General features: G+C 73.4%; 55 protein-coding genes and 1 riboswitch (2 of these 56 running past the window's edge). Of the genes, 26 read left to right on the forward strand and 29 right to left on the reverse strand.

The window, feature by feature from the left end:
* On the forward strand, window positions 1–16 hold the 3' end of the coding sequence (locus ACTHAM_RS01045; protein WP_440683868.1) for a phage holin family protein. The gene continues 368 nt to the left of window position 1, outside the view; 16 of the gene's 384 nt are visible here — the last part of the coding sequence; the start codon falls outside the window, past its left edge; it ends in the stop codon at window positions 14–16.
* Here ACTHAM_RS01045 and ACTHAM_RS01050 read toward each other — a convergent pair.
* From ACTHAM_RS01050 to ACTHAM_RS01080, 7 genes are all read right to left on the reverse strand, one after another.
* Window positions 10–1497 carry a hypothetical protein gene (locus tag ACTHAM_RS01050; protein WP_440683870.1) on the reverse strand — a complete coding sequence of 496 codons (1488 nt, stop codon included), beginning with the start codon at window positions 1495–1497 and terminating at the stop codon, window positions 10–12. The genes ACTHAM_RS01045 and ACTHAM_RS01050 overlap by 7 nt on opposite strands.
* Window positions 1490–1786, reverse strand: a complete 297-nt coding sequence (locus ACTHAM_RS01055) for a hypothetical protein (RefSeq protein ID WP_440683872.1) — start codon at window positions 1784–1786, stop codon at window positions 1490–1492. Before ACTHAM_RS01055 ends, ACTHAM_RS01050 begins: the two co-directional genes overlap by 8 nt.
* Window positions 1787–1889: 103 nt before the next feature.
* The gene (locus ACTHAM_RS01060; protein WP_440683874.1) at window positions 1890–2453 is read right to left on the reverse strand and encodes a hypothetical protein; all 564 of its coding nucleotides are present in this window, start codon (window positions 2451–2453) and stop codon (window positions 1890–1892) included.
* Window positions 2450–3832: a DUF58 domain-containing protein gene (locus ACTHAM_RS01065; protein ID WP_440683875.1), complete on the reverse strand. Its 1383-nt coding sequence runs from the start codon at window positions 3830–3832 to the stop codon at window positions 2450–2452. The genes ACTHAM_RS01060 and ACTHAM_RS01065 overlap by 4 nt, the downstream gene beginning before the upstream one ends.
* Complete coding sequence (locus tag ACTHAM_RS01070; RefSeq protein WP_440683877.1) at window positions 3829–4872, reverse strand: AAA family ATPase; 1044 nt, start codon at window positions 4870–4872, stop codon at window positions 3829–3831. The genes ACTHAM_RS01065 and ACTHAM_RS01070 overlap by 4 nt, the downstream gene beginning before the upstream one ends.
* On the reverse strand, window positions 4869–5429 hold the full coding sequence (locus tag ACTHAM_RS01075) for a hypothetical protein (protein WP_440683879.1): 561 nt from the start codon (window positions 5427–5429) through the stop codon (window positions 4869–4871). Before ACTHAM_RS01075 ends, ACTHAM_RS01070 begins: the two co-directional genes overlap by 4 nt.
* Window positions 5426–6151 (reverse strand): DUF4129 domain-containing protein, encoded by a 726-nt coding sequence (locus tag ACTHAM_RS01080; RefSeq protein WP_440683881.1) that lies wholly within the window; start codon window positions 6149–6151, stop codon window positions 5426–5428. The genes ACTHAM_RS01075 and ACTHAM_RS01080 overlap by 4 nt, the downstream gene beginning before the upstream one ends.
* Window positions 6152–6302: 151 nt before the next feature.
* Between ACTHAM_RS01080 and purB the strand changes: the two genes are divergently transcribed.
* Both purB and ACTHAM_RS01090 read left to right on the forward strand, forming a co-directional pair.
* A complete protein-coding gene (gene purB, locus ACTHAM_RS01085) occupies window positions 6303–7742 on the forward strand; it encodes an adenylosuccinate lyase (protein ID WP_440683883.1) in 1440 nt (479 codons plus the stop codon).
* Window positions 7743–7951: 209 nt separating this feature from the next.
* Window positions 7952–8827: a hypothetical protein gene (locus tag ACTHAM_RS01090; protein WP_440684179.1), complete on the forward strand. Its 876-nt coding sequence runs from the start codon at window positions 7952–7954 to the stop codon at window positions 8825–8827.
* A gap of 183 nt (window positions 8828–9010) precedes the next feature.
* On the opposite strand, the gene ACTHAM_RS01095 is transcribed toward ACTHAM_RS01090, so the two are convergent.
* Complete coding sequence (locus tag ACTHAM_RS01095; protein ID WP_440683885.1) at window positions 9011–10279, reverse strand: glutamyl-tRNA reductase; 1269 nt, start codon at window positions 10277–10279, stop codon at window positions 9011–9013.
* A gap of 44 nt (window positions 10280–10323) precedes the next feature.
* Between ACTHAM_RS01095 and hemE the strand changes: the two genes are divergently transcribed.
* From hemE to hemL, 6 genes are all read left to right on the forward strand, one after another.
* Entirely contained in the window at window positions 10324–11397 is a 1074-nt protein-coding gene (gene hemE / locus ACTHAM_RS01100; protein WP_440683887.1) for a uroporphyrinogen decarboxylase, read from the forward strand.
* Window positions 11398–11399: 2 nt separating this feature from the next.
* Window positions 11400–12887, forward strand: coding sequence for a protoporphyrinogen/coproporphyrinogen oxidase (locus ACTHAM_RS01105; protein WP_440683889.1), 1488 nt, complete (start codon window positions 11400–11402; stop codon window positions 12885–12887).
* 235 nt (window positions 12888–13122) lie between these two features.
* The gene (gene hemC / locus ACTHAM_RS01110) at window positions 13123–14109 is read left to right on the forward strand and encodes a hydroxymethylbilane synthase (RefSeq protein ID WP_440683891.1); all 987 of its coding nucleotides are present in this window, start codon (window positions 13123–13125) and stop codon (window positions 14107–14109) included.
* Complete coding sequence (locus ACTHAM_RS01115; RefSeq protein ID WP_440683893.1) at window positions 14106–14969, forward strand: uroporphyrinogen-III synthase; 864 nt, start codon at window positions 14106–14108, stop codon at window positions 14967–14969. Before hemC ends, ACTHAM_RS01115 begins: the two co-directional genes overlap by 4 nt.
* Complete coding sequence (gene hemB, locus ACTHAM_RS01120; RefSeq protein WP_440683895.1) at window positions 14966–15988, forward strand: porphobilinogen synthase; 1023 nt, start codon at window positions 14966–14968, stop codon at window positions 15986–15988. Before ACTHAM_RS01115 ends, hemB begins: the two co-directional genes overlap by 4 nt.
* A 20-nt stretch (window positions 15989–16008) precedes the next feature.
* On the forward strand, window positions 16009–17343 hold the full coding sequence (hemL, locus tag ACTHAM_RS01125) for a glutamate-1-semialdehyde 2,1-aminomutase (protein ID WP_440684180.1): 1335 nt from the start codon (window positions 16009–16011) through the stop codon (window positions 17341–17343).
* Window positions 17344–17371: 28 nt separating this feature from the next.
* Here the strand turns inward: hemL and ACTHAM_RS01130 are convergent, their stop codons facing one another.
* The 3 genes from ACTHAM_RS01130 to ACTHAM_RS01140 form a co-directional block, all read right to left on the reverse strand.
* Window positions 17372–17773, reverse strand: coding sequence for a cytoplasmic protein (locus ACTHAM_RS01130; RefSeq protein WP_440683897.1), 402 nt, complete (start codon window positions 17771–17773; stop codon window positions 17372–17374).
* A gap of 86 nt (window positions 17774–17859) precedes the next feature.
* A complete protein-coding gene (locus ACTHAM_RS01135) occupies window positions 17860–18870 on the reverse strand; it encodes a sulfite exporter TauE/SafE family protein (RefSeq protein WP_440683899.1) in 1011 nt (336 codons plus the stop codon).
* A 182-nt stretch (window positions 18871–19052) separates the two neighbouring features.
* Entirely contained in the window at window positions 19053–19511 is a 459-nt protein-coding gene (locus tag ACTHAM_RS01140) for an RrF2 family transcriptional regulator (RefSeq protein ID WP_440683901.1), read from the reverse strand.
* A gap of 127 nt (window positions 19512–19638) precedes the next feature.
* Here ACTHAM_RS01140 and ACTHAM_RS01145 point away from each other — a divergent pair, with 127 nt between their 5' ends.
* The 4 genes from ACTHAM_RS01145 to ACTHAM_RS01160 all read left to right on the forward strand — a co-directional run bounded on the left by ACTHAM_RS01145 (window position 19639) and on the right by ACTHAM_RS01160 (window position 23639).
* The gene (locus ACTHAM_RS01145; protein ID WP_440683902.1) at window positions 19639–19920 is read left to right on the forward strand and encodes a metal-sensitive transcriptional regulator; all 282 of its coding nucleotides are present in this window, start codon (window positions 19639–19641) and stop codon (window positions 19918–19920) included.
* A gap of 48 nt (window positions 19921–19968) precedes the next feature.
* The gene (locus ACTHAM_RS01150; RefSeq protein WP_440683904.1) at window positions 19969–20202 is read left to right on the forward strand and encodes a heavy-metal-associated domain-containing protein; all 234 of its coding nucleotides are present in this window, start codon (window positions 19969–19971) and stop codon (window positions 20200–20202) included.
* Window positions 20203–20267: 65 nt separating this feature from the next.
* Window positions 20268–22799, forward strand: coding sequence for a heavy metal translocating P-type ATPase (locus ACTHAM_RS01155; RefSeq protein WP_440683906.1), 2532 nt, complete (start codon window positions 20268–20270; stop codon window positions 22797–22799).
* A 42-nt stretch (window positions 22800–22841) separates the two neighbouring features.
* Entirely contained in the window at window positions 22842–23639 is a 798-nt protein-coding gene (locus tag ACTHAM_RS01160) for a CPBP family intramembrane glutamic endopeptidase (RefSeq protein ID WP_440683908.1), read from the forward strand.
* 21 nt (window positions 23640–23660) lie between these two features.
* Here ACTHAM_RS01160 and ACTHAM_RS01165 read toward each other — a convergent pair whose 3' ends face one another.
* The gene (locus ACTHAM_RS01165) at window positions 23661–24233 is read right to left on the reverse strand and encodes an HdeD family acid-resistance protein (protein WP_440683910.1); all 573 of its coding nucleotides are present in this window, start codon (window positions 24231–24233) and stop codon (window positions 23661–23663) included.
* Between the two features lie 166 nt (window positions 24234–24399).
* On the opposite strand from ACTHAM_RS01165, the gene ACTHAM_RS01170 reads away from it, so the two are divergent.
* On the forward strand, window positions 24400–26883 hold the full coding sequence (locus ACTHAM_RS01170) for a flippase-like domain-containing protein (RefSeq protein ID WP_440683912.1): 2484 nt from the start codon (window positions 24400–24402) through the stop codon (window positions 26881–26883).
* 104 nt (window positions 26884–26987) lie between these two features.
* Here ACTHAM_RS01170 and ACTHAM_RS01175 read toward each other — a convergent pair whose 3' ends face one another.
* From ACTHAM_RS01175 to ACTHAM_RS01200, 6 genes are all read right to left on the reverse strand, one after another.
* A complete protein-coding gene (locus ACTHAM_RS01175; protein ID WP_440683914.1) occupies window positions 26988–27368 on the reverse strand; it encodes an SHOCT domain-containing protein in 381 nt (126 codons plus the stop codon).
* Between the two features lie 176 nt (window positions 27369–27544).
* Window positions 27545–27706, reverse strand: a complete 162-nt coding sequence (locus ACTHAM_RS01180; RefSeq protein WP_440683916.1) for a hypothetical protein — start codon at window positions 27704–27706, stop codon at window positions 27545–27547.
* Between the two features lie 15 nt (window positions 27707–27721).
* Window positions 27722–27796, reverse strand: a riboswitch (cyclic di-GMP riboswitch).
* Between the two features lie 170 nt (window positions 27797–27966).
* Complete coding sequence (locus ACTHAM_RS01185; RefSeq protein ID WP_440683918.1) at window positions 27967–28581, reverse strand: 1-acyl-sn-glycerol-3-phosphate acyltransferase; 615 nt, start codon at window positions 28579–28581, stop codon at window positions 27967–27969.
* 14 nt (window positions 28582–28595) lie between these two features.
* Window positions 28596–29561, reverse strand: coding sequence for an aldo/keto reductase (locus ACTHAM_RS01190; protein ID WP_440683920.1), 966 nt, complete (start codon window positions 29559–29561; stop codon window positions 28596–28598).
* Between the two features lie 59 nt (window positions 29562–29620).
* Window positions 29621–30943 carry an FAD-binding oxidoreductase gene (locus tag ACTHAM_RS01195; RefSeq protein ID WP_440683922.1) on the reverse strand — a complete coding sequence of 441 codons (1323 nt, stop codon included), beginning with the start codon at window positions 30941–30943 and terminating at the stop codon, window positions 29621–29623.
* A 154-nt stretch (window positions 30944–31097) separates the two neighbouring features.
* A complete protein-coding gene (locus tag ACTHAM_RS01200) occupies window positions 31098–32420 on the reverse strand; it encodes an FAD-binding oxidoreductase (protein ID WP_440683924.1) in 1323 nt (440 codons plus the stop codon).
* Between the two features lie 286 nt (window positions 32421–32706).
* Between ACTHAM_RS01200 and ACTHAM_RS01205 the strand changes: the two genes are divergently transcribed.
* Window positions 32707–33384, forward strand: a complete 678-nt coding sequence (locus ACTHAM_RS01205; RefSeq protein ID WP_440683926.1) for a hypothetical protein — start codon at window positions 32707–32709, stop codon at window positions 33382–33384.
* A complete protein-coding gene (locus ACTHAM_RS01210) occupies window positions 33381–33632 on the forward strand; it encodes a helix-turn-helix domain-containing protein (RefSeq protein ID WP_440683928.1) in 252 nt (83 codons plus the stop codon). Before ACTHAM_RS01205 ends, ACTHAM_RS01210 begins: the two co-directional genes overlap by 4 nt.
* A gap of 39 nt (window positions 33633–33671) precedes the next feature.
* Here the strand turns inward: ACTHAM_RS01210 and ACTHAM_RS01215 are convergent, their stop codons facing one another.
* The 3 genes from ACTHAM_RS01215 to ACTHAM_RS01225 all read right to left on the reverse strand — a co-directional run bounded on the left by ACTHAM_RS01215 (window position 33672) and on the right by ACTHAM_RS01225 (window position 35899).
* The gene (locus tag ACTHAM_RS01215) at window positions 33672–34652 is read right to left on the reverse strand and encodes a DMT family transporter (protein ID WP_440683930.1); all 981 of its coding nucleotides are present in this window, start codon (window positions 34650–34652) and stop codon (window positions 33672–33674) included.
* A gap of 111 nt (window positions 34653–34763) precedes the next feature.
* Window positions 34764–35306, reverse strand: coding sequence for an N-acetyltransferase family protein (locus ACTHAM_RS01220; RefSeq protein ID WP_440683932.1), 543 nt, complete (start codon window positions 35304–35306; stop codon window positions 34764–34766).
* A gap of 11 nt (window positions 35307–35317) precedes the next feature.
* On the reverse strand, window positions 35318–35899 hold the full coding sequence (locus ACTHAM_RS01225; RefSeq protein ID WP_440683934.1) for a RidA family protein: 582 nt from the start codon (window positions 35897–35899) through the stop codon (window positions 35318–35320).
* On the opposite strand from ACTHAM_RS01225, the gene ACTHAM_RS01230 reads away from it, so the two are divergent.
* Window positions 35898–36344: a GNAT family N-acetyltransferase gene (locus ACTHAM_RS01230; RefSeq protein WP_440683936.1), complete on the forward strand. Its 447-nt coding sequence runs from the start codon at window positions 35898–35900 to the stop codon at window positions 36342–36344. The two genes, ACTHAM_RS01225 and ACTHAM_RS01230, sit on opposite strands and share 2 nt — an antisense overlap.
* Before the next feature lie 282 nt (window positions 36345–36626).
* Window positions 36627–36857: a LuxR C-terminal-related transcriptional regulator gene (locus ACTHAM_RS01235; protein ID WP_440683938.1), complete on the forward strand. Its 231-nt coding sequence runs from the start codon at window positions 36627–36629 to the stop codon at window positions 36855–36857.
* A 16-nt stretch (window positions 36858–36873) separates the two neighbouring features.
* Here ACTHAM_RS01235 and ACTHAM_RS01240 read toward each other — a convergent pair whose 3' ends face one another.
* Entirely contained in the window at window positions 36874–37584 is a 711-nt protein-coding gene (locus ACTHAM_RS01240) for a Type 1 glutamine amidotransferase-like domain-containing protein (RefSeq protein WP_440683940.1), read from the reverse strand.
* A 66-nt stretch (window positions 37585–37650) separates the two neighbouring features.
* Window positions 37651–40260, reverse strand: coding sequence for a replicative DNA helicase (dnaB, locus tag ACTHAM_RS01245; RefSeq protein ID WP_440683942.1), 2610 nt, complete (start codon window positions 40258–40260; stop codon window positions 37651–37653).
* A 305-nt stretch (window positions 40261–40565) separates the two neighbouring features.
* On the opposite strand from dnaB, the gene ACTHAM_RS01250 reads away from it, so the two are divergent.
* On the forward strand, window positions 40566–41927 hold the full coding sequence (locus ACTHAM_RS01250; protein ID WP_440684181.1) for an MATE family efflux transporter: 1362 nt from the start codon (window positions 40566–40568) through the stop codon (window positions 41925–41927).
* 66 nt (window positions 41928–41993) lie between these two features.
* Here ACTHAM_RS01250 and rplI read toward each other — a convergent pair whose 3' ends face one another.
* The 5 genes from rplI to ACTHAM_RS01275 form a co-directional block, all read right to left on the reverse strand.
* Window positions 41994–42443 carry a 50S ribosomal protein L9 gene (rplI, locus tag ACTHAM_RS01255; protein ID WP_440683944.1) on the reverse strand — a complete coding sequence of 150 codons (450 nt, stop codon included), beginning with the start codon at window positions 42441–42443 and terminating at the stop codon, window positions 41994–41996.
* A gap of 14 nt (window positions 42444–42457) precedes the next feature.
* Complete coding sequence (rpsR, locus tag ACTHAM_RS01260; protein ID WP_028051084.1) at window positions 42458–42694, reverse strand: 30S ribosomal protein S18; 237 nt, start codon at window positions 42692–42694, stop codon at window positions 42458–42460.
* Between the two features lie 110 nt (window positions 42695–42804).
* Window positions 42805–43332, reverse strand: a complete 528-nt coding sequence (locus tag ACTHAM_RS01265; protein ID WP_440683947.1) for a single-stranded DNA-binding protein — start codon at window positions 43330–43332, stop codon at window positions 42805–42807.
* A gap of 68 nt (window positions 43333–43400) precedes the next feature.
* Complete coding sequence (gene rpsF / locus ACTHAM_RS01270; protein WP_146954662.1) at window positions 43401–43694, reverse strand: 30S ribosomal protein S6; 294 nt, start codon at window positions 43692–43694, stop codon at window positions 43401–43403.
* A 217-nt stretch (window positions 43695–43911) separates the two neighbouring features.
* Entirely contained in the window at window positions 43912–46323 is a 2412-nt protein-coding gene (locus ACTHAM_RS01275) for a transglycosylase domain-containing protein (RefSeq protein ID WP_440683949.1), read from the reverse strand.
* A 235-nt stretch (window positions 46324–46558) separates the two neighbouring features.
* Here ACTHAM_RS01275 and ACTHAM_RS01280 point away from each other — a divergent pair, with 235 nt between their 5' ends.
* The 3 genes from ACTHAM_RS01280 to ACTHAM_RS01290 all read left to right on the forward strand — a co-directional run bounded on the left by ACTHAM_RS01280 (window position 46559) and on the right by ACTHAM_RS01290 (window position 49783).
* On the forward strand, window positions 46559–47221 hold the full coding sequence (locus tag ACTHAM_RS01280) for a helix-turn-helix transcriptional regulator (RefSeq protein WP_440683951.1): 663 nt from the start codon (window positions 46559–46561) through the stop codon (window positions 47219–47221).
* On the forward strand, window positions 47218–48312 hold the full coding sequence (locus ACTHAM_RS01285) for an inositol-3-phosphate synthase (protein ID WP_440683953.1): 1095 nt from the start codon (window positions 47218–47220) through the stop codon (window positions 48310–48312). The genes ACTHAM_RS01280 and ACTHAM_RS01285 overlap by 4 nt, the downstream gene beginning before the upstream one ends.
* Window positions 48313–48472: 160 nt before the next feature.
* Window positions 48473–49783, forward strand: a complete 1311-nt coding sequence (locus tag ACTHAM_RS01290) for an MFS transporter (protein ID WP_440683955.1) — start codon at window positions 48473–48475, stop codon at window positions 49781–49783.
* Here ACTHAM_RS01290 and ACTHAM_RS01295 read toward each other — a convergent pair.
* The gene (locus tag ACTHAM_RS01295; protein WP_440684182.1) at window positions 49773–51230 is read right to left on the reverse strand and encodes a CCA tRNA nucleotidyltransferase; all 1458 of its coding nucleotides are present in this window, start codon (window positions 51228–51230) and stop codon (window positions 49773–49775) included. The genes ACTHAM_RS01290 and ACTHAM_RS01295 overlap by 11 nt on opposite strands.
* A gap of 93 nt (window positions 51231–51323) precedes the next feature.
* On the opposite strand from ACTHAM_RS01295, the gene ACTHAM_RS01300 reads away from it, so the two are divergent.
* The 4 genes in view from ACTHAM_RS01300 to ACTHAM_RS01315 are tightly spaced (at most 60 nt apart) and all read left to right on the forward strand, a layout consistent with a single transcriptional unit that may run on beyond the window.
* The gene (locus tag ACTHAM_RS01300) at window positions 51324–51875 is read left to right on the forward strand and encodes an NUDIX hydrolase (protein ID WP_440683956.1); all 552 of its coding nucleotides are present in this window, start codon (window positions 51324–51326) and stop codon (window positions 51873–51875) included.
* Window positions 51872–54178, forward strand: a complete 2307-nt coding sequence (locus ACTHAM_RS01305) for a DUF6049 family protein (RefSeq protein ID WP_440683957.1) — start codon at window positions 51872–51874, stop codon at window positions 54176–54178. The genes ACTHAM_RS01300 and ACTHAM_RS01305 overlap by 4 nt, the downstream gene beginning before the upstream one ends.
* Window positions 54175–55812 carry a murein biosynthesis integral membrane protein MurJ gene (murJ, locus tag ACTHAM_RS01310; protein WP_440683958.1) on the forward strand — a complete coding sequence of 546 codons (1638 nt, stop codon included), beginning with the start codon at window positions 54175–54177 and terminating at the stop codon, window positions 55810–55812. The genes ACTHAM_RS01305 and murJ overlap by 4 nt, the downstream gene beginning before the upstream one ends.
* Before the next feature lie 60 nt (window positions 55813–55872).
* Window positions 55873–56703, forward strand: partial view of a protein kinase family protein gene (locus tag ACTHAM_RS01315; RefSeq protein ID WP_440683959.1) — the beginning only. The gene runs 1095 nt beyond the window's last position; only the first 831 of its 1926 coding nucleotides appear in the window; it begins with the start codon at window positions 55873–55875; its stop codon lies off the right edge, out of view.

Below are 56703 nucleotides of genomic sequence, written 5' to 3' on the forward strand. Positions count from 1 at the left end.
CGGCGACCGTCACTGACCCGCCGTCCCTGACGAAGCCCGGCTCACCTCGTACTGGGTGGTGACGGCCGTGGTGCCCGCACCGCCCAGGACCGGCGCGGCGGCGTCCATGAAGCGCTGATAGCCCGGGTCGTCCCCGACGGCCTCGGGCAGCTCGCCGGCCGTCTCCACGTACCGTCGGACGTCGTGCGCCTCGATGGTCGACAGCGCCGGGTCGTCCCCGGTCGCGACCAGCCCGCGGGTGATCACGGTGAGCTGCGACGTGCCGTAGTCGGGGGTGCCGTCGGTCTGGGGCACCAGGTCCTCGGCGTGCCGCACGGCCAGCACCTGCACGCCGGGCGGGGGCGGCACGGGCAGGTCCGGCGACCCGACCGTGACGACGCTCGTGACCGCGAACGTGCCGACGGTCGCGGCGGCGACGTTCATGGCGACCATGCCGCCCTGGCTGTGCCCGGCCAGGAGCACGGGCTCGTCGGCGGCCACTCCTGCGTCACGCATGGCCTGGATCACCGCGGCCGTCATGTCGTCCGGCTGCTGCGCCATGAGCTGCAGGTTGGTCGACATGTCCGTCGGCACGTCGGCCGCGAACGAGCCGTCCTCCGTGCCGGGGATCTCGACGACCCACGAGCGTGTGCCGTCCGGGTGGTCGAGCTGCTGGACGGAGATCGTGGCCTCGCGCGTGCCGGGCAGCCCCGTGCCGCCCGGGCGCGCGTCGTAGCTGGCGGCCACATTGGCGACGACACCCTGCACGTCCTGCGGCACCGGCAGCTGCGGTGGGTCCGCACGCGCCACGAGCGACGCGTCACCGGGTGCGGGCAGGACGCCCAGGGCGGCGGCCGCACCTGAGGGAACCGGCCTGAGCGTGGGCACCTGCGTGCCCGGCGGCAGCGAGCGGGCGGCACTGGCGAACATGGTCACCAGGGCCTGCGTGCCGCCCGCCTCGGTGAACACCGCGGAGCCGCGACTGGCCGCGCGGCCCAGCAGGGTGGTCAGCGGGCCGCCGCCGTTCGCCGTCTCCCGCAGCAGCCCGGTCGCCGAGGCTCCGACCAGGACGATCGTGCCGAGTCCGGCGGCGGCCGTGACGAGGCCTCCGACGGCGAGACCGGGGTGCTCGCCGATCCACCAGCCGACCCCGGCGGCCAGCACCCGCACGCGCCGCTCCACGCAGGACTCGGCGTCCACGTACACGGTGGCCGCGCGCACGAGGGCGTCGGCCAGGCGACCCAGCTCGTCCCGCAGAGCGCCCGCCGACCCGGGTCCGTCGGCGGCCGCGCGGACCGCCAGGTGGGCGGCCCTGGCCTCCGGTCGCCCCGCCATCAGCGCGACCGCGGTGACCCCGCGGACCCGTCGGAGGTCGGCGTCCACGGAGTCGAGCACGTCGACGGTCCGACGGAGCGCGGCTGCCGCAGCGGTCATGTCCTCGACCTCGGCGAGGGTCGGGCCGCGACCGCCGAGCACCGTGTAGCCCGGTGCGACCCCCGTCCGGTCCGCATCACCCACGGCAGGCACCCAGGACGTCGGACGCGGAGGAGGTCGTCGGCGCGGACCCGCCGGTGAACGCCGTCGCCTGCGCCTGGGCCACGTCGAACGCGGCGACGGGCCGGACGGCCGCCTCGACCGCCGCCCGCAGGGACGCGAGCCCGACCAGGGCGTCGGCGATCGAGGAGTGGTACGAGTCCGCGGCGTCGCCCTGCCACCGGAGCTGCTGGGCGACGTGGACGCGACGGGACGTGACCGCCAGGTCGTCGAGGGCGCGCCGCAGCACGGGTTCAAGCCGGTCGTGAGCCATGCGAGGACGCTAGGGAGCGACGGGCGACCGCGTCCCCGGGTCGTCCTGACGCGGTGAGCACGACCGTCGGGCACGCGGCTGTGGTCGGCTCACGTCCGGCACGTCATTCCTCCTGGTCGGTCCGCGCCCGCCTCGGCAGCACCGCGACCAGCACGACCCCCGCCAGCACGAGAGCGCCCACGCGCACCGGGTCTCCCAGGCGCGGACCGTCGCCGACCAGCCCGACGAGCACGACCGCGACCTGCGCTCCCGCCTGGGCGGCCACCGCCTCACGCCACCCGCCCAGCACTGCCGCGAGCTCGACGCGCGTCCGCACCCCGGTGCGCGCCGCGACCGCGGACGTCCACAGCACCAGGTGCACGAGCAGCACGAGGGCCGCCGTCGCCGGCCAGCCCGGCGGGTCGCCGGCCACCACCCGCAGCCCGACGGTCAGCACCACGAGGGCCGCCACACCCGTGGCGGGCCGCACCACCAGCACGATCAGCAGCACGACGAGCACCGCGAACGTGACCGGACCCGGGCGCGAGCCGGGGCCTGAGATCGCCACCACGAAGGCCAGCGCCGCCCACACCCCCGCCAGCAGCCGGACGACCAGGCCGGGCGCCGACGGCCCCAGACGCAGGTCGACGGCGCGCGCCTCGGCCGAGCGCCCCGGCCACCCGATCACGTCGCCACCCCTGCCCCTGGACGACGCCTGCCCCGGCGGGCCAGTGCGGTCAGCTGCAGACCCGGCACGTCGCGCCACGCGACGACCTCGACGTCGAGGTCCGCCAGGCCGGCCAGGCGGTCCTCGCGGGCCAGCAGCACCAGCCGGGTCGCGAGGTGCTCACGGTCGGACAACCCGCGGCGCCGCACGGTCGGCAGCACGTCGACCGCGACCACGCGGTGCCCCGACCGCCTCCAGTGCGCCGCGGCGGCGGCCGCCTCGTCGTCCAGGAACGTCGACAGCACCACGACGAGCGCGCCGGACGGCACCTGCGGGGCGCGGACGCGGGTCGTCGGCTCGCCCGCGGGGTGCGCCACGGCCAGTGCGTGCCGCACCCGGTCGAGCTGGCGGCGCCCACCGCCGGGCGGCAGGGGCCGGCGACGCACCCCCAGGTCGTCCAGACCCACCCGGTCGCCGAGCGCGAGGTAGCGCTGCGCGAGCGTCGCCGCGGCCGTCCGGGCCAGGTCGAGCGACGTCGGGTCCTGCGGGCGCGGCAGCCGCTCCCCCCGCCACGTGCGCGGGTCGGGGCCGACGTCGTCGCGGGAGTCCACCACGAGCAGCACGACGGCCTCGGCGAGCGCGTGCTCGCGCCGCACGTACAGCTCGTGCAGGTCGGGGGCTCGCCGGGCGGTGACCCGCCAGTCGATGCGCCGCAGGCGGTCGCCGGCCGTGTACGGGTGCACGTCGCGCAGCCCGCCGCCCTCGCCCGGTCGCCGCGACTCGTGACCGCCGGTCAGCCCGCGCAGGCGCTGCGGCAACGGCACCTCGCCCAGGGATGCGGGGGCGGGCAGCACCAGCACGGACCGGGTGCACACGTCGGTCGGCTGCGAGACGGTCGTCGCCCCGGCGCCGACGCCCTGCGCGTCGACCGTGGCGATCTCCTGCGGTCCGGTGCGCACCGTCCGCAGCGTCAGGGACAGCCGACGCTCGGACCGGACGGCGACGAGCACCTCGTCGACCGGACGCCCTCCACGACGCACGCGCAGCAGGGCCGCCGTCGCACCGGCCGGGACCCGCAGCCGCACCGCGGCGGCCACCGCACCGGGCAGGCCGGTCTCCGCCGGGCCTCCGCCCGCCGAGCCGTCCGTCGACCCGTCGACCGATCCGTCCGTCGACCGCGAGAGCTCGACGGTGACCGCGCCGTGCGGCGTCCGCGACCGCTGCCACACCCCGGCGATCAGCGGCGCAGCACCCAGCAGCGCGACGTCCGGTCGGCCCGCCAGCGCACCGGCCACCAGCAGCAACGCCCCGGCCAGCAGTGCGGCGTCGCCGGCGCGCGCACGCGACCAGGCACCGTCGGGCGTCGGCGGGCGCGGCTCCCCGCCGGGCAGGTGCGTCACCGTGCGGCGCGGGCCGTGGTCGGGCCAGGGACGCTGGCGAGCACGCCGCGGACGACTCCCTGGGGGGCGAGCCCCGTGGCCCAGGCCTGCGGGGTCAGCGACAGGCGGTGGGCCAGGGTCGCGACGCCGACGGCCTTGACGTCGTCCGGTGTGACGACGTCCCGCCCGCGCAGCACCGCGAGCGCGCGGGCCACGAGCACGAGCGCCTGGGAGCCGCGCGGCGAGGCGCCGACCTCGACGGACGGGTGCTGCCGGGTGGCTGCCGCGAGGTCGACGCAGTACGCCAGCACGTCCGGGTCGACCGGCACCTCCTCGACGCCGGCCTGCATCGCGAGCAGCGTGGCCGCGTCGACCACCTGGTCCACGTCCGCCTGCTCCTGCCGGCGGTCCAGTCGGCGGCTGAGCACGTCGACCTCGGCGGCGCGTTCGGGGTAGCCGACGGCGAGTCGCACCATGAACCGGTCGAGCTGCGCCTCGGGCAGCGGGTACGTGCCCTCGTACTCGACGGGGTTCGACGTGGCGACCACGTGGAACGGCCGCGTGAGCGGGTAGGTGCGCCCGTCGACGGTGACCTGCCGCTCGGCCATGGCCTCGAGCAGCGCGGACTGCGTCTTCGGGGCGGTGCGGTTGATCTCGTCGGCCAGCAGCAGACCGGTGAACACGGGACCGGGCCGGAACGTGAAGCTCGCGGTCGCCGGGTCGAACACGCTGGACCCGGTCAGGTCGGAGGGCAGCAGGTCCGGGGTGCACTGCACGCGCCGGAAGTCGAGACCGAGGGCGTGGGCGAGGCTGCGCGCGGCCAGGGTCTTGCCGAGCCCCGGCACGTCCTCGAACAGCACGTGCCCGCCGGCGAGCACGGCGGCGAGGGCGACCTCGAGCGGCTCGCGCATGCCGACGACGACGGTGCCGACCTCGTCGAGCACGGCCCGGCCGAGGGCGGCGACCTGCTCGACGTCCAGCGGGTCGACGGGCGGCGCGGCGACGGTCGCGGCGGTGTGCGGCGCGGCGGGTCCGCCGGCAGTGGGGTCGGTCGGGGTCATCGGGCGGGCCTCTCGCTGGTGGGACCGGTCGGGCCGGCTGCGGGCTCGTGCGCGGCGCCGGTGTCGGTGTGGGTGCCGGCAGGGCGGCTGCCGAGCCGTTCGAGCGCGTCGAGGGTGTGGCGGACGTCGGCGACCGAGGGCAGGGGTGCGACGGTGCGGTGCAGGGTGCGGTGCGCCCGCGCGCCGAGCAGCGCTCGCACGGTGTCGTCGTCCGCGGGGTCGTCGAGCCGGACCCCGTGCCGGGCGAGCCGCACCGCGGCCGCGCGACGCAGCGTGCGCAGCGGACGTTCGCCGATGCGCCCGTCGCGTCCGATCATGGCCCACACGAGCTCCTGCACCTCACCGCGGGCGCCTTCACGTGGCGAGGTCGGCACGGGCTCGGGCACCACGTCGGGGCCCGCCCCGACCCGTTCGGCGGCGAGCACCAGGAGCGCGGCGACGACACCGATGACGACCGCCGAGGACGCCTCGACCCCGACTGCGCCTGCCGCGCCACCGACGACGAGCCCGACGACGGCGGGTCGCCAGCCGGCCCTGGACAACTCACGCGCGGTCATGCGTCCTCCGGGGCGTCGGCCCGTTCGCGCAGCCCGTCGGCCAGGCGTGCCAGGTCGGCGCGGGCGCGCACGACGTCCTCGGTCGTCACGGGACGTGAGCCGTACCTCGCCCGGTGGTAGAGCCCGAGCAGGTCACGGACCGCCGCGGGGTCGGCGTGGGTCGCGTCGAGCACCTGCACGGTCAGCTCCCCGGCGGTCTGCGCAGGTTCGCGCACCACGCCGACACGCGCCGAGGCCTCCTCGAGCGCCATCCACGCGGCGACGACCGCATCGCCGGGCGGCACGTCGTCGACAAGGGCGCGGCGCGCACGGTGCACGGCGTCGCGCAGCACGGGGACCTCGAGGTCGTCGGCGTCGACGACCTCGCCGGGTCCGCCCTCGTCGGGCGTGGGGTCGCGGTCGGCGACCAGGTAGGGCCGCAGCCGGCGGCCGGCCGCAGCGAGCAGCACGACGAGCACCACGACGGCGATGGCGGTGAGCACCGCCCTGACCCAGCCAGGGAGCTCGGGCGGCACGTCGACCTCGACGGGCGGCTCCCCCTGCTCGGCGGGCACCGACGGTTCCACGTCGACCGGCAGCTCGATGGTCGCGGCGGGCGCTCCGAGGTCCCGTACGCCCACACGCCAAGGTCCGGCGAGGGTGGCACCGAGCACCACGAGCGCGACGAGCAGCGCCACGACGAGCACCCGGGCCACCCGCCGGGTGGCTGCGGTGCTGGTCACAGCCTGCTCACGGGCTGGTGCCGTCGTCCGTCACGACCCTCCTCAGGCGACCGCGCACCGGGTGACGCGGCTGGTCCGCCAGGCTACCGACGACGGCCCGTGCCGGCGGACACCCCGGCCGGAGGGGCGCCCGTGCGAGATGATGGGCGCCATGACGTCCCCCGTGCGCGTGCCCCTGGCCGACGTGTTCCCCCCGATCGCCCTCGGTCCGCTCGACGGCCGGTACCGCGCGGCCGTGGCGCCGCTGGTGGACCACCTCTCGGAGGCCGCGCTCAACCGCATGCGGGTCCACGTCGAGGTCGAGTGGCTCATCCACCTGACCTCGCACCACGTGGTGCCGGGTGCCCCGGTGCTCTCGCAGGAGGAGCGCGCGTACCTGCGGGCGGTCGTCGAGACGTTCGGCCCGGACGAGATCGCCGAGCTGGCCGAGATCGAGCGCACCACGGTGCACGACGTGAAGGCCGTCGAGTACTTCCTCAAGCGCCGCCTGGCCTCCGCGCCCGCCGTGCTCGGTGAGGACACCGTGCTGGCGGGCGTCGGCGAGCTCGTGCACTTCGCCTGCACCAGCGAGGACATCAACAACCTGTCGTACGCGCTGATGGTCCGCGGTGCGGTGCGCGAGGTGTGGCTGCCGGCCGCCACCGAGCTGGCCGACCAGGTCGCCGCGATGGCGCACGAGCACGCGCAGCAGCCGATGCTCGCCCTCACGCACGGGCAGCCGGCCACCCCGACCACCCTCGGCAAGGAGCTGGCGGTGCTGGCGTACCGGCTGCGTCGCCAGCTGGCACGGATCGCCGGCGACGAGTTCCTCGGCAAGATCAACGGCGCCACCGGCACGTTCGGCGCACACGTCGTGGCGGTGCCCGGCGCCGACTGGCCGACGGTCTCGCGCACGTTCGTCGAGCACCTCGGCCTGACGTGGAACCCCCTGACCACGCAGATCGAGTCGCACGACTGGCAGGCCGAGCTGTACGCCGACGTCGCCCGGTACAACCGGGTGCTGCACAACCTGGCCACCGACGTGTGGACGTACATCTCGCGCGGGGTGTTCATCCAGGTCCCGGTGGCCGGCGCCACGGGCTCCTCGACCATGCCGCACAAGGTCAACCCGATCCGGTTCGAGAACGCCGAGGCGAACCTCGAGATGTCGTGCGCGCTGCTCGACACCCTGTCGGCCACGCTCGTCACGAGCCGCCTGCAGCGCGACCTGACGGACTCCACCACGCAGCGCAACATCGGCCCGGCGTTCGGCCACTCGATGCTGGCCATCGACAACGTGCGCCGCGGCCTGGCAGCCCTGAACGTCGACGCGGCGATGCTGGCGCGCGAGCTGGACGAGAACTGGGAGGTGCTCGGCGAGCCCGTGCAGTCGGCCATGCGGGCGGCGGCCGTCGCCGGTGTCACCGGCATGGAGAACCCCTACGAGCGCCTCAAGGAGCTGACCCGGGGGCGCCGCCTGACGGCCGACGACATGCGCACGTTCATCGACGGCCTGGGCCTGCCGGAGGACGTCGCCGACCGCCTGCGGGCGCTGACCCCGGCCGGCTACACCGGCATCGCCGCGGAGCTGGTGGACCACCTGGAGGGCTGAGCCCGGGCCCGCCGCACGGGCCTTCGGTGAGATTGCGACATTTCGGCCTGCCCAACTTCTGGACATTCGCCCTGCTGGGGCTGCAGAATCATGACCGATCCGTCTGGATCGTCCGATTCCCCCGCAGTCCCTCAGCAGTCTCCACCGCAGGATGGGAGCGCTCACGTGTCTCCCTCCGTTGACCGGGCAAGGATGCCAACGTGACGCTCATGCAGAAGGCGATCACGCCGTCGCTCACCCGCGCGATCCTCACCGCGGGCCACGACCGCGTGGCCGGGTACGTGGTGCGGGCCGAGGACGTCGCCTTCGCCACGACGCCGTCCCAGTTGTTCGAGGTGCACGGCCTGGGCTACCCCGGCTCGCCGTTCAGCCCGTTCGACCGCTCGATCGACCTGCTGCGCTTCCACTCCTCACCGCAGCTGCAGTACCGCGACGTGCCGGGCTACATCGTGCCGTTGTGGTGGCTGCGCCACTCCCGCATCCCCCCGGGCGCCGAGCTCGTGCGGGTGTTCGCCGACGGCTCGCAGGTGCTGCTCGCGCAGTACGTGGACGTCGGCACGGGCTGGGTCGTCGGGCAGTTCGGCGCACCCCAGCCGGCACTCGCGTCGCTGTCGCGCTGCGTGGGTCCGGTGGCCAAGTGGCACGGCGGGTACCTCGAGGCCGATGTCGTCGACAACGGGCACACGGTGGTCCTCGCGCTGGCCAACCCGCCGCTCGCGGACACCGGGTTCCAGCTGTCGCCGACGGGCCGCTGGTTCCGTCGGGTCGCCCGCGAGGAGGTGACCGAGCTGTTCGAGCTCGACCTCACCGCGCGGTGGAACGGTCTGAGCGTGCGGGTCGTCGACCAGTGGCAGGACGCGCAGCGCTACGTGGTGGCGCGCATCTCGCACCTCGGTGACGACATCGAGCGTGCCGAGCGGCTGCAGCTGGAGCAGGTCGAGGCCGGCGTGTACGAGGCGATCGTGTACGCCGCCGAGCTCACCGACATCCAGACCAACCAGGTGGTTCCCCACACCTGGGCACCGGGGCCGTCGGCCGCGCAGGCACCTGCGTACCCGCAGGACGCGTCCTGGGCGACCACCTGATCACGTCTCCACCCTCGGTCGGGCCTGCGGCTTGACCCCACGAACTGCCGGGCCTGGTTCCCTCCCCCCCGAACCAGGCCCGGCACTTGTGTGTCCGGGGCTGTGCATCTGGGGCTGCGAGTCCGGGGCCTGCCCGGTGGGCGCGACGCACCTGCCCGCCACGGGCTGCCGTCGTGGGCCGCCTCAGACCGCCGGGGCGTCCCGCCGCGGGGCCTCGGGCACCGGGACCTGCGAGAGCTCCGCCAACGCCACCGCGTACGCGATCGCGTCACCGGCACGTGCCGCCTCACGGGCCCGCACCGTCGGCCCGTGCAGCCGCGACCGGGTGCGCCGCCGCAGGGCACGCTCGGCCGCCTCGTCCCGCTGGTCCTCGGGCAGCCGGCTCAGCAGCGTCTCGAGGGCGCCGAGCACCCGGGTGCGCGCGGCAACCAGCACCGCGTCCCACTCGCGCACCCGACGGTCACCCTCGAACTCCTCGGCCGCGGCGGCCACCACCTGGTGCGCGTCCTGCACGGCGGCGTGCTCGGCGGGCGCATGCTCGGCGACGGTCTGCAGCCCCACCAGGCGCACGCCGGGCAGGTCGCGCACCCCGGGGTCCACGTCGTGCGTGAGCGCCAGGTCGATCACGGTCAGCGGGCAGCAGGTCCCCGTGCGGACGGCCGCGAGCGCGTCGACCTCGAGCACCGCCCCGGACGCACCGCTGCACGCCACGACCAGGTCGATGTCGGCGAGCTCGGCGTGCAGGTCGGCACCGGCGGGTACCGCACGGACCCCGCGGGCGGCGGCGAACTGCCCTGCCCGGCCGCTCGGGGAGTAGACGCGGACGTCGGAGCACCCGCGGGCCTTGAGGGCGGCCAGGCTCGCGCCGGCGTAGGAGCCGGTGCCGATGAGCACGCAGCGGACCTCGGGCCAGGCAGGCAGGCCCGGTTCGGCGAGGTCGAGCGCGACTCCGACGACGGAGCGTCCGGCGGCGCCCAGGCCGGTGCGGGCCTCGACGGCGCGCGAGGTGCGGGACGCCGCCTGGAACAGGGCCTCGAGCCCGGAGGTGGTCGTGCCGTCACGTCGGGCGCCGGTCAGGGCGCGGCGGACCTGCCCGGCGATCTCCCGTTCGCCGACGACCATGGAGTCGAGACCGCTGGCCACGGCGAACAGGTGGCGGCTGGCCTCCGTGCCGGTGAGGGCCTGCAGGTGGGTGACGACCTGGGTGGTGGTGTAACCGGAGCGGGCCGCCACGGTCTGCGCGGCAGCGGCCGTCGCGAGGGGGGCGTGCTCGATGTCGTCGACGTCGAGGTACAGCTCGAACCGGTTGCAGGTCGCCAGGACGACCGCACCCGTCACGTACCCGGTGGCCGCCACGAGCTCGCGGCCGACGGCGTGCACGTCATGCTGGAGTCGCTCCAGCACACCGAGGTCGAGGTCGTGGTGGCTGGCGACGAGACTCAGCAGCACCACGGGGCGATTGAATCATCCCTGGAAAAGTCCGGCACAATCGCAGGGTGAATCTGCCCTCCGCGCACCCGCTGGTCGACGGCCGCACGACTCATTCGCCTCTGGTCGAGGCGTATTCCGGGCGACGCGGCAGCAGGCGCCCGGTGTGGTTCATGCGGCAGGCGGGCCGGTCGTTGCCGGAGTACCGCGCGGCACGCGAGGGCACGGCGATGCTCGACGCGTGCCTGGACCCGGCACTGTCGTCGGAGATCACGCTGCAGCCCGTGCGCCGGCACGACGTGGACGCCGCGATCTTCTTCTCGGACATCGTGGTGCCGCTGCGGCTCGCCGGGGTGGACGTCGAGATCCGGCCGGGCGTGGGCCCGGTGATGGGTTCGGCGGTCCGCACGGCGGACGACGTCGCCCGGCTGCGTGACCTGGGTCCGTTGACCCCGGAGCAGCTGGCACCGGTCGCCGAGGGTGTGGCCCGCACGGTGGCGGCGCTGGGCTCGACGCCGCTCATCGGCTTCGCGGGTGCGCCGTTCACGCTGGCCGCGTACCTGGTGGAGGGCGGTCCGTCGCGTGACCACCTGGCTGCCCGCGCGCTGATGCACGCCGACCCGGACACGTGGGTCGCGTTGACGCAGTGGGCGGCGGACGTGACGGGGGCGTTCCTGCGGGCGCAGGTGCTCGCCGGGGCGAGCGCCGCGCAGCTGTTCGACTCGTGGGCGGGGTCGTTGGGCCTGGCGGACTACACGGCGCACGTGGCTCCGGCCTCGGCCCGGGCGCTGTCGCACGTCGCCGACCTGGCCGCCGAGGGTGTGCGCACGGTCCACTTCGGGACGGGCACCAGCGAGCTGCTGGTGGCGATGCGTGACGTGGGGGCCGACGTGATCGGCGTGGACTACCGGTTGCCGCTGGACGAGGCGAACCGTCGGCTGGGTGGGCGCACGCCGCTGCAGGGCAACATCGACCCGGCGCTGCTGGCCGCACCGTGGCCGGTGCTCGAGGCGCACGTGCGCGACGTGGTGGCGCGGGGGTCGCAGGCGCCCGGTCACGTGGTGAACCTCGGTCACGGTGTCCCGCCGACGACGGACCCCGACGTGCTGACCCGCGTCGCCGCCCTCGTGCACGAGATCTGATCGTGGCCGCTCCGAGCCGGCAGGACCGGCCCCGCCCCGAGACCACGTCCGACGACGAGCAGTGGGGGGCGGTGGTGGTCGGCGGCGGTGTCGCGGGCCTGGTCGCCGCCCGGGAGCTGGTGCACGCGGGCGTGCCGACGCTCGTGCTGGAAGGCCGCGACGTGGCCGGTGGCGCGGTCCGCGGGCACGAGGTCGCCGGTGTCCGGCTGGACGCGGGTGCGGAGTCGTTCGCGACCCGTGGCGGCACGGTCGCCGCGCTGCTCGACGAGCTCGGGCTGGGTGGTTCGTTGTGCGTGCCGCAGACCGTGGGGTCGTGGGTGCACCTGCCCGGCAAGGACGGGCCGCTGCCGCGGACGGGCGTGCTGGGGATCCCGGCCCGTCCGTGGGCGGCGGACGTGCGCGCCACGCTGGGCCTGGGTGGCGCGCTGCGCGCGTCGCTGGACCTGGTGCTGCCGCCGTTCGTGGGCCGTGACGCCACGACGCTGGGCGCACTGGTGACCGCGCGGATGGGGCGTCGGGTGGTCGACCGCCTGGTGCACCCGATCGTGGGTGGTGTGCATGCGGCCGACCCGGACGACCTGGCGGTCGAGGCGGTGTCCCCGGGCCTGCCGGCGGCCCGTGCGGCGGCGCACGGGTCGTTGGCGCGAGGGGTGGCCGCCCTGCGGGCGACGGCGCCGGCGGGTGCGGCGGTGCAGGGGGTCGACGGGGGCATGTTCCGCCTGGTGGACGCCCTGGTCGCGGATGTCGAGGCGCACGGCGGGCAGGTGCGCACCCGGTCGCGCGTCCGTGGCCTGGCTTCGCTCGAGGACGGTGGGGTGCGGGTCCTGCTGGACGGTGGGGCTGCTCGGACGTCCCGTCTGGTGCTGGCCACCCCGGCGGCGGGCGAGCTGCTGCAGGGTGCGCACATGGCGGACCTGGCCGAGGTGCGGCCCGATGACGGTGCACGCGTGACCTTGGTGACGCTGGTGTTGGAGGCTCCCGGGCTGGATGCGGCTCCGCGGGGCACGGGTGTGCTGGTGGCGCCGGGCGCGACCGATGTGGAGGCCAAGGCGATCACGCACGGGACGGCGAAGTGGGCGTGGCTGCGGCGTGAGGTGCCGGACGGGCAGCACGTGGTGCGGTTGTCGTACGGGCGGGCCGGCGCGGACAACCGGCAGGCTGCGGGTGGTCGTGGGGACGGCGAGCAGAGTCCGTTGGCGCTGCCGGTGCGCGAGGGTGACGATGCTGCGCTGGTCCGGCAGGCGGTGCGGGACGCCTCGGTGCTGCTGGGGGTGCCGTTGGGGTCGGAGCAGGTGGTCGGGACCGCGGTGGTGCGGTGGACCCAGGCACTCCCTCGGCCGTCGGCGGCGCACCGGGAGGCGGTCGCGTCGGTGCGGGCGGCGGTCGCGGGGCTGCCCGGTGTGGCGGTGTGCGGCGCGTGGGCGGACGGGAACGGTCTGGCGTCGGTGGTGCCGGCGGCGCGGGCTGCTGCCCGTTCGCTGCTCGTCTGAGGGTGCCGGTGTGCGGCACCGGCTGCGGGAGTCGGGCTGCGCGCATTCTGACATTTCGTCAGGACGGGGTCTCACAATGACGTCGGCGGTCAGCAGGAATGGTCTCCGCGGCACTTTCTGACGAGCTGTCACCTGCGTTCCCGATTGTCGGCCGGCACACCTGTCCCCGCGCCTTCCGAGCCGGGTTACCGAGCGCTTTTCGACTTCCCCGCCGACGCAGGGGACACTGGGCCGCATGCCCCAGCACGTGCGTGTCGGCACCCGCGCGAGCGCCCTCGCCCTGACGCAGACCGGCCATGTGGTCGACGCCCTCGCGGCGTGGGCCAGCACCGACGGCCTCGACGTCGAGACCGTGCGCGTGCGCACCGACGGCGACCGGCTCACCGGCTCGCTGGCGAGCCTCGGCGGCACCGGGGTGTTCGTCACGGCACTGCGTGACGCGCTCCTCGACGGCCGCTGCGACGTGGCCGTGCACTCACTCAAGGACCTGCCGACCGGCCACGCGGACGGGCTCGTGCTCGGTGCGGTACCGGCCCGCGAGAACCCTGCCGACGCACTGTGCGCCCGCGACGGCCTCACCCTCGAGACGCTGCCGCCCGGTGCACGGGTCGGCACCGGATCTCCCCGGCGCGCCGCCCAGCTGCTCGCCGCCCGCCCCGACCTGGACGTGGTGGACATCCGCGGGAACGTCGACACGCGGCTGCGACGCGTGGCACCCGGCGACCTCGACGCCGTGGTGCTCGCCCGCGCAGGGCTCGCCCGGCTCGGTCGGCTCGACGCGATCACGCAGACGTTCGACGCCACCCTCATGGCACCGGCGCCCGGGCAGGGTGCCCTGGCCGTCGAGGTCCGCCGCGCCGACGCCGAGGGGCCCGCCCCGCTGGCCCGCGCCCTGCGCGGCCTCGACCACCGGCCCACACGGCTCGCGGTGACCGCCGAACGCGCACTGCTCGCGCGGCTCGAGGCAGGCTGCGCCGCCCCCGTCGGCGCCCTCGCGCGGCTCGACGACGAGTCCACGCTGCACCTGGACGCCGTGGTGGCCCGCACCGACGGCACCCGGGTGCTGCGCCGCGCCGCCACCGCCGCACTCGACGACCCGCTCGACCCGGCACGCGATCCCGCCGCTGCGGAGCAGCGCGCCGCCGACCTGGGGCGGGCACTGGCCGAGGAGCTGCTCAGCGCCGGCGCCGCCGACCTGGCCGACCTGGGTGCACGCCGATGACACCCACCGCCCGCACCGGCCGCGGACCGCTCGACGGTCTGCGGGTGCTCGTCCCCCGACCCACCGCGGGCACCAGCCCGGCCGTCGTGGCCCTCGCCGCCGCCGGAGCGCAGGCCGTGGTCGTCCCCCTCATCGAGACCGTCCTGCCGGACGACCCGACCGAGCTCGACGACACCCTGCTGGCCCTCGGCGCCGGCTGGTACACGTGGCTGGTGCTCACCAGCGCCGCCGCGGTCCCGGTGCTGGTGGACCGCGCGACGGAGGTCGATGCGCCCCTGCCCGAGCTGGTCGCCCGCACCGGCACGAGGGTCGCCGCCGTGGGCCCCGGCACGGCCCGGGCCCTGCGGGAGGCCGGGGTGCCCGTCGACGTGGTGCCCACGGTCGGTTCGACCGCCCTGCGCCTGCTCGGCGCCCTGCCCGAGGGGCCCGGCCGGATCCTGTTCCCCCGGGGCGACCTCGCCTCGGCCACCCTCGCCGCGGGGCTGCGGGAGCGCGCCTGGGAGGTCGACGACGTCATCGCGTACCGCACCGTGCCGGCGGCACCTCCCCCGGCCGACGTGGTCGAGGACTGGCGGGCCGGGCGTATCGACGCCGCCCTGCTGACGTCGGCCTCGACCGTGCGTGAGCTGGCCGCCCACCTGGGCGCACCGCCCGCCGGGACGCTGCTGGTGTGCATCGGCCCGTCCACCGCCGCCGAGGCCCACCGCCTCGGGTTGCCGGTGGCCGCGGTGGCCGCCGAGCAGACCATGCTCGGCCTGGTCGGCGCACTGACGGACGCCCACGCCGCCGCGCACACCCCCAGCAGCCCGCGGGAGTCCCCCCACGAGTCACCGACCGCGTCACCCGAGGAGACCGTGTGACCAACCCCGACCACGCCCAGCGTCCTGACCTGTCGCCCGTCGGGCGGGTCCGCCCGCGCCGTCTGCGTGCCACGCCCGCCGTCCGTCGGCTCGTCGCGCAGACGCGTCTGCACCCTGCCGAGCTCGTGCTGCCGGTCTTCGTCCGCGAGGGCCTGACCGAGCCGCGGCCGATCGCGTCCATGCCGGGCGTCGTGCAGCACACGCGCGACAGCCTGCGGCGCGCGGCGGCCGCGGCGGCCGAGGTCGGCCTCGGTGGCGTCATGCTCTTCGGCGTCCCGCAGGTCCGCGACGCGACCGGCACGCAGGCCACCGACCCGGCGGGCATCCTCAACCTGGCCATCGCGGACGTGGTGGCCGAGGTGGGTGACGCGCTCGTGGTGCAGGCGGACCTGTGCCTCGACGAGTTCACCGACCACGGTCACTGCGGGGTCCTCACACCCGGCGGTGCGGTCGACAACGACGCGACGCTGGTCCGGTACGCCGACATGGCGCTCGCCCAGGCGGCCGCCGGCGCCCACCTGGTCGGGCTCAGCGGCATGATGGACGGCCAGGTCGGGGTGGTGCGGGACGCCCTCGACGACGCCGGTCACCTGGACGTCGCGGTCCTCGCGTACGCCGCCAAGTACGCGTCGGCGTTCTACGGCCCGTTCCGGGACGCCGTCGAGTCGACGCTGCAGGGCGACCGCCGGACGTACCAGATGGACCCCGCCAACCGACGCGAGGCACTGCGTGAGGTGGCGATCGACATCGCCGAAGGGGCCGACGTCGTCATGGTGAAGCCGGCCATGTCGTACCTCGACGTGCTGGCCGACGTCGCGGCCGTGTCGTCCGTCCCGATTTCCGCCTACCAGGTCTCGGGCGAGTACGCGATGATCGAGGCCGCCGCGGCGGCAGGGTGGATCGACCGGCGCCGCGCGATCGAGGAGTCCGTGGTCGGTATCCGGCGTGCCGGTGCCGACCACGTCCTCACCTACTGGGCGACGGAGCTGGCCGGCTGGCTGGCAGAGGAGAAGCGATGAGTGAGCTCGGGTCCGGCACCATGGATGGGCGGACGACGACCAGCGAGGACGCGTTCCGGCAGGCGCAGGCGGTGATCCCCGGGGGCGTGAACTCCCCCGTGCGCGCCTTCGGCTCGGTGGGTGGCACCCCCCGGTTCCTGCAGTCCGCGCTCGGGGCGTACGTCACGGACGTCGAGGGCCACGAGTACGTCGACCTGGTGGGCTCGTGGGGTCCGGCACTGCTGGGCCACGGGCACCCCGTGGTGCTCGACGCCGTGCACGAGGCCGTCTCGCGCGGGCTCGGCTTCGGTGCGCCCACGGTCACCGAGGGTGAGCTCGCCGAGGAGATCCGTCGGCGCGTGCCCGCCGCACACCGTGTGCGACTGGTGTCCACGGGCACCGAGGCGACGATGACGGCGCTGCGGCTGGCCCGCGCGTTCACCGGTCGTGACCTCGTGGTGAAGTTCGCCGGCTGCTACCACGGGCACGTCGACTCGCTGCTGGTGGCGGCCGGTTCCGGTGTGGCCACGCTCGCGCTGCCCGGTTCGGCCGGGGTGAGCGCCGCGGTGGCCGCCGAGACGATCGTGCTGCCGTACAACGACCTGGATGCCGTGGCTGCCGCGTTCGCCGAGCACGGCGAGCGGATCGCGGCCGTGATCACCGAGGCCGCGCCGGCCAACATGGGTGTGGTGCCTCCGCTGCCCGGGTTCAACGGCGAGGTCCGTCGGATCGCGCACGAGCACGGCGCCCTGTTCGTGCAGGACGAGGTGCTGACCGGGTTCCGGGTCGGCCCGGCCGGCTGGTGGGGCTTCGAGGGGCAGAGCGAAGGCTGGGAGCCCGACCTGCTGACCTTCGGCAAGGTCATCGGCGGCGGTCTTCCCGTGGCGGCCGTCGCCGGTCGCGTGGACCTCATGGAGCAGCTCGCGCCGCTCGGACCCGTCTACCAGGCGGGAACCCTGTCCGGGAACCCGGTGGCGACCGCGGCCGGTCTGGCCACGCTGCGCCTTGCCGACGACGCCGTGTACGCCCGGGTCGACGCCGCCTCGGCCCAGCTGCGCTCGGCCGTCTCGCAGGCGCTGGCTGCCGCGAGCGTGCCGCACGCGATCCAGTGGGCGGGCAGCCTGTTCAGCATCATGTTCGGCGCGGAGGCTGCCCAGCAGGGTGCCCGTGACTACGCCTCGGTGCAGGCCACCGAGTCGTGGCGGTACGCACCGTTCTTCCACACGCTGCTCGAGTCGGGGGTCTCCGCGCCGCCGTCGGCGTTCGAGGCGTGGTTCGTCTCGGCCGCGCACGACGACGAGGCGATCGACCGGATCGTCGACGCGCTGCCGGCCGCAGCTGCGGCGGCCGCCTCGGCCCAGGCACCGCAGGACTGACGGACGGACCCGCGTCGCTCCCCTGGCCTCAGGCCGGGCCGAGCGGCGCGGGTGGCCCGTCGGCGCGGTCGGCGGCGCCGCCCGGGTGCGGCTCCTTGAGCTCGACGAAGAACGCGTGGGTCGGGCTCGTGCCGACGTTCTCCCCGACGTGCTCCTGCTCGGCGAGCCACCGCACCTGTCCGGGCTCCAGCTCGACCTCCACCGCCCGCTCGCCGGAGGTGATGCGCCGACGGAACCCGGTGGCCGTCACCATCACGGAGTCCGGGTGCCGGTGCGGGTGCGTCCGCGCACCCGGCACGTCGCGGTACTCCAGGACGCGCACCCGGTCGTTCTCCAGCACGACCCGGTAGTGCTCGGGGTCGGTGACCGTCGGGTCGTCAGGGGCGTGCGGACCGGTGGGTGCCATGGTCGCCTCGCTCTGCTGGGTCACGCGCGACCGGCCGACCGCGGTAGGGCCAGTGTGGGCGTGGTCCGCGGGACCCGCGAGGGATGGCCGCACGGCCCTCGGCCGTGGTGTCAGGAGTGCGATCCGGCGACGGGGGAACGCTGCACGGCCGCAGCCTCCGTCGCGCCGACACCGACCGGCTCCGCGATGCCGCCCGCACCGGCGGGCACCTCGTCGACCCTGGTCCGGTCCGCGCCGACGGCCTGCAGCACCGCCTTCTCGGCGCGGTGGGCGCGCACGGACCACGTGACGGCGGCGGCCCAGACCACGGCGATGGCCCCGAGCACGAGCCCTTCGGTGGCGGTGTCGGCCTGCCCGAGCCAGTCGGAGCGCAGGAGCGTGCGGGTGTTGGTGAGCACGATGACCCCGCCGACGGCGGAACCGAGCACGCGCGGCGGCACGTGCCGCACGAGCCACGCGGCCAGCGGTGCGGCGACCAGACCACCGAGCAGCAACGCGAGCCCCCAGGTGGGGTCGATCCCCTGCGAGCCGAGCGAGAACAGGAACCCGAGGCTGGCGGCCAGGGCGACGAGGAACTCGCTGGTGTCGATCGACCCGATGACCTTGCGGGGCTCGAGCCGACCGGACGCGAGCAGTGCGGGTGTGCCGACGGGGCCCCAGCCGCCGCCCCCGGTGGCGTCGACGAACCCGGCGACGAGCCCGAGGGGGCCGAGGAACCGCTTGCGCAGGGGCTGGCCGAGGCGGTCGGTGCGCAGCCCGCGGACGGTGAACCGGACCAGCAGGTACACGCCGAGGGCCAGCAGGATGAGCGACATGACGGGCTTGGCCGCGTCGGTCGACAGGCGGGAGAGCACGGTCGCGCCGGCGAACGCGCCGACGGCTCCGGGGACCCCGACGCGGATGACGACCTTCCAGTCGACGTTGCCGAAGCGCCAGTGGGCCAGCCCGGAGGCGAGCGTGGTGCCGATCTCGGCGAGGTGCACGGTGGCGGAGGCCGCCGCGGGGTTGGTGCCGATGGCCAGCAGCAGGGTGGCGGACGTGACGCCGTAGGCCATGCCGAGGGCACCGTCGACGAGCTGGGCGCCGAGGCCGACGAGGGCCAGCAGGACGAGTGCGCGCACGATGACCACCTGGGACCGGGTGCCGCGACCGGGTGCGCGGCGACGTGAGCCCGGATAATTCCGACCGGTTCGGTCGGGATTCAACGGCTCGTCCACCATCTGGATGTGCGTTTCGCCATGTGGACGGTTGTCCGACATGGTCGGCGGGGCGCTTTTCCCTGGTCAGGCGTGCAAATCCGCCGTCACGGGTTGTCCCACGCATCTGCGCGGGTGACCAGATCATGGACGTGTGGTGGCAGGTCACCCGAGACGAGCCGCGCGAGCGTCACGGCGTCGAGCACGTCGCGCACGCTCGTGCGCAGCGCGACCCAGACGTCGAGCAACGCCGTCGCCGACCCGTCGTAGCTCAGGCTCGGCGGACGCGCGTCCCGCACGGTGACGAGCGGCCCGTCCACCGCCCGGACCACGTCGGCGAGCGTGATCTGGTCGGCCGGACGCGCCAACCGGTACCCGCCGCCGCGCCCCCGGGCGCTCACCACGACCCCGGCCCGACGCAGGTCTCCGAGGATCCGCTCGAGGAAGCTCGCGGGCAGACCCTGACCGGCCGCGAGCGCGTCGAGGCTCAGCGCGGCACCCGCACCACCGGCGGCCAGCTCGGCGCACGCCCGGACCGCGTAGTCCGCCTTCGCCGACACCCGCATGGGGCCGATCGTGCCAGAGGCCCGCGACGGCCGGGAGGCCCGGGCGGCTCAGGCCGGCCCTGGCGGGAATACCCTGGGGGGGTACCCTGTTGAGGAGGTCGACGCAGGACGCACCCCGGGAGGACCCGTGCACGGATACACCGACGCCAAGGACGACTACCTCAAGCGGCTCAGCCGCATCGAGGGGCAGGTCCGCGGCATCGCCCGCATGGTCGACCAGGACGTGTACTGCATCGACGTCCTCACCCAGATCGCGGCCGTGACCAAGGCCCTGCAGGCCGTGAGCATCGGCCTCGTCGAGGACCACCTCGGGCACTGCGTCGTCGACGCGGCCCGCAAGTCGCCCGAGGAGGGCGCCGAGAAGGTCCGTGAGGCGTCCGAGGCCATCGCCCGGCTCGTCCGCAGCTGACCGCACCACCCCCGACACCCAGCAGCACCCGACCACCAGGAGACACCCATGAGCCAGACCACCACCTTCGCCGTCGACGGCATGACCTGCGGCCACTGCGTCGGTTCGGTCACCTCCGAGCTGTCCGCCCTGCCCGGCGTCACCGACGTCAAGGTCGAGCTCGTCACCGGCGGGTCGTCACCGGTCGTCGTCACCAGCGACGCCCCGATCGCGGACGAGGCCCTGGCCGCCGCCGTCGTCGAGGCCGGGTACGCGATCACACCGCGCCGCTCGCTGCTCTGACCGCAGCACCCCGCGCGGCTCGACCGCCGCCGCACGGACGCATCGCACACCCGCTGGGAGCACCCATGAGCACCGACCACCTGCACCCGTCCGCCGCCTCGACGCCGGCCCTCCCCGTGGCACCCGTGGCGCCGCTGGTGACCGTGGACCTCGCCGTCGAGGGCATGACCTGCGCGTCGTGCGTGGCGCGGGTGGAGAAGAAGCTCAACCGGGTGCCGGGCGCGAGCGCCACGGTGAACCTGGCGCTGGAGTCCGCCCACGTGGAGCTGCGCGCGGCGGACGAGGCGGGCACCCCGGCCGATGCCGACGCCCTCGTCGCAGCGGTCCGCTCCGCCGGGTACGACGCGCGCGTGCTCAAGGTCGCCTCGCCCACGGGTCGCGCCGTCGGGGCCGACCCGCACACCGACCACACCGACCACGCGGCGCACGAAGCGCACGGCGCGCACGACGCGGTGGAGCACGCGCTGTCCGGCCACACCATGGCCCCCGGTCACGAGATGAGCGAGGACGAGGACACCTCCGCCCCGACGGACGCCCGCGGCACCGACCTGCGCCGGCGCCTGCGGGTCGCCACCGTGCTCAGCGTGCCCGTGCTGGCACTCTCGATGATCCCCGCGCTGCAGTTCGACGGCTGGCAGTGGGTCGTCGCGGCGCTCGCCCTGCCCGTGGCGACCTGGGCCGCCTGGCCGTTCCATCGTGCCGCCGCCAAGGCCGCCCGGCACGGGGCCTCGACGATGGACACGTTGGTGTCCATCGGCATCGTCGCCGCGACCGGCTGGTCGTTGTGGGCGCTGCTGCTCGGCGGTGCGGGCGAGATCGGGATGACCATGAGCCCGTCGCTGTGGCCGGCCGCCACGAGCGGGCACATGGAGGCCGTCCCGGAGCTGTACTTCGAGGTCGCCGCCATCGTCACGACGTTCCTGCTGGCAGGCCGCTACGCGGAGCACCGCTCCCGGCGTCGGGCTGGTGACGCCCTGCGGGCCCTGCTCGACCTGGGCGCCAAGGACGTCGCAGTCCTGGTCACCGGGCCGGACGGGGTGCGGACCGAGCAGCGCATGAGCGTCGACAGGCTCGCCGTGGGTGACCTGTTCGCGGTGCGCCCCGGCGAGAAGGTCGCCACCGACGGCGTCGTCGTCGAGGGCACCAGCGCCGTGGACACCTCGCTGCTCACGGGCGAACCCGTGCCCGTGGACGTCGGACCGGGCGACGACGTCACCGGCGCGACGATCAACGCCTCCGGGCACCTCGTGGTCCGCGCCACCCGCGTGGGCGAGGAGACCCGCCTGGCGCAGATCGGCCGGCTCGTCGCCGCGGCGCAGACCGGCAAGGCCCCGGTGCAGCGGCTGGCCGACCGCATCTCGGCCGTGTTCGTGCCCGTCGTGCTGGTGCTGGCCGCGGGGACCCTGGCGGTGTGGTTGCTGACCGGCGGGGGTGCGCAGGCAGCGTTCACCGCGGCCGTCGCCGTGCTGATCATCGCGTGCCCGTGCGCCCTGGGCCTGGCCACTCCCACCGCACTGCTGGTCGGCACCGGGCGCGGCGCGCAGCTCGGCATCCTCATCAAGGGCCCGGAGATCCTCGAGCAGACGCGCCGGGTCGACACGGTCGTGCTCGACAAGACCGGCACCGTCACCGAGGGCCGGATGGCGCTCGTCGACGTGCTCCCCGCCCCGGGCGAGGTGCGCGACGAGGTGCTCCGGTACGCCGGTGCGGTCGAGCGGCTCGCCGAGCACCCGATCGCCCGCGCGATCGCCGACGCCGCCGAGGCGGCGCACCCGACGCCCACCGGCGCGCAGGTCGGCGGTGACGGCGTCGTCATCGGCTCCGACCAGGTGCTCGACTTCCACGCCACGGCCGGCCACGGCGTCACCGGTGTCGTGCGGGCCGCCCACTCGGGCCTCGGCCTGTCCCACCGGGTGCTCGTGGGCCGCCCGGCCTGGCTGGCGGAGCAGCACGTCGGCACCGAGGCCGTGCGGGCGCAGTTCGACGCAGCCGAGGCCGACGGCGCCACAGCCGTGGTCGTCGCGTGGGACGGCGTCGCCCGCGGCGTGCTCGTGCTGCGCGACCCGGTCAAGGCGACCTCCGCCCGGGCAGTCGACGAGCTGCGGTCCCTCGGGCTGCGCCCGGTGCTGCTCACCGGCGACAACCCGGGTGCGGCACGGGCCGCGGCCCGGCTGGTCGGCGTCGCCGACGAGGACGTCATCGCGCAGGTGCTGCCCGCCGACAAGGTGCACGTCGTCGAGCGGTTGCAGGCCGGCGGGGCACGCGTCGCGATGGTCGGCGACGGGGTGAACGACGCCGCCGCCCTGGCCACCGCCGACCTGGGCCTGGCCATGGGCACCGGCACCGACGTGGCCATCGAGGCCTCCGACGTGACGCTCGTACGCGGTGACCTGCGCTCGGCCGGTCAGGCCATCCGACTCTCCCGCCGCACGTTGACGGTGATCAAGCAGAATCTCTTCTGGGCGTTCGCGTACAACGTGGCCGCCATCCCGCTGGCGGCGACCGGGCTGCTCAACCCGATGATCGCGGGGGCCGCGATGGCGTTCTCCTCGGTGCTCGTGGTGACCAACTCGCTCCGCCTGCGCCGCTTCGCCTGAGCCTTCCGGCGTCCGCCCAGGCAGGCCACCTACGCTGCCCCCATGACGCACCCGGCCCCGACAGCGCCGCCGCCCGGGGCACGTGCCGTCCGGCGGCGGCTGACGACCGAGATCTGGATCGTGCTCGGGCTGTCGCTGGGCAAGTCCGGTGTGTACGCCGTGGTCAACATCGTCGCGCGCCTCACCGCCGGCACGCCCCTGGGCGAGCAGAGCACGACGCTCAACCCGAGCTACTCGCCGCGACCGCTGCTCGACCTGACCTACCAGCTGCTGGCGATCGCGTTCGCCCTGATGCCCGTGGCACTGGCGCTGTACCTGCTGTCCGCGAACGGCCGGTCCGCGGTGCGCCGCCTCGGCCTGGACGGACGACGCCCCTGGAAGGACCTGCTGACGGGCGTCGGCCTCGCCGCGCTCATCGGCATCCCCGGGCTGGGCCTGTACGCGGTCGGGCGGATGCTCGGCATCACCGTCGAGGTGCAAGCCGCCGGCCTCGACGCGGTGTGGTGGACCGTCCCCGTGCTCGTCCTGTCGGCGCTGCAGAACGCGCTGCTCGAGGAGGTCGTCGCCGTCGGATACCTGATGGAGCGGCTGCGCGAGCTGCAGTGGAGCGCACCGGCGATCGTCGTGACCAGCGCGCTGCTGCGCGGCTCGTACCACCTGTACCAGGGGTGGGGGGCGTTCCTGGGCAACGCGGTCATGGGTGTGGTGTTCGCCGAGTACTACCGGCGACGCCGCCGCGTCATGCCGCTGGTCGTCGCGCACACGCTCATGGACGTCGTGGTGTTCGTCGGCTACGCGCTGATCCCGGCGGACGTGCGCGGCGCGCTGGGCCTCAGCTGAACCGGCGCGCCGCGCACCGAGCTACAGCTCGACGACCCGTGCCGAGGCCTGGTCGAGCTGCCTGGTCACCGACCGGGTCGCGAAACCGCTGACCACCAGCACGATGCCCGCCACCAGGGCGAACAGGCCGTAAAGGATCGCGATGACCGACACCGTGGTCTGCGGGTGCATCACGGCGACCAGGCCGATGAGGAACCCGATCAGCCCGAAGGTCAGCGCGAACGTCCAGCCGGGGTCCCCCGCGTGGTGCAGCACGAACGCCCCGACGATCGCGACCAGGCCGATCAGCATCACCCAGAACGCCAGCACGTAGAACACGACGGTCGCGGTGGGTGCCGGCCACACCATCAGCAGCACACCGAACGCGATGCCGACCAGACCCTGCACGAACCGCCACCGCGCGGCCGGGTCGTGCCGGTACGCGATCCCCTGGGCGAGAGCCAGCAGACCGTCGAGCACCGCGAACGCACCGAACAGCCACACGAGCGCGGTGACCGTGCTCAACGGGTCGATCAGCAGCAGCAGACCCAGGGCGATCAGCAGGGCGCCGCGCACCACGGCGATCCACCACAACCGGTGCAGCGTGTCCGACATGGAACCACCCCCCTCGCGGGCCACCGGGCAGGGCCCCTGCCTCTGCGGTCGTCCCGTCGCGACCACGCTAGACCTGGGCGTTCGTCCGCGCCGTTCGGGGGACACACGGCACGGACTCACGTCCGGCGGGACACCCCGGCGGACCGCACTGCCTAGACTCGCCGGTATGCCCGGCCCGTCGACGCACCCCGACAGCGTGGTCGCGACGACCCGCTCGGTGGTGGACGACGTGACGATCGACGACGTCCCCACCGAACGTGTGCACCACCCGGGCGACATCCTGGCGGCCACGATCGCGGGGCTCGGCGTCGTGCTGGCCATGGTGCTGGCGACCTACGCGCAGAACACCACCACCGGTGTCGCCGAGGACGTGCAGGGCTTCTCGACCGCGCTGCGCCGGCTGCTCGTGATCCCCGTGTCCGCGCTGGAGTCGTTCGTCACGCTCATCGTCCCGCTCGCGGTGCTCACCGAGCTGGCGGTGCGCAGGCTCGGCCGCCAGCTGCTGGAGGCCCTCGCCGCGGCCACGGGTGCCGTGGTGCTGAACAGCGCGATCGTCCTGCTGGTCGAGCGGTTCGGCTCCGACGAGCTCATCCAAGGTCTGTCGGTGCGGATCGGCGGCGAGTGGCAGCTGTCGATCCCGGGGTACGTGGCGCTGCTCGCCGGTCTGCTGACCGCCGCCGGGCCCCGCGGACGACGCCGCACCGTCGCCTGGTCGTGGAACCTGGTGTGGGTCGCCACGGGCGTCCTGGTGATCACCGGGCAGGGGTCGTTGCCCGGGATCGCCGTGGCCCTGCTCGTGGGGCGCATCGCCGGCGAGGCCACGCGGTACCTGTCCGGGGTGCGCTCCGAGCGCGCCTACGGCGAGAGCCTGGTCGCCGGTGTGCGACGTGCCGGGTTCGAGCCCGCCCAGCTGAGCCGGGTGCCCGACAGCACGACCGGCGACGCCGTCCTCCCACCGGCGGGTCCGGCTGCGCTCGCGCTGACGCGCTCCACGGACCACCGCCTCTACGCCCTGAGCACGCAGGAGCACGAGCGGCTCGACCTGGTCGTCATCGACGGCGACCGTCAGGTGGTCGGCATGCTCAGCCGGTTCTGGCGGTCGCTGCGCCTGCGCGGCATCGAGGGCCGCTCGGTGGTGTCCCTGCGGCAGGCCGCCGAACGCTCGGCCCTGCTCGCGTACGCGGCCCGTGCCGCCGGGGTCCGGACACCGCAGCTGCTGAGCGTCGCCGAGGCCGAGGACTCGATGCTGCTGGTGCAGGAGCGCCCCGGCAACGCGGTGCCGCTCGCCGACCTCGAGCCGGACCAGATCACCGACGCCGTGCTGCACGAGGTGTGGGAGCAGCTGCAGCTCGCGCACGCCGCCGGCATCGCGCACCGCAACCTGACCAGCGACGTCGTGCTCGTGGACCACCTGCTGGACCAGCCGATGGTGTGGCTCACCGGGTGGGAGCTCGGGGACGTCGCGTCGTCCGAGCTGGCCCGCCGGATGGACGTCGCCCAGGTGCTGGCCCTGCTCGCGCTGCGGGTGGGCGCCCCCCGTGCCATGGAGTCGGCCGTCGCCGTGCTGGACGACGAGACGATCTCGGCGATCGGTCCCCTGCTGCAGACGATCACCATGCCGCGGCTGACCCGCGACGAGATGCGGACCCATCGCACCGTGCTGCCCGAGCTGCGCACGGCGCTGGTGGCCCGGCTGCCCGAGGCCGATGTGCAGCCGCAGCAGCTGGTGCGATTCGGCACGCGCACGATCCTCACCGTCCTGCTCACCGTGGTCGCGCTCTTCGCGATCTTCACCACGATCAACGTCACCACCATCAGCGAGGCGCTGCAGAGCAGCGACTGGCGCTGGTCCATCGTGGCGTTCGGGCTCGGGCTCCTCACGCTCGTCGGGGCCGCGCTCGCCCTGGTCGCCTTCGCACCCGTGCGGATCTCGCTGTGGCGGGCGACCGTCGCCCAGACCGCCGCCACGTTCGTCGCGCTGGCCGCACCGGCAGGGGTCGGACCCGCCGCGCTGAACCTGCGGGTGCTCACCCGCCGTGGCGTCTCCGGCACGCTCGCCGCAGCCACCGTCGCCCTGGTGCAGGTCAGCCAGTTCGTGGTGACGCTGCTGCTGCTCCTCGTCCTGTCGCTCGTCTCGGGCGACAACGAGTCGGCTCTGCCGGTCTCACCGCTGATCCTCATCGTCATCGGGGCGCTCGCCGCGCTCGTGGGCGTCGCGCTGCTCATCCCCTCCGTCCGGCGCTGGGTGCTGGCCAAGACCATGCCCACCGTGCGGCAGACGTGGCCGCGACTCATCGAGGTGCTCGGCCAACCCTCACGCCTGCTGCTCGGCATGGGCGGCAACCTGCTGATGACGCTCGGCTACATCCTGGCGTTCGACGCGGCGCTGCTGGCGTTCGGCCAGGACGTCAGCCTGATCCAGGTCGCCGTCGTCTACCTGGCCGGGTCCACCGCGGGGTCGCTGGTGCCCGTGCCCGGCGGTGTCGGTGCCACCGAGCTGGCCCTCGCCTCGGCGCTGACCTCGTTGGCCGGTGTCAGCCCGGCGATCGCGACCTCGGCCGCGGTGCTGTTCCGCGTCATGACGTACTGGCTGCGGATCCCGCTCGGCTGGGTCGCCATGCGGTACATGCAGCGCACCGGCGACCTGTGACGTCGTGCCCGTGACGCACGGGTCCGTGTGCGGTGCCCGGACAGACGACGACCCGGCACCCGCACGGGCACCGGGTCGTCACCCGAGGTGATCGGGACAGGCCCTCAGGCCGCGAGCGCCTTCGACTTGAGCGTCGCGAACTCCTCCGGTGTGATCGCGCCCGCATCGAGCAGCGACTTCGCATCGGCGATCTGGTCGGTCGGCGACTTGTGCGCCACCTCGCGGATGTAGGACTCGGTGTCGACCCGGGCCCGCTGCGCGGCGTGCACCTGCCGCTCGGCCATGCTGTTCCCGCGGGCGATGACGTAGATCAGCGCGGTGATGAACGGTGCGAAGACCAGGAAGATGATCCAGACCGCCTTCCACCACCCGCTGAGGTCCTTGTCGCGGAACAGGTCCCCGACGATCTGGAACAGCACGATCAGGTAGGCGAAGAACAAGAACCAGTAGACGAGAAGCCAGAACCAGCTCCAGAAACTGTCCATGGGACCCCCTCAGCGACTCTGCCCCGCCGCCGGTGGGCGGGTTGACAATCCGGACGCTAGACCGACTAGGCCCTTCGCGCCCGCTGAGCGGCCCATATGCCTTGGTCAGACGCAGAAGGACCGCCACCCACGCGGGGTGACGGTCCTTCTGGAGGTCGGGTCTGCCGGCCCTGCGCTCAGGCGGCGAGGTGCTCGCGCTGTGCGGGGACGAACTCCACCTGGCTCTGCCGGGCGGCGAACCGCGCCCACGCCTGCACACGTGCAGGGGGAAGAGGTGCGACGGCGTCGCTGGTGGGACGGGGGGTGGGCTGTTCGAAGGAGAACCCTCGCTGCTCCATGGCGTGTCCTGTCTGTTCGGTAGCCCGGCTGACCCTGAGGGCCCCGTGGCTTTGCGTCCCCTCCTCGCGGAGGGTTTGCCGTTTCGTTGACAACTCAGACATTAGAGCACCGCGAGACCTGGTGAACAGCGTTCACATCGAGATATTTCGGGCACTCGACCGAATTCACCCGCTGACCTGGTACGCGACGCGCGGGGCTGTGCCAGGAAACACCCGTTCGGAGTACACCCGGCATCGCCCGTCCGGCACGAAAGGGCCGGTCAGGGCTCCGTGTCGCCGTCGTGAGACACCTCGTCGTGCAGCAGCGGTGCCGTGCGACGCGCCGGGTCGAACCCGGACTTGTCGGCATAGAACGCCCGGACGGCGTCCATGTCGGAGCGGACGTCGCCGGTGATCGGCACCGTCGGACCCAGCCCGGCCGTCATCGTGGTCCGGTCGACGTAGCCGAGCACGACCGGCAGGCCGGTGGCCTGGGCGATCCGGTAGAACCCGGACTTCCAGTACGTGCCCGCCGACCGTGTGCCCTCGGGCGTCACCACCAGGTAGAAGAACTCCCCGGCCCTGATCCGCGCCACCAGGTCGTCGACCAGACCCGCCGGGTTGCGCCGGTCCACGGGGATGCCGCCGAGCGCCCGCATGAACGGCCCCGCCGGCCCCCGGAACAAGGTGTGCTTGCCGAGCCACCGCACCGGCAGCCCCGCCTCCGCGGTGATGGCCAGCATCAGGATGAAGTCCCAGTTGGACGTGTGCGGGGCACCGATCAGGATGCCCGCGCCGTCCTGCGGGACCCGGGTGGTCTTCAGCGTCCACCGGCTCAGCCGCCAGTAGGCACGGGCCACGGCCCGTCGGATGGGCCTGCGCCTGGTCACCGTCACGTCGTGGACCGTACTCAGTGCTCGAACGGGGCGTCCAACCAGACGCGCTCGGGGGGCAGCAACGCCTCCAGCTCCGGCCACAGGGACTCGGGCAGCTCGACCGAGGCCGCCTCGACCGTCGCGGCCACCCGTTCGGGGCGGCTCAGACCGACCACCGTGGAGCTCACCTGCGGGTCGCGCAACGAGAACTGCAGCGCCGCCGTCGCCAGGTCGGTGTGGTGCGCCTGGCAGATCAGGTGCATCGCGTCGACCCGGTCCAGGATCTCGGGCGCCGCCGCCTGGTACGCGTACGACGCGGACGTGCCGGGTGCGGCCGCGAGGATGCCCCCGCCGTACACCGCCGCGTTCAGCACCCCCATCCCCCGGCGCACCGCCTCGGCGATCAGCGGACCCGCGCTGCGGTCGAGCAACGTCCACCGGTTGTGCACCAGCAGCACGTCGAACACGCCCAGGTCGACGTACCGGGCCATCTCCTGCACCGGCCCGCCCGCGATGCCGATCGCGCCGATCTCGCCGGACTCCCGCAGCGCGACCAGCTGCTCGACGGCACCACCGGGACCGGCGATCTCCTCGAAGTCGAACGACTCCGGGTCGTGCAGCTGCACCAGCGGCAGGTGGTCGAGCCCGAGCCGCTCCCGGGACTCCGCGACCGACGCCCGCACGCGAGCAGCGGAGTAGTCACGCCCGTGCGGGTCGACCTTCGTCGCCACGACCACGCCCTCCGGAAGCCCGCCCGCGCGACGCAACGCCTCGCCGATGCGCCGCTCCGACTCGCCGTCGCCGTACCCGTTGGCGGTGTCGATCAGGCTGATCGGGCTGCGCAGCACCGCCAGCACCGTGTTGACCGCACGCTCACGCGGCACGTCGTAGCCGTACAGCCACGGCAGGCCTGCGAGCGGGCTGCCACCCGCTGCCACCACGGAGACCCGCAGGCCCGTCGCACCCAGTGGGCGGGTCCAGGAGTCGTCGTCCGACGTCATGGGCCCATCCTGCCCCCGGCAGGGCGGACCGGCTGGGCGGACCGGCTGGGCGGACCGGTTCAGCCGCGAGGCGCGAACAGCCCGTGCGGGTCGACCCGTCGGCGCACCGCCGCGAGCCGCCGGGCGACGTCCGGCGCCCACACACCAGCCGCGACCCCGGCGAAGTTCGGATTGACCTCGGGCATGCGCCACGGGTCGAGCGACCGCAGAATCGTCTCGGCCACGTCCGGCATCGCGTCGAACGACGCCGGGTCCTGGCCTACCAGCAGCGCCGTGTACCGGGCTCCGCGGCCCGCGACGGCAGACCCTTCCGGGACGTCGACCTCGGTCGCCCCGGCCACGTGCCGCAGCTGCACCCCGCCGAACGGGTGCGACGCGCCCGGTCCGACGTGCGCGAGCCACGCCTCCGCCAGGGCGTCGTCAGCCTCGCGGAGCATGGTGCCACGCACCCAGGTCGGCCCCGGATCCATCGACTCTCCGTGCATCTCCGCCAGGTCGGTCAGGGGCATCGGCGCGAGCGTGTCGGCCAGCGTCGGGGCGAGCGCCCGCAACGGAGCCACCGCACGCTCACCCTCGGCGGCCCCACCGGGGTAGGTCACGAGCAGCAGCGCGAGCTTGCGGGCGTCGGGGTGCGAGCGGATCGCACGCTCCTCGCCCCGGTGCACGATCGTCAGGTTCGTGGTGACCTCCGGCGGGGCCTGCCGTGTCCACGCCAACCACCCGCGCACCACGGCCGGCACGTGCTCCTCGGCGAAAGCCAGGTAGCCGCCGTACAGCGCCGGCACCCGTGCGAGCCGCAGCCGCAGGTCCGTCACCACACCCAACCCGTGCTTGCCGCCCCGCAACGCCCACAGCAGCTCGGCGTCACCCGCCGGCCCCGCCTCCACCAGGTCACCCGTGCCCGTCACGACCGTGCACCGCTCGACGTGGTCCGAGCTGAACCCGTGGGAGCGCGCGAACGGACCCAGCCCGCCACCCAGCAGGTACCCCACGACGCCGACGGACGGATCGGTGGCGGCGATCGGGACGAGACCGAGCGGTGCAGCGGCGTCGATCACGTCGGCCCAGCGGGCCCCCGCCCCGATGGTCGCGGTCCCCGCCACCCGGTCCACCCGCACCTGGTCGAGCCGCCACGTGGTGATCAGCAGGCCGGACGCCACCGGCGCGCGCGTGCCGTGCCCCGTGCCCTGGACGGCCACGGGCATACCGTGCGCGTGCGCCCACCGGACCGCCGCGACGACATCGGCCGCCGTCGCCGCGCCGACCACGACATCCGGCGTGTGCGCGATCGTCGCGTCGAAGCCCGCCACCTCACCGGCCAGTCGCGGGTCGACCGCCGACATCACGGGGCCGACCACCTGCGAGTCGAGTTCGGTGAGCATGTCGCTCCTGCGGTCGGGCGGCGGGACTCGGTCCCGGGTGGTCGTGCACCCGGGGCACGTCGTCCTCCGCGAGCCCCCCGGTCGCGCGACCACTGTGGCACCTGCGGCGGCCGGCCGGGGGGTGTTCTAGGGTGGAAACTCCCCTGTCGAGGTCTCAGTGGACGGCGGTGAAGACACCGTCCGGGTCGACACGGCGGCGGACGGCCGCCAGGCGTGTCTCGGTCCCGCGCGGCCACACCGCCGACGCCGCCCCGGCGAAGTTCGGGTTCAGCTCCTCGACGGTCCACGGCGCGAGCGCGTCGAAGACCGACCGGGCCGCCCCGGGCATCGCGTCGAACAGCGGCGGGGCGACACCGACCAGAGCCGCCGTGTAGTGCGCCGGACGTCCCGCGACGGCCGATCCCTCGGCCAGTTCGCGCGACGTCGCCCCCGCCACGTGCCGCAGCTCCGCGCCCGCGAACGGGTGCGTCGTCCCAGGCCCGACCTGCGCCAGCCAGGCGTCCGCGAGCGCGTCGTCCGCCTCGCCGAGCATGACCCCCTGCACCCAGCTGGCACCGGGGTCGGTCGGGTCGCCGTGGATGGCCGCCACGTCCGTCAACGCCATCGGTCCGACGGTGTCGGACACGACGGGAGCGAGTGCACGCAACGGGGCGGCGAGGCGCTCCCCCGCATCCGCGTCACCGGGGAACGCGAGGTGCAGGATGGCCAGGCGCGTGCCGCGCAGGTGCGGCGGAACCAGGTCCACGTCGGGGAAGTGCATCACCACCACGCTGGTGGTGACCGCGGCGTCGGCGCCCCGGGTCCACGCGAGCCACCCGCGCACCACCGCGGGGATGTGCTCCTCGGCGAAGGTCAGGTTGCCGGCGTACAGGGCGGGGACGGAGGCCAGCCGCACGCGCGCCTGCGTGACGACACCCAGGCCGTGCTTGCCGCCACGCAGAGCCCACAGCAGCTCGGCGTCACCGTCGGCGCTCGCCTCGACGACCTCACCGGTGCCGGTGACGACCGTGGCCGCCTCGAGGCGGTCCGAGCTGTACCCGTGGCTGCGCGCCAACGGGCCCAGCCCACCTCCGAGCAGGTAGCCGATCACGCCGACGCTGGGCGAGGAACCGGAGATGGGCGCCAGACCGTACGGCGCGGCAGCGTCGATGACCTGCGACCAGCGCACGCCCGCACCCACGGTGACCGTGGGTGACGCGGCATCGAGCTCGACCTGGTCGAGCCGGGAGGTGGTGATGAGCACACCCTCGCCGATCGACTCGTGCGCGCCGTGACCCGTGCTCTGCACCGCGACGGGCAGGCCGTGCGAGCGGGCGTAGCGGACGGCCTCGACCACGTCCGTGGTGCTCGTGGCGCCGACGACGACGTCGGGTGCGTGCTGGAACGCCGTGTTGAAACCGGCGACCTCCTCGGCGAAACCCGGGTCGGCGGCGGTGAGGACAGGTCCCGCGACGAGCGCGGAGAGTGCGTGGGACATGGATGCTCCGTGGGGGTGTGCGACTGCCCGGCGATACCTCGCCTGCTGCGTGCCGGGGTGGCCACCCGCATGCAGCGCGCCCCCCGACGCCCATCCACTGTGGCACCGGGGGCCGACATCGGCCGACCGTTTTGCCCCGGTTTCACCCGGGGGAACCGGGGTGCGTCGCGGCTCCGCGCCGACCGTCGGGGCCGACCGCGCAGGTCGCACGCTGGAATGCCTGCGATGCGCAGCCGGACAGCGCTACCGTGCACACATATCGATGATCGATAGCCCCGGAGGTTCGATGAGTGCCGTCCCGCACGTCCGCACGGCCCGTCGGATCCGGGGACTCGCCGGATGGCTCGTCGCCCTCGGGGCGATCGCCGCCCTCTGGGGACTCGTGTACACCGCGAACGCCGCAACGCAGGCGCGCGCCACGGTTCGCGTTCCGGTGGCCGTCGTCGACACCGTGCAGGGCACCAGCGGGTGGGGTGACGTGCACGTCGAGGTGGACGGCGTGCAGGTGCCCGACGGCTGGCTCAGCGGCGCCCGACCGGCCGGCCTCTACCCCCAGGGCGTCGACGGTCGCCTGACGCTCGCCGCGTGGGGGTCGACCCGCACCGAGCAGGTGCTCAGCCGTGCCGACTGGCTCGTCACCGGCCTCGGCCTGCTCGCCGGAGCCGCACTGCTGCACCCCCTGCTGATCGACGTGGCCACCGGGCGACCGTTCGCCCAGGGCAACGCCCGGCGGCTCACCGCACTGGCCGGCGTCGTGGCGGGCACCGGCACGCTCGCGCCGCTGCTCCCGGTGGAGGCTGCCAGGCTGGTGCTCACCCGGACCGGGCTGGACAGCAACCCGGCACTGACCCCCGGGTCGGGCTTCACGCCCGTCCCCCTGCTCGTCGGGGCACTCGTGCTGGTGCTCGCCGTGGCGTTCCGTGCCGGCGAGCAGCTCACCCGCGACACCGACGGCCTCGTGTGAACCCCGCCCCCGACGACGACCTGCACCGCGTCGTCTGCCACCTCGACGAGCTCCTGGCACGCCGCGGACTCACGCTCGTCGACCTCGCCGCCCGTGCGGGCATCACCGTGGCCAACCTCTCGGTGCTGAAGAACGGCCGCGCCCGCGCCGTCAGGTTCAGCACCCTGACAGCCCTGTGCGACGCCCTCGACTGCAGCCCCGGCGAGCTGTTCACCATCAGCCGACCCGCCCCGAGGACACGCCCGTGAGCACGTTCGAGTCCGGTCGGCCCGAGACGCAGATGAGGACTACGTGCTGACATCCACGCTCGTCGAGGTCATCGCCCGCCGCGGCGCCTGACGCTGCACCGCCAGCACCGTGGCGGCGCCGATCATCGCCGTGGCCACCACCGTCGGCCAGGCCAGGCCCACGGCACCGGCCAGGTCGAGCGCCATCGCGGTTAGCATCTGCCCGCCGACGACCGCCAACGTCAGGACGAACGTGCCCAGGTGCGCCACCGCCCACGCCGCCGCGATGGTGATCACGGCACCCAACGGCCCACCCAGGTACACGTACCATGACGAGGCGAGGTCGGGCAGCACGACACCGTCCAGCCGACCGGCCGCGGCCGCCGCACCGAGCAGCACCGTGATGCCGGCCGTGCCGCCCGCCGCCGAGGTCAGGCCCGCGACCACGGGGTCGCCCACCACGGCCGTCACGGCCCCGTTGCCAGCCTGCTGCACCACCAGCACCGCACCGCTGACGAACAGACCCAGACCGACGACGATGCTGGTCACGGCTCCGCCCTCGACGCTGCCCGACCCGCCGAGCACCGCCACCGCCAGGCCCACCACGGCCGTCAGACCGGCAGCGACCCGGCGACCCGTCAACCGGATCGGCTCGGGCACACCCACGCCGCGGGCGTCCAGGCCCAGGCTGGCGACCGTCTGCCCGGCCACCGCCGACACGGAGGCCAGCGCCACGCCGACGAGCGGGATGCCGGCCGCCATGCCGAGCACGATCGGGATACCGCACAGGCCGACCACGAACCACCACCAGCGCGCGTCCCGACGCAGCGCCTGCGTGGTGCGGCGCGACCGCCCGCGCACCACCAGGATCAGCACGGTGGTGACGAGCGTGCCCACGTACGAGAACCAGCCCGCCACCAGCGATCCTGCACCCGCCTGCGCGAGCTGCCCGTTGAGCTGGCCCTGCGCCGCGATGACCCCGCCGCTGACCGCCGCGACGATCGCCGCGGGGACGACCAGCGAGCGGCCCGGGCGGCTCATCTGCGCACCGGGCCGGTCGGAAGGCCGGTCGTCGTCGCCATGCTCACAGGTACCTCCGTCGTCGGGTCGGGCGGCCCCATCCTCCCCTGCCGGCCGCGCGAGCCATCCCCGTCAGGTCAGCGACCGGGCCAGGCGCAGGCCCACGTCGTCGATCCGGAGGGTCGGGTGGCTGCGTCGGGGCGCGGGGCGCTGCATGAGCACCACGGCGAAACCCGGAAGGTCACTCACCCCGACCGGCTCGAACCCCCACGAGCGGTACAACGCGTCCAAGGTGGGGTTCGACTCGCGATGGTCGAGCCGCACCCACGGCAACCCCTCCTGCACCGCCACCTCGGCGGCCCACTCCACCAGCGCCCGACCCAGGCCCGTGCCCGACGCGCGCCGGTCCACCATCAGCCCGTGCACGTACACCGCCGGCGCGTCGGCATCGCCCCAGTACTCCGAGTCGCTACGGACGACCCGCACCGTAGCGACCACGCCCTGCGCTTCGCGGACCACCCACCACTGCCCGTCGGCCACCTGGGCGGCCACCCGCTCACGCGGCAGCGACCCGACCGGCCACTGCTCGATGCCGTGGTCGGCCATCCAGTCCTCGAGCGAGCGACGCAACCCGTGGATCGCAGGGACGTCCGCCGGGCCGGCGAGCTGCGGCACGACCAACCGGCTCAGAGCGGCACCACCGCAGCCACCGCACTGACCTCGATCAACGCCCCAGGCACGCCCAAGCCGACGACGCGCGCCGCGGTGACCAGCGGCGGCGCACCGGCCACAGCACCGGCCTGCGCCAGTCGCGGGGCGATCGCGCCGTACGCCGCCCCGAGGTCCGCGTCGGCCACCACGAGCACCGACCACTGCACGACGTCCGCCAACGAGGCACCCGCGGCCGCGAGCGCGACGCTCGCGTTCTCGACGGCCCGGACCGCCTGCTCCGCGACATCGTCCGACACGAGCGCGCCGGTGGCGTCGACCCCGTTCTGGCCGCCGAGGTAGATGGTCGTCGCCCCCGCAGGCACGACGGCGACATGACTGAACGCCGGGCTCACCACGAGCCCGTCCGGCTGCATGCGCGTGATCTCCATGCCCACCACCGTCCCACGCACCCCCGACACAGACACGTCGACCGGGCTCGCGTCCCCGGGCACGATCTGGGCATGCACCTGCGCCCGGCGACCCCAGCTGACCGTGCGCCCGACCCCCTGCGCCACACCTTCGGAGGTGCCGGTTCCGCCGTGGTTGGCTTCCCTCATGCCTGACGCCACCTGCCCCGACGGGTACGAGTTCTCGGCCGACCCGTCGCGCCTGGACCCGGCCTGGGTGCACGCCGCCCTGGTCGAGCACGCGTACTGGGCGGCGGGCCGCTCCCGTGCCACGCAGGATGCCGCCATCGCCGCCTCGCGCAACTACGGGGTGTACGTGACCGGCACCGGTGAGCAGGTCGCGTACGCCCGGGTCGTGACCGACGGTGTCACCTTCGGCTGGCTGGCCGACGTGCTGGTGGACCCTGCGCACCGCGGGCGCGGGCTGGGGCGCGCACTGGTGGCCGGCATCCTCGGCGAGCTGGACCCGGTGGGCCTCAGGCGCGTCCTGCTGCGGGCGTCACCCGACGGCAGGTCCCTGTACGAGCAGCTCGGATGGGTGCCGGTGAGCGAGCCGCACACGTGGATGGAGCGGCGACCGGCCCAGGCGGGCTGACCCCGCCCAGACGAGCGCTCAGGTCTCGCACGCGGGCGTGTCGAGCGTGTCGGCGATCGTCGGTCCGCCGTCGTCTCCCACAGTCTCCGGCACCCACTCCGCGCACCCCGCGCGGCCGACCGCGCTAGCAGCGCCCACACGGCCGCCTGGGCGCCAGCACCTAGGCGCCGAGATCCCGCACTTCACCCGGCTCATACGCTCCAGCGCGCCGTCGATCGGACAGGTATCACCCGCACACGCGGGATGACCGCCCAGAAAGAAGCCCCGAAGGGAGCGTCAGCGATGACAACCTCGATGGACCTGCTCGAGCCCACGTTGCTGCTCTCCCGGCGCGAGGTCGTCGTCCTGTCCCACCTCGACCGCTACGAGACCCTCGAGCAGATCGCCACGGAGCTGTTCGTCACCCGCAACACGGTGAAGACCCAGGTGCGCAGCATCTACCGCAAGCTCGGTGTCTCGACCCGCGCCGAGGCCGTCGCCCACGGTCGCCGCGCCGGCCTGATCGTCGACTGACCGGTTGGGCCGCCGTTCAGCGGGTGGTGAAGGTGCCACCCGCTGACGTGCTGCCCTCGGCCCCGGGGACACCGAACGCCGTCCACCGGCCCTCCGACACCACCTGCGTCGAGCCGTCGGCGACGACGATGCCCGTCTGCTCGTCGATGGCGTAGGCGGGACCGTCGATCTCGGCGGCCCACCGTTGCGCGCGCTCCAGGGTGTTCGTCGGGAACGCGTCCAGGTGCGGGAAGATCGAGAAGTCCACCACCCCCAGGGTGTGGTCGTCCGGTGCCGAGGGCCACGCGACGAAGTCCGACCCGATCCGCGGTGTCATCACCATGCTCCCGGCACTCACCCCGACCCAGACCGTGTCGGGCAGCGACGGCAGCAGGTCGGCCAGCCCCGACTCGCGCATCCAGTGGCACAGGTACGTGGCGTCACCGCCGTCGACCAGGAGCACGTCGGCCTCCTGCACCCACGGGATCCAGCGGTCCGCGCCGATGGTGGGCAACGCCGTGAGCTCAAGGACACCGAGCGACGCCCACCCCAGGCCCGTGAGGTGCTCGGAGTCGTCGCCTGCGGCGATCACGCCTCGCACCGATGCCGGTCCACACATCGGGTGGCCCCACTGCGCGGTCGGGACGACCAGGGCGTTGGACTCGGCGATCGGTCTGCCGAGGAGGCCCACGAGCGCCGAGCGGATGCTCGGGTTCGTGACACCACCAGACGTGAGAAGGAGTTTCACCGTGCTCCCGAGGTCGTACCGGTGAGGTAGTCGCCCATTCTGGAACGCCCGGAACCCGCGCGCCGCTCAGGCCTGCATGTCCACGAAGCGCGAGTAGTGCCCCTGGAACGCGACCGTGATCGTGTCCGTCGGGCCGTTTCGGTGCTTGGCCACGATCAGATCTGCCTCACCGGCGCGAGGAGATTCCTTTTCATAGGCATCTTCGCGGTGAAGAAGAATCACCATATCCGCATCCTGTTCGATGCTGCCCGATTCACGCAGGTCGCTCATCTGCGGCTTCTTGTCCGTGCGCTGCTCGGGGCCACGGTTCAGCTGCGAGATGGCGATGACCGGCACCTCGAGTTCCTTCGCCATGAGCTTGAGCGCGCGGGAGAACTCCGAGACCTCCTGCTGGCGGGACTCGACACGCTTCCCGGAGCTCATCAGCTGGAGGTAGTCGATGACGACGATCTTCAGGTCGTGACGCTGCTTGAGCCGGCGGCACTTGGCCCGGATCTCCATGAGCGACATGTTCGGCGAGTCGTCGATGAACAGCGGCGCCTCGGAGATCTTGCCCATGGTCGCGGCGAGCTTCTGCCAGTCGTCCTCGCCCATCTGTCCGGTGCGCAACTTCTGCAGGTGCACGCGCGCCTCGGCGGACAGCAGACGCATGGTGATCTCGTTGCGGCTCATCTCGAGCGAGAACACCACGGCCGTCATGCCGTGCTTGATGGCAGCCGACCGCACGATGTCGATACCGAGCGTCGAGTTGTGCGTGGGCACCATCGACTCGCTCGCCAGGTACAGGTGGGACTGGTTGTCGATCTCGACGCAGCGCACCGGTACCGACTCGATGCGCTCGACTGCGACGACGAACCGCTGGTGCAGACGCGGGGTCGACGGACGCCGACGCTCCTTGTGCACCAGGCGCTTGCGCTCGAGGGCGAAGACGTCGTCGTCGGTCGTGAAGGTGATCGTGTACGCGACGGAGGACTCGACGTTCCGGCCTCGCACAGGCCGGGTCGACAGGCCACTGCGGTACCCCAAGGAGTGCACCAGCTCGCGCGTGTCGAGCGCGAGACGGTGGTTGGTGAACGTGAGCTGCGGGCTGCCGGTCGGGTTCACGGTCCCGTCGGTGTCGAGCAGGCCCGCGAGCAGCTCACGCCGCTGCGTCTCACTCCCCCGCAGGTACTCCGCGGGAATGTGCTTGTCGCCCAACACCCCGAGCGTGCGCAGCCGTCCCTGCACCGTCCCGTGCGCGCTGTGGCACTCCTGGCAACGACGCAGACCGGAGGAGGGTCGGCCGCAGTCCGGGCACGTCGGCGGCACCGTGAGGCCCGGCGCGACCGCCTTGGCGCGCCCCCCGCACGAGCGCCCGCAGGTGCGGACCTGGATGCGGGCCGGGGTGAACTCAGTGCCGCACACGTCGCACAGTCGGCTCTTCGCCGGTGCCTCGTCGGGCAGGCGGAGCGTGTAGAGGCGTGCAGCGCCAGAGGTGGTCGAGGCGGCCTCGGAGAGCACGACGTCGAGGCCGCGCCCCTCGATCCGCATGGCGATCTCCGGGTCCGCGCTGGTGAACCGTGCCGAGCCGGAGTGCCCGTCACCGAGCCAGACGCCGAGCGCGTACGGGTCGAGCGGGAGGCCCGCGTCGGGCAACCGCAGCGGCGACGCGGTCTCGACCGAGTGGTTGGCCCGCGCGTCCGCCGTGCGACACCGCAGCGTCGCGGCGATCTCCTCGGTGGTCCGGATCGCGGCAGGAGCACCGGCACCACGTCGTTCGGTGCGCGTCCGCGTGGCCCACTCGTGCAGGGCGTCGGCAACGATCTGCGTCCCGTCGTCGAACGTCACGCGGTAGCAGGGGCGGTCGAGCAGCACCTCGGTGGCGGCGACGACGGTGGTCGGTGTGCCGTCGGCCGCGATGAGCTGGTCGCCGACGCGGACCTCACCCATCGTGGTCCAGCCGGTGGGCGTCGGCAGGGGTGTGTCGAGCGCGAGGGCCTTGCCGATGGCCGGACGCGCGGCCACGACGATCATCTGCCCCGGGTGCAGCCCGTTGGTCAGCCGGTCGAGGTCGGAGAACCCGGTCGGCACGCCGATCATGCCTTCGCCGCGGTGGCCTGCGGCTTCGATCTCGTCGACGGCGCCGCCGATGATCTCGCTGAGTGGCAGGTAGTCCTCGGACGCGCGCCGTTCGGTGACGGCGTACACCTCGGCCTGGGCGTTGTTGACGATCTCGTCGACGTCGCCGCCGTCGGTGCCGTAGCCGAGCTGCACGATGCGGGTGCCGGCCTCGACGAGCTTGCGCAGGATGGACCGCTCGCGCACGATCCGCGCGTAGTAGCCGGCGTTGGCGGCGGTGGGCACGGACGAGATGAGCGTGTGCAGGTACGGCGCTCCGCCGATGCGGCCGATCTCGCCGCGCTTGGTGAGCTCGTCGGCCACCGTGATGGCGTCGGCGGGCTCGCCCCGGCCGTACAGGTCGAGGATCGCGTCATAGACGACCTCGTGCGCGGGGCGGTAGAAGTCGGTTCCGCGCAGCTGCTCGATGACGTCGGCGATGGCGTCCTTCGAGATCATCATGCCGCCGAGCACGGAGCGTTCCGCGTCGAGGTCCTGCGGCGGGGTGCGGTCGTAGGCGGCGTTGCCGCCGCGGTCGGAGGACGGAGGCATCCCGTACTCGAGGTCCTCGATGGTCACCGTCTGCCCGTCCTTGCTCTGTTCCGCGCTCGAACGTCTGTTCTACCCTGCGGCACCGACACCCTCAGCCCCGGCGTGCACGCGCCACGGAACCTGGTCGACACGCGAGGGTAGGCGCGGCGCCGGGCCAGCCACAAACGACGGGATCATGGAGTCGTCCACGCCTGTGTACAGGCCTGGGGAGAACGTGTGGACACGTTCCCCTCGCTGTGCACAGGTGGTGGACAGTGTTGTGGACAACTGGGGATCGGCAGGCAATCTTGCCCCGGGACACGCCTCTGACCTGCAATCACGTTGCCCACCGGCTGTGGACACGAAGAAGGGTGGCCGTCATTTCACCTGCTGGACAGTCATCTCGCTCAGTCGACGGACAGATCCTCGCCCTCGCCCTGCCGGCCCTGGGCGCACTGGTCGCCGAACCACTCTTCGTGCTCGTCGACTCAGCCGTGGTCGGCCACCTCGGCACCGCCCAGCTCGCCGGCCTGTCCCTCGCCTCGACCGTCCTCGTGACCGTCGTCGGTCTGTGCGTGTTCCTCGCGTACGCCACCACGGCCGCGGTCGCGCGCCGCCTCGGAGCGGGCGACTCCCCCGGCGCGCTGCAGGTCGGCATCGACGGGATGTGGCTCGCCCTCGCCCTCGGCTGCGTCCTGGCCGCCGCCACCTGGCTCCTCGCGCCCGCCGCGGCCACCGCTCTCGGCGCCGAGGGCGACGTCGCCACGCACGCCGTCACCTACCTGCGGTGGTCCGCCCCCGGCCTGCCCGGCATGCTCCTCGTGCTCGCCGCCACCGGCGCCCTGCGCGGCCTGCAGGACACCCGCACGCCGCTGGGCGTCGCAGCGACCGGCGCCGTCGTCAACGCCGCCCTCAACGTCGCCCTGGTCTACGGCGTCGGCATGGGCATCGCCGGCTCCGGCCTGGGCACCGCATTGACGCAGCTCGCGATGGCGGGCGCCCTGACGGCGGTCGTCGTGCGCGGAGCCCGAGCGGCGGGCGCCGACGTGCGCCCCGCAGCGGGAGGCGTGTGGCGGCACGTGCGCGCCGGCACACCCCTGCTGGTCCGGACCGTCTCGCTGCGCCTGGCGATCCTGCTGACCGTCTGGGTCGCCACTGGCCTCGGCGCCACGGCTCTGGCCGGGCATCAGGTGGTCAACGCCGTGTGGGGCCTGACGGCCTTCGCCCTCGACGCGCTCGCCATCGCCGCCCAGGCGCTCGTCGGTCACGCGCTCGGTGCCGGCGACGTGCCGGGCACCCGCGCCCTGCTGCGCCGCACACTGCAGTGGGGCGTCGGCGCGGGCGCGGCGATCGGCCTGCTCATCGGCGGACTCGCACCCGTGTACGTCCCCCTGTTCACCACCGACCCCGAGGTCCGACGAGCCGCCGTGACGGCCCTCGTCGTCGCGGCCGTCACACTGCCGATGGCCGGCTGGGTCTTCGTGCTGGACGGCGTGCTCATCGGCGCCGCCGACGGTCGCTACCTCGCGTGGGCGGGCCTCGGCACGCTCGTCGCGTACGCGCCCTGCGCGCTCGCCGTGCACGCCTGGGCGCCCGGTGGAGCTGCCGGGCTCGCCTGGCTGTGGGCCGCCTTCGCCGGCGTCTTCATGCTGGCCCGGGCCCTCACCACCGGCCTGCGGGCCCGCGGCACCGCCTGGATGGTCACGGGCGGGTAGCCGCCGAACGACGAAGCGCCCCGCCCGGCCGGAGCCGAGGGGGCGCTTCGTGTGGTGCGGTGGGCGTCAGCCCGCGACGACCTTGACGGTCAGCGTCGCGGCGACGTCCGCGTGCAGGCGCACGGACACCGTGTACTCGCCGACCGACTTGATCGGCTGACCGATCTCGATCTTGCGCTTGTCGACCGACGGGGCACCGGCAGCCTTGACCGCGTCAGCGATCTCGGCGGTGGTGACGGCACCGAACAGACGGCCGGACTCGCCGGCGTGCGCCGTGACGACGACAGGCTTGGCCTGCAGGGAGTCGCGGATCGCCTTGGCGTCGTCGAGCGTCGCGATCTCGCGGGCCTTGCGGGCCTTACGGATCGCGGTGATGTCCTTCTCGGCACCCTTGGTCCACGGCGTGGCCAGGCTGCGCGGGATGAGGAAGTTCCGGGCGTACCCGTCCTTCACCTCGACGACATCGCCAGGAGCGCCGAGGCCGGTGACCTCGTGCGTGAGGATGATCTTCGCCATTTTCGGTCTCCTTCTCAGCGAGCCGACGACGAGTACGGCAGCAGGGCCATCTCGCGGGCGTTCTTGACGGCACGCGCGATCGCACGCTGCTCCTGCACGGACACACCAGTCACCCGGCGAGCGCGGATCTTCCCGCGGTCGGAGATGAACTTGCGCAGCAGCGCGGTGTCCTTGTAGTCGACGACGTCGATCTTGGCTGCCTTGAGGGGGTTCTGCTTCTTCTTGGGCTTGCGGACCACGGCCTTGGCCATCGTGGTGCTCCTTGTCTGCTGGAGCCCCGGGCGTTGCCGTGCCCGGGGATGGGGATCGCCGGAACCCGAGTGACCTCAGGTCCTGGCTGGGAAGTGCGGGAGGGCGTCGATCAGAACGGGGGCTCGTCCGAGTAGCCGCCGGCACCACCCGCGGGCGTGGCCCACGGGTCGTCCGCCTGGCCACCGGAGGCGTTGCCGCCGCCGCTGAAACCGCCACCACCGTTGAAGCCGCCACCGCCGCTGTTGCCGCCGAAGCCGCCGCCGCCACCCGAGCGCTGGGCCCGGGTGACCTTGGCGGTGGCGTAGCGCAGCGACGGGCCGACCTCGTCGACCTGCAGCTCGACGACGGAGCGCTTCTCACCCTCGCGGGTCTCGTAGCTCCGCTGCACGAGCCGCCCGGTCGCGATGACGCGGGTGCCCTTCGTGAGCGACTCGGCGACCGACTCGGCCGCCTCCCGCCAGATCGAGCAGCGCATGAACAGGGTCTCCCCGTCCTTCCACTCGTTGCTCTGGCGGTCGAAGTTGCGCGGGGTGGAGGCGATGGTGAAGTTCGCGACCGCTGCACCCGAGGGGGTGAAGCGGAGCTCCGGGTCCCCGGTCAGGTTCCCGATCACCGTGATGACGGTCTCACCAGCCATGCCAACTCCTCGCTCGTTCGATCAGTCGGTGGATGGGCGCACGCTACGGGCGTGCACCCACAACGTGCTCAGGCGTCGGCGCGCAGGACCTTGGTGCGCAGGACGACTTCGTTGAGGCCGAGCTGGCGGTCGAGCTCCTTGGCGGTCGCAGGCGTCGCGTGGAAGTCGACGACGGCGTAGATGCCCTCGGCCTTCTTCTTGATGTCGTACGCGAGGCGACGACGACCCCAGATGTCGACCTTGTCGACCGTGCCGCCGTCGTTCTTGATGACGGACAGGTACTTGTCGAGCGACGGGGCGACGGTGCGCTCCTCGATCTCGGGGTCGAGGATGATCATGATCTCGTACTGACGCAGGCTCATACCCACCTCCTCTGGTCTCAGCGGTCACGGTCGGTCCGTGACAGGAGGGTTCTCGTGCGTCGCTGCGCCCTCCGGAACCGCACGTGGTGACACGTGAGGCACAGCGCCGATCGGCGGCACCGGTCGGTGAGCACAGCAAGGAACAACACTACCGGCTGGCCGGACGCCCGGGCGAATCGCCTGGGCAAGCCGACCAGCCGGCACGGACAGGGTCCGGCTACGGCGCGCCTGGGACGGCTGCGGCCGGTGTCGCCGATGGTGTGGGCGTCGGTTGCGGTGCCGGCGTCTCCACCGGCTTCGGACCGAGCGAGATCACCAGCGAGACGCCCGTCCCCGTGTCGACGCTCGTCCCGCTGCCCGGGTCCGTCCTGATGACCCGGCCCTTGGTGACGGTGTCCGAGTACTCCGAGGTCACCACGGGCGAGAGCCCCGCGGCGAGGATCGCCGCGGTCGCGTCGGCCTCGAGCTTGTCGACGAGGTTCGAGGGCACCGCGACCTGCACGGGCGCGGGCGGCTCGGTGGGCACCTCGACCGGGGTCTCGGTGACGGTCGGGGTCGGGGTCGCGGTCGACTTGATGTTCGCGCGGGCCGGGAACTCGGTCACCTTGGCGAACTGCGGCATGTCGAGCACGGGGCCCATGTACGCCGCCCACAGGGCCGAGGGCCAGGTACCACCGGTGATCTCGGTGATGTCCCTGCCGTTCGCCCGCTTGCCGAACGCGGTGATGGTGTCCTGCGACTTGCCGTCCTCGGCCACCTGGCTGAACGCGACGGCCGTGGCCAGCGTCGGGGTGTAGCCGACGAACCACGCCGACTTGTTCTCCGTGGACGTACCGGTCTTGCCGGCCACCGGCTTGCCGAGCGGCTGGACCCACTGCTTGCCGGACCCCACCTCGACGACCTGGGTCATCGCGTAGGTGGCGTCGGCCATCACGTCGGCCTGGAACTGCTGCGAGCGTTCCTCGCCGCCCTGGTAGGCGAGCGTGTCGTCGGTGTTGGTCATCGATCGCACGATGAACGGGTCGGCCTGCCACCCCTGCGCGGCGAAGGTGGCGTAGGCGGCGGCCATGTCCAGCGGGTGCACGCCGGTGGTGCCGAGCACGTTGGCCCGGTTCGACTCGACCGGCGTGGTGATGCCGGCGCGGGTGGCCACGTCGGCGGTCTTCTCGGGCCCCACCTCGATGTTCAGCTGGGCGTAGACCGTGTTGACCGACTGGGCGGTGGACTTCACCAGGTCGATCGAGCCGTAGTCGGTGTTGTCGAAGTTCTTGACCGTCCAGTCACCGAAGGTCTGCGGGCTGGACCCGTCGTACGTCTTCGTCAGCGGGATGCCTGCCTCGAGGCCGGCGACCAGCGCGAACGGCTTGAACGTGGAGCCGGCCTGCACCCCGTCGCCGTAGGTGGCGCGGTTGATGGCGTCCTCGAGGTAGTCCTTGCCGCCGTAGAGCGCCACGATCGCCCCGTCCGCGGGGTCGACGGACGCCACCGCCACCTTCATCCGTTCGTTCGGCACGGCGCCGTCGGCCAGCGTGCCGTCCCAGAGCTGGGTGACCGCGGCCTCGGCGGCGGCCTGCACCGGCTGCTGGATGGTGGTGTGGATCGTGTACCCGCCGCGGTTCAGCTTCTCGTCGGTCATCGAGGGAACCTTGGCGATGAGCTCGTCCCGAACCATCGTCAGCAGGTAGCCGACCGGCCCGCGGTACGTCTCGGAGCGCGTGTACTGGATGACGGGCGGGAACTGCTGCTCGGCCCGCTCGGCCGCGGTGATCCACCCGTCCTCGACCATGATGTCCAGCACGCGGTTCCACCGCTGCTCGGCCTTGTCCGGCTTCACGGCCGGGTCCCAGTTGTTGGGCGACGGGATGATGCCCGCGAGCACGGCCGCCTGCGAGAGCGTGAGGTCGGCGGCGTTGACGCCGAAGTACGACTGCGCGGCCGCCTGGATGCCGTACGAGTCGCGGCCGAAGTAGATGGTGTTGAGGTAGCGCGAGAGGATCTCGTCCTTCGACTCCTGGCGCGAGATCTTCACCGCCAGCAGCGCCTCGTTGAACTTGCCGAGGTAGTCGGAGGTCGTCTTGTTGACGTAGTACCGCTCGACGTACTGCTGCGTCAGCGTCGAGGCGCCCTGGGTGTCGCCGCCGCTGACGTTGTTGAGCAGCGCGCGACCGATGCCCTTGATGTCGACGCCGCTGTTGGTGAAGAACGTGCGGTCCTCGGAGGCGACGACGGCGTTGCCGACGTACTCCGGCAGGGTGCTGAAGTCGACGATCTCGCGCTTCTGCTCCGCGAAGGTGCCCATGACCGCGCCCGGCGTCGTGCTGCCGTCGGCGTTGAGGGTGTCCGCGTAGTACACGGTCGTCGTCTCGGAGAAGATCTCCGCGCTGGGCAGCGGCGGCTGCACCTTGGCGTAGGCGGCCACGAGTGCGCCGGCGACCAGGAACACCCCGGTGAGGAACGAGCCCAGCATGAACCGCCACGAGGGCAGCCACCGGTGCAGCCCCTTGTACCCGGACCGGGGGTAGTCGAAGAAGCGGCGCTTGCCCTTCGGCTCCGGCTGACGCGCCCGTGAGCCGCTGCGCGTCGAGCGGCGCGGCGGCGCCGGCTGCGCGCGTCGGTTCGTGCCTGCCACAACGGTGCCTTCCTGACGACGGCCGGTCGGCGCGCAGCGCGTTCCGGGCGTGCCGAGGTCGGGCGACACGCTCGCCCAGTATGGACGACCTGTCCGCGATGCCCGTGACCTTGGTGTCCGGATCTCGCGGAGCCTTCACACGATCGGCACTGCTTGTGCCGAGGCATCGAACCGACATACTCTGCCGATGTATCAACTCGATACATCGAAGTCGGGCACGGGAAGGTGGTCCAGCATGCGCGGTCGCGCTGACGTGCTGGAACCCGCCATCCTCGGCCTGCTCGCCGAGTCACCCATGCACGGCTACGAGCTGCGCAAGCGGCTCAACCTCGTGCTCGGCTCGTTCCGCGCCCTGTCGTACGGGTCGCTGTACCCGTGCCTCAAGTCGCTGTCCGACCGCGGCTGGATCAACGGCAGCGAGTCGACCGACAGGTCGACCGACGCGCACGTGGCCAGCAAGCGCGCACGCATCGTCTACCAGCTGACCGCCGACGGCAAGGAGCACCTGCAGCAGGTGCTCGCGTCGTCCGGCCCGTCCGCCTGGGAGGACGAGAACTTCGACGTCAGGTTCGCGTTCTTCGCGCAGACCGACGCCGAGACCAGGCTGCGGATCCTCGAAGGCCGGCGCTCGCGCCTCACCGAGCGTCTCGAGACGATCCGCCAGTCCTTCGCCCGCACCCGCGAGCGCATGGACGAGTACACCCTCGAGCTCCAGCAGCACGGCCTCGACCAGGTCGAGCGTGAGGTCCGCTGGCTCGACGGGCTCATCGACAACGAGCGCGGCAACCGGCGCGCCCGTACCTCAGGCACCGGTCGTCCGGCCGCTGCTGACTCCCCTGCTGCCGTGACGGACGAGGACTCCGTCCCGGCGCGCAACACCGAGAAGGAGCGAGGATGACCTCCATCCGCGTCGCCATCGTCGGCGTCGGCAACTGCGCCGCGTCGCTGGTCCAGGGCGTTACCTACTACGCCGACGCCGACCCCCAGGGGAAGGTGCCGGGCCTCATGCACGTCCAGTTCGGCGACTACCACGTCAGCGACATCGAGTTCGTCGCCGCGTTCGACGTGGACGCCAAGAAGGTCGGCTTCGACCTGTCCGAGGCGATCTTCGACTCGGAGAACAACACCATCAAGATCTCCGACGTCCCGCCGCTCGGCGTGACGGTCCAGCGTGGTCACACGCTCGACGGCCTGGGCAAGTACTACTCCCAGACCATCGACGAGTCCGACGCCGAGCCGGTCGACATCGTCGCCGCGCTGCGCGAGGCGCAGGTCGACGTGCTGATCTGCTACCTGCCCGTCGGCTCCGAGGCCGCCGCGAAGTTCTACGCCCAGTGCGCCATCGACGCGAACGTCGCGTTCGTCAACGCCCTGCCCGTGTTCATCGCGTCCGACCCGGAGTGGGCCGCGAAGTTCGAGGCCGCCGGTGTCCCGATCGTCGGCGACGACATCAAGTCGCAGGTCGGCGCGACCATCACGCACCGCGTGCTCGCCCGCCTGTTCGAGGACCGCGGCGTCATCCTGGACCGCACGTACCAGCTGAACGTCGGCGGCAACATGGACTTCAAGAACATGCTCGAGCGTGAGCGCCTGGAGTCCAAGAAGCTCTCGAAGACGCAGGCCGTGACGTCCAACCTCCACGACGGCCCGCTGGCCGGCAAGAAGGAGGACCGCAACGTCCACATCGGCCCGTCGGACTACGTCGCGTGGCTCGACGACCGCAAGTGGGCGTACGTGCGCCTCGAGGGTCGCGCCTTCGGCGAGGTGCCCCTGAACCTGGAGTACAAGCTCGAGGTCTGGGACTCCCCGAACTCGGCCGGCATCATCATCGACGCCCTGCGCGCCGCGAAGATCGCCAAGGACCGTGGCATCGGTGGCCCGATCCTGTCCGCCGCGACCTACTTCATGAAGTCCCCGCCGGTGCAGATGGAGGACAACGAGGGCCGCGCGCAGCTCGAGGCCTTCATCCGCGGCGAGGTGGAGCGCTGATCCGTAGCGAAGCGCAGGACCAGCGCGACCTCAGGTAGAGAGCGCTGATCCTCTGGACCCCGGCGCAGCACGGAGACCCGGTGACCACACGGTCACCGGGTCTCCGGCGTCTGCGGCGGGTGCCGGCGGGCGTCCGGGTGCCGGGTGCGAGGATGAGCCGGTGCAGGTGATCACCGAGCTGCGGACGCTGCTGCGTCTGCCCGACTTCCGCAAGCTGTTCGCCGTGCGCCTCGTGTCGCAGGCCGGTGACGGCATGTTCCAGGTCGGTCTGGCGTCCCTGCTGTTCTTCTCCCCCGAGAGCCAGGGCACCGCTCCGGCCATCGCCGGGGCGTTCGCCGTGATGCTCGCACCGTTCACCATCGTCGGGCCGTTCGCCGGGGTGCTGCTGGACCGGTGGCAGCGCCGCCAGGTGCTCGCCTGGGGGAACGCGGTGCGTCTGGTGATCACCGCAGCCATGGCGCTGCTCATGCTCACCGGGGGCGTCAGCGTGTGGATCTCGGTGCTGGGTCTGGCGGCCCTGTCGGTGAACCGGTTCCTGCTCGCGGGGCTCTCGGCCGGGCTGCCGCGGGTGGTCGACGGGCCGTTGCTGCTCACCGCGAACTCCCTGACGCCCACCCTGGGCGCCGGGGCGACGTTCGTCGGCGGGGGCATCGGGGTGGTGCTCGGCATGACGCTCCAGGAGGGGCGACTGAAGGACTCCGCGGCCCTGCTGTGCGCGGCCGCCGTGTTCGGGGCGGCGTCGCTGCTGGCCCTGCGGATGCCCCGCACGCTGCTCGGCCCGGAGGTGCCGGCCGACGGGGCGATCACGAACGAGCTGGCGCGGGTGGCCCGCGGGCTCGCGGACGGTGCGCGCTACCTGGTGGCACGGCGCACCCCCGGTCAGGCGCTCCTCGTCATGGCCGTGCACCGGTTCCTGTACGGCGTGGTGTTCATCGCCGCGATCCTCATCTCCAGGAACCTGCTGTCCGACCCGGGCGACACCAACGCCGGGCTGGCGACGTTCGCCCTGGTCATCGGGCTGACAGGGGTCGGTGGTGCCGGTGCGGTGGTGCTGACCCCGACGTTGTCGCGGTACACCGGCTCGCACGCGTGGATCGCGATCATGCTGCTGCTCGCCGCGGCCAGCCAGGTGCTGCTGCTGTCCTCGCCGGCCCGGGCCGTGGTGCTCACCGGTGCCACGTTGCTGGGCCTGGCGGCGCAGGGCACCAAGATCGCCGTCGACACGATCGTGCAGCGCGACACCGAGGACACGTTCCGTGGCCGGGCGTTCGCGTTCTACGACGTGCTCTACAACGCGGCGTTCGTCGGTGCGGCCGCGCTGGCGGCGTTCACGCTGCCGGACGAGGGATGGTCGCAGCCCGTGTTCGCCGTGCTGGCCGTCGCCTACGTGCTGACAGCCGGCGTGCTGTGGCGGTGGGGCGCGCGCACCCCGGCACCCGTCGACCTCGCGGCGGAACCCGTCAGGGCGTGACGTCCTCGCGGGTGGCCCACCAGGCGAGCAGCTCCTCGCGTGCGGCGTCCTCGCCGAGCGGCCCGCGCTCCATGCGCAGCTCGAGCAGGTACTTGTAGGCCGTGCCGACCTCACGACCCGGGCCGACGCCGAGGATCTCCATGATCTGCGTGCCGTCCAGGTCGGGACGGATCGCACCGAGCTCCTCCTGCTCGCGCAGCCGGGCGATCCGCACCTCGAGGTCGTCGTAGGCGGCCGACAACCGGGCCGCCTTGCGCACGTTGCGCGTCGTGCAGTCCGAACGGGTCAGCCGGTGCAGACGCTCCAGCAGCGGACCGGCATCGGTCACGTACCGCCGCACCGCCGAGTCGGTCCACCCGCCCTCGCCGTACCCGTGGAACCGCAGGTGCAGCTCGGTGAGCCGGGCCACGGCCTGCACGGTCGCCTTGTCGAACCGCAGCTCCTTGAGGCGCTTCGCGGCGAGCTTGGCGCCGACGACCTCGTGGTGGTGGAAGCTCACGCCGCCGCCGTCCTCGAACCGCCGGGTGCGGGGCTTGCCGATGTCGTGCAGCAACGCAGCCAGGCGCAGCACCAGGTCAGGCCCGGGCACGGCACCGTCCGGGCCGGTCTCCAGCGCGATGGCCTTGTCGAGCACCGTCAACGAGTGCTCGTACACGTCCTTGTGCCGGTGGTGCTCGTCGATCTCCAGGCGCAGCGCAGGCAGCTCGGGCAGCACGTGGTCGGCCAGGCCGGTGTCGACCAGCACCTGCAGTCCCGCCCGGGGCTGGGCGGACATGAGCAGCTTGACCAGCTCGTCGCGGACCCGTTCGGCCGACACGATGGAGATGCGGTCGGCCATGGCCACGATCGCCTCGGTGGCCGCCGGGTCGACCGCGAACCCGAGCTGTGCGGCGAACCGGGCCGCCCGCATCATCCGCAGCGGGTCGTCGTCGAACGAGCGCTGCGGGTCGATCGGGGTGCGCAGCAGACCGCGCGCCAGGTCCGTCAGCCCGTCGAACGGGTCGACGAACGTCAGGTCGGGGACGCGCACCGCCATCGCGTTGACGGTGAAGTCCCGACGGGACAGGTCTCCTTCGAGGCTGTCGCCGAACGCCACGACCGGCTTGCGGGAGGCCGGGTCGTACTCGTCGGAGCGGTACGTGGTGACCTCGACGACCACGTCGGCGCCGCCCGTGCGCGCGTGGCGCATGGCGCCGATGGTGCCGAACTCCCGGCCGATGTCCCAGTGCGCGTCGCCCCAGCGGGCCAGGATCGCCTGGGTCTGGTCGGGTGAGGCGGACGTCGCGAAGTCCAGGTCGGCCGAGACGCGGCCGAGGAACGCGTCCCGCACAGGGCCGCCGACCAGCGACAGCTCGTGGCCCGCGGCGGCGAACAGCCCGCCGAGCTCCATCGCCTCCGGGGCGAGGCCTGCCAGCACGGCCAGCGCACGCTTCTGCAGCGCGAGCACGGCAGCGGCCGAGGTCTCCGGGTCACGGGGGTCGTCGAGGGGCGGCACGACGCCCAAGCCTGCCAGATGGACGAAGTGGTTACAGTGTCGGGCATGTCCAGCCCGGCGCACCCCGACGTGCCCGGTGGCGTTCCCTCGCCACCCGGTGGTCATGCGCTGCGCATCGACGTGCGCGTTCCCCCGGTCCGTCACGTCGGGCCGTTGCCCGTGGTCGACGAGACCTCGGCCGGAGGCATCGTCGTCCGTCAGCAGGGCGGGATCCACCACGCGGCCGTGATCGCGCGGCGCAACCGGGCCGGACGGCTCGAGTGGTGCCTGCCGAAGGGTCACCTCGAGGGCACGGAGACACCCGAGGAGGCCGCCGTCCGCGAGATCGCCGAGGAGACCGGCATCGTCGGCGAGATCCTGCGGCGGCTCGGCGTCATCGACTACTGGTTCAGCGGCGAGGACCGTCGCGTGCACAAGGTCGTGCACCACTTTCTGCTCGCGGCCGTCGGTGGCGAGCTGACCGTCGAGGGCGACCCGGACGGCGAAGCCGAGGACGCCGCCTGGATCCCGGTGGCCGAGCTGCACAGCCGGCTCGCGTACCCCAACGAACGCCGCCTGGCCGAAGCCGCTCTCCTGGTCCTCGTCGGCGACGCATGACCCGATCGCCCCGCACCCCCGCGGGTCTCCTGCACGGACGCACGCACGGCGGCGCCCGTCGTCCTGCGACCTTCCGCGCGCTGCTGGCGGCGGTCGTGGGCCTCCCGCTCCTGGTCGGGCTCGCCACCGGGTCCACCGCCGCGGCGGCACCCGCGCCCGGCACGGTGGCCACCGCCGAGGACGACGCGCTGGCCGTGACCGTGCAGATCACCGCCGTCACCCCCGCTGTGCTCCGGCCCGGTGAGGACCTTGTCGTGCGGGCCACCGTCCGCAACGACGGAGAGACGACGATCGAACGCCCGCAGGCCTCGGTGCTGATCAACCGGGTGCGGTCCACCACCCGCGCCGACCTGCAGGCCTGGACGGACCTTGCGCCCACGGCCGCCGCCGGACGGCGGGTCGTCCAGGACGCGCTGACCGGCCCGCTCGCACCGGGGTCGAGCGCCGTCGTCGAGCTCACGGTGCCGGCCGACGCGATGGGTCTGCTGGAGTACGCCGACGCGTGGGGTCCGCGGGGGCTCGCGGTCGAGGTCAGCGACGGCTCCCGTCGCGTCGGGCTGCAGCGGACGTTCCTGCTCTGGATGACCACGGACGAGCCTGAACCGACCCGCCTGTCGGTGCTGCTGCCCGTCGTCGGGCCCGCCACCACGGGCGCCGGTGAGGCCACCACGACCACCGACGACGGCACGGACCAGGGCACGGACGCCACCGCCGACGCCACCCCGGGCGGGACGACCCCCGAGGAGAGCGCCGCAGCCCAGCAGCTCACCGCCGAGCTCGAGGACCTCACCGGGCCCCAGGGTCGGCTCACCGCGCTCCTGACGATCACCCGCACGCACCCCGGTGTCGGGTGGGCCGTCGACCCCGCCCTGCTCCAGCAGGCCGCCGCCGGCGGCACGCGTGCCCAGGACTGGGTCGAGCAGGTCACCGGCACCCTCACCGGGCGTGACGTGTTCGCGCTGCCCTGGTCCGACCCCGACCTGTCCGCCGCCGCGCACGCCGGCCAGGGCGACCTGGTGGGCGTCGCACGCGACCTGTCAGCAGCCACGTCGACCGACCTGGTCGGCGTCACCCCCCGGACCGACCTGCTCTGGGCGCCCCCGACCGGGACCGACAAGACCACCGCCGCGTTGGCGGCCGAGCTCGGCGCCGGCACCCTGGTGGTCGGACCCGACCTGCTGGCACCCACCGACGAGAAGGTCACCGCCGGTGCACGGGCCGCGGTCGACACCGACTCCGGCAGCATCGCCGCCCTGGTTCCCGACGCCACGCTCGACGCCCTCCTGACGGACCCCACGTCGGTGCAGGCCGGGGCCACGTCGGCCACCACCGTGCAGCGGGTCCTGGCCGAGACCGCGATCGTGTCCCGCGAGGACACCACCGCCGTGCGCCACCTGCTGATCGCACCCGGCCGCGCGTGGCAGCCGGACGTCCCGGCGGTCACCGCCGTCCTCGACGCCCTCGAACGCGCATCATGGGTGCAGGTCACGCCCGTGTCGACACTCATCGGCTCCTCCGACACCGGCGCGGCACGCACCGACCTGCCCGCCTCGGACCGTGCCGAGACAGTCATGCCGGTCGCCGAGGTGCAGGCGCTCACGGCCGCGCACGACGCCGCACAGGCGTTCGCCACGGTGAGCGCGGACCCCGTGACGCTGCTCGCCGGGGTCGATCAGAGCCTCGTCGCACCCCTGGCCGTCGCCTGGCGCGAGGACCCGGCAGGCCGCGCGCTGCTCGTCCAGCAGGCACTGGCCGACACCCGGACGAGGCTGACCGGCCTGACCATCGCGCCGCTCAGCAACGCCAAGATCATCAGCGCCCGGAGCCCCGTGCGGGTCGTGGTGCGCAACGACCTGCCCACCGACGTGACCGTGCAGGTCGAGCTGCGCCCCGCCAAGGCCTGCCTGTCCACCGACGGCCCCGTGACCGCCACGGTCGCCGCCGGCACCGAGGAGACCGTGCCGGTGACCCTGATCGCCGCCGCGAACTGCGACGTCCGGGTCGACGCCGTGCTGACCACGACGACCGGCCAGGTCGTCGCACCGGTCGTCACGTTCGTGGCGTGGGCCTCCCCCACCATCGAGGACGTCGGCACGATCGTCGTGGGCGTCCTGCTCGCCGTCGGGCTGATCCTGGGGGTCGTCCGCACGGTGCGCCGTGGGCAGTCCGCCCGCCGCGGTGCCCGCACCGAGGCCGAGGCCATCGCGACCGGCGGCGTCGCCACCGTCGGTGTGCTCGGCAAGAGCGGCCCGCCCACCGGGGCGACCGCGACCACCCCACCGCACCCCGAGGAGCAACGGTGAGCCAGGCCACGTCCAACGGGGCCCTCGGTCGCGCCTCCGCCGTGATGGCCGCCGGCACGGCCGTCTCCCGTGCGCTCGGCCTGCTGCGCGGCATGGTGCTCGTGGCCGCCATCGGTGCCACCGGCCAGGCCGCCGACGCGTTCGCCGTCGCCAACAAGCTGCCGAACATCCTCTACATGCTCCTGGCCGGCGGTGTGCTGAACGCCGTGCTCGTCCCTCAGGTCGTCCGGGCCTACAAGCGCCACGACGGCCAGGAGTACGTCGATCGGCTGCTCACCCTCGGCTACGTCATCCTCGGTGGCGTCACCGTGGTGCTCATGGCGGTCGCGCCGGTGCTGGTCGGCATCTACTCGAACTCCAAGAACACCGACCAGTACGCCCTGGCCGTCACGTTCGCCTACTGGTGCCTGCCACAGCTGTTCTTCTACGGCGTCTCCGCGCTGCTCGGCCAGGTGCTCAACGCGCGCGGGTCGTTCGGGCCGTACATGTGGGCCCCGGTGGTCAACAACCTGGTCTCGCTCGCGGGCTTCGGGGTGTTCATCGCCGTCTTCGGCAACGCCCGCGAGACCGACGTCAACCTGGCCGCCACGTGGAGCCCCGGGCAGATCGCCCTGCTGGCCGGCTCGGCGACGCTCGGTGTCATTGCCCAGGCAGCCGTGCTGTACCCAGCCATGCGTCACGCCGGGGTGCGCACCCGGTTGCGGTGGGGGGTGCGGGGCTACGGCCTGGGCCGTGCGGGCACGATGGCGTGGTGGACCTTCGTGGGTCTGGCCGTCGGGCAGCTCGGGTACATCGTGGTGTCCCGCGTCGTGAACGAGGCGCCCAGCGCCGCAGGGGCCGGCACGACCGTCGCCGGCAACGCCATCTACGACTACGCGTTCCTCGTCTTCATCCTCCCCCACTCGCTGGTCACGGTCTCCCTCGCGACCGCCCTGTTCACCCGGCTGTCGTCCCAGGCGCACGACGGCGACGTCGATGCCGCCCGGTCGACGTTCTCGCTCGGCATGCGCGTCGTGGGGCTCTTCACCATCCTCGCGACGGCGGTCATCGTCGTGCTGGGCTACCAGGTGAGCCGGCTGATCATCGTCACCGGCACCCCGGCGGAGGCCAGGGCGCTGACCGGCGCGGTGGTCACGATGATCCTCGGCCTGCCGTTCTACGGCGCGTGGTCCATGTGCCAGCGGGTCTACTACGCCTACGAGGACCCCAAGGGCATGGTGCCGATCCAGATCGCCATGGCGGTCGTCGTCCCGCTCGGCACGCTCCTGGCCCAGCAGGTCCTCGATCCCCGCTGGTGGGTCGCGGGCGCGGGCGCGGCGATGAGCCTGTCGTACGCCGTCGGGGCGTTCGCGGCGATCTGGCACCTGCGCGCGCGTCTGGTCCACGTCGACGGCCCCCGGGTGCTGCGCACGCACCTGCAGGCCCTCCTGGGTGCGGTGTTCGCCGCCGGGGTGGGAGCGGCCGTGCTGGCCCTGCTCGGCCTGTCGGACAAGGCGCTCGGCAACCTCGTCACGTGCGTGGTCGTCGGCACGCTCATGTGCGCGGCGTACGGCCTGGCCCTGAAGGCCATGCACGTGCGCGAGCTCGACGACCTGCTGCGCCCGCTGCTGGCCCGGGTGCGCCGACGCCGCTGATCGGGGGCGTCTAGCATGTGCGGTGCCCCGTAGGCCGGGGTTCCCAGACCTGGAGGTGTCGTGAACGAGGTCGTCGGACGAGGCACCGTGCTGGCGGGACGGTACCGGGTGCTCGAGCCCGATACGACGGATCTGCCCGGATCCTCGCTCTGGCAGGGCAACGACCAGATCCTCGACCGGCCCGTGCGCGTGCACCTGCTGCACACCGGCGACGTGCCGCAGGCCCTGGATGCCGCCCGTCGCGCAGCGCTCGTGATCGACCCGCGCCTGGTGCGCGTGCTGGACGTCGGCATGCACGAGGACACCGGCTACGTGGTGACCGAGCAGGTCACGGGCCCCTCGCTCGAGCAGCTCGCCGCGCACGGACCGCTCTCGGCCGACCAGGCGCGCGCCCTCGTCGGCGAGGTCGCCTCCGCGCTCGAGATCGCCCGCCGCCGTGGCGTGCACCACCTCACCCTGCGCCCCTCCGCGGTGCACGTGGCCGCCGACGGCCGTGTGCTCGTCACCGGCCTGGCACTCGACGGTGCCCTGCTCGGGCTCGCCGGTGGCGACGCGCGCAGCACCTCCCGGACGGACGCCGTCTCGCTCGTCCGTGTGCTCTACACGGCCCTCACCGGCCAGTGGCCGTCCGGCGGGCACCTGCCGAACATCCCCGCGGAGCTGCCCAGCGCGCCCGCCACCGAGCAGGGCCCGGTTCCTCCCGCGGACCTCGTCGCCGGGGTGCCCAACGACCTGGACACCTTGTGCGCCGTGACGCTCGGCCCGCACGTCGACGGTCCGCACTCGCCGGGCGAGGTCGTCCGCGAGCTCGAGCCGTGGGGTTCGATCCGCACCGTCGGGCTGCAGCAGGCCGCCGAGACGCTTCCCGCCCAGTCCGGCTGGCCGATCGTG

Origin of the sequence: Cellulomonas soli (genome assembly GCF_052036975.1) — a bacterium.
Lineage (GTDB): Bacteria > Actinomycetota > Actinomycetes > Actinomycetales > Cellulomonadaceae > Cellulomonas > Cellulomonas soli_A.

Coding starts and splice junctions, on each gene's coding strand:
- ACTHAM_RS01205 (WP_440683926.1), top strand. CDS start 32,707: ATGAGTGCCGTCCCGCACGTCCGCACGGCCCGTCGGATCCGGGGACTC.
- rpsR (WP_028051084.1), bottom strand. CDS start 42,694: ATGGCCAAGGCCGTGGTCCGCAAGCCCAAGAAGAAGCAGAACCCCCTC.
- ACTHAM_RS01165 (WP_440683910.1), bottom strand. CDS start 24,233: ATGTCGGACACGCTGCACCGGTTGTGGTGGATCGCCGTGGTGCGCGGC.
- hemC (WP_440683891.1), top strand. CDS start 13,123: ATGCCCCAGCACGTGCGTGTCGGCACCCGCGCGAGCGCCCTCGCCCTG.
- ACTHAM_RS01280 (WP_440683951.1), top strand. CDS start 46,559: ATGCGCGGTCGCGCTGACGTGCTGGAACCCGCCATCCTCGGCCTGCTC.
- rpsF (WP_146954662.1), bottom strand. CDS start 43,694: ATGAGCCTGCGTCAGTACGAGATCATGATCATCCTCGACCCCGAGATC.
- ACTHAM_RS01160 (WP_440683908.1), top strand. CDS start 22,842: ATGACGCACCCGGCCCCGACAGCGCCGCCGCCCGGGGCACGTGCCGTC.
- ACTHAM_RS01150 (WP_440683904.1), top strand. CDS start 19,969: ATGAGCCAGACCACCACCTTCGCCGTCGACGGCATGACCTGCGGCCAC.
- ACTHAM_RS01285 (WP_440683953.1), top strand. CDS start 47,218: ATGACCTCCATCCGCGTCGCCATCGTCGGCGTCGGCAACTGCGCCGCG.
- ACTHAM_RS01055 (WP_440683872.1), bottom strand. CDS start 1,786: ATGGCTCACGACCGGCTTGAACCCGTGCTGCGGCGCGCCCTCGACGAC.
- ACTHAM_RS01175 (WP_440683914.1), bottom strand. CDS start 27,368: ATGGACAGTTTCTGGAGCTGGTTCTGGCTTCTCGTCTACTGGTTCTTG.
- ACTHAM_RS01140 (WP_440683901.1), bottom strand. CDS start 19,511: ATGCGGGTGTCGGCGAAGGCGGACTACGCGGTCCGGGCGTGCGCCGAG.
- ACTHAM_RS01115 (WP_440683893.1), top strand. CDS start 14,106: ATGACACCCACCGCCCGCACCGGCCGCGGACCGCTCGACGGTCTGCGG.
- ACTHAM_RS01075 (WP_440683879.1), bottom strand. CDS start 5,429: ATGACCGCGCGTGAGTTGTCCAGGGCCGGCTGGCGACCCGCCGTCGTC.
- ACTHAM_RS01195 (WP_440683922.1), bottom strand. CDS start 30,943: ATGCTCACCGAACTCGACTCGCAGGTGGTCGGCCCCGTGATGTCGGCG.
- ACTHAM_RS01215 (WP_440683930.1), bottom strand. CDS start 34,652: ATGAGCCGCCCGGGCCGCTCGCTGGTCGTCCCCGCGGCGATCGTCGCG.
- purB (WP_440683883.1), top strand. CDS start 6,303: ATGACGTCCCCCGTGCGCGTGCCCCTGGCCGACGTGTTCCCCCCGATC.
- ACTHAM_RS01225 (WP_440683934.1), bottom strand. CDS start 35,899: ATGAGGGAAGCCAACCACGGCGGAACCGGCACCTCCGAAGGTGTGGCG.
- ACTHAM_RS01235 (WP_440683938.1), top strand. CDS start 36,627: ATGACAACCTCGATGGACCTGCTCGAGCCCACGTTGCTGCTCTCCCGG.
- ACTHAM_RS01170 (WP_440683912.1), top strand. CDS start 24,400: ATGCCCGGCCCGTCGACGCACCCCGACAGCGTGGTCGCGACGACCCGC.
- ACTHAM_RS01265 (WP_440683947.1), bottom strand. CDS start 43,332: ATGGCTGGTGAGACCGTCATCACGGTGATCGGGAACCTGACCGGGGAC.
- ACTHAM_RS01070 (WP_440683877.1), bottom strand. CDS start 4,872: ATGACCCCGACCGACCCCACTGCCGGCGGACCCGCCGCGCCGCACACC.
- ACTHAM_RS01200 (WP_440683924.1), bottom strand. CDS start 32,420: ATGTCCCACGCACTCTCCGCGCTCGTCGCGGGACCTGTCCTCACCGCC.
- ACTHAM_RS01300 (WP_440683956.1), top strand. CDS start 51,324: ATGTCCAGCCCGGCGCACCCCGACGTGCCCGGTGGCGTTCCCTCGCCA.
- rplI (WP_440683944.1), bottom strand. CDS start 42,443: ATGGCGAAGATCATCCTCACGCACGAGGTCACCGGCCTCGGCGCTCCT.
- ACTHAM_RS01155 (WP_440683906.1), top strand. CDS start 20,268: ATGAGCACCGACCACCTGCACCCGTCCGCCGCCTCGACGCCGGCCCTC.
- ACTHAM_RS01180 (WP_440683916.1), bottom strand. CDS start 27,706: ATGGAGCAGCGAGGGTTCTCCTTCGAACAGCCCACCCCCCGTCCCACC.
- ACTHAM_RS01090 (WP_440684179.1), top strand. CDS start 7,952: ATGCAGAAGGCGATCACGCCGTCGCTCACCCGCGCGATCCTCACCGCG.
- hemL (WP_440684180.1), top strand. CDS start 16,009: ATGGATGGGCGGACGACGACCAGCGAGGACGCGTTCCGGCAGGCGCAG.
- ACTHAM_RS01190 (WP_440683920.1), bottom strand. CDS start 29,561: ATGACGTCGGACGACGACTCCTGGACCCGCCCACTGGGTGCGACGGGC.
- ACTHAM_RS01305 (WP_440683957.1), top strand. CDS start 51,872: ATGACCCGATCGCCCCGCACCCCCGCGGGTCTCCTGCACGGACGCACG.
- ACTHAM_RS01230 (WP_440683936.1), top strand. CDS start 35,898: ATGCCTGACGCCACCTGCCCCGACGGGTACGAGTTCTCGGCCGACCCG.